Here is a 56153-nt window from a genome sequence, read left to right on the forward strand (position 1 = left end):
TGAGGCCGAAGCGGTCGAAGCCGGGGCGGCCCTGGTCGTCCCACCAGCGGTAGGCGGCCTCCACCTCGTCCCAGAGGTTGCGGGGCCCGGACTGGACGACCTCGTAGGCGGTGCGGCCCGGTTCCCAGTCGGCGGTGGCCCACGAGGTGACGGCCGTGTCGTGCAGCCACAGCGTGTACGTGCCGTCGTCGTACCGCTCGGTGAGCGGGAACGCTTCGGGCACTTGCACGCCGACGGCGAACATGGCCAGCCAGTCGCCCAACTCCTGCGGCGACAGGGCGGTCTGGGACTTCGCTCCGTCGGCCGGCCACGGCTCGGACAGGTACTCCAGGCTGCTCGGGCGAGGCGTTCGCTGCTGGCGCAGGCGCATGAACGCCGAGGACCCGACGAAGTGGCCGCTGGCCGTCCCGTCGTCGCCGACGGTGAGCCGTACCACGGCTTCCCCGCCGTACTGGGGCCCCCACGGGGCGACGATCACCCCGCCGGGCCCGGTCTGGGATACCCAGGCGTGTGGGATCCGTCCGACGGAACAGGTGGCGATGACGCGATCGAACGGCGCGCCGTCCGGATGGCCATCGGCTCCGTCGCCGACCACGGACGTCGGGAAGTACCCGGCCCGCGCGAGGCGGCGTTGGGCGTCGGCGGCGTTGGCCTCGTCCACCTCGATGGTGACGACGCTGCCGGACCCGAGGCGCTGGGACAGCAGGGCGGAGTTCCATCCGGTGCCGGTGCCGATCTCCATCACCCGGTTCCCGTCCTCCACGTTGAGCGCGGAGAGCATGGAGAACACCATCGTGGGCATGGAGTTGGATGACGTGGGCATGGTTCCCCGTTCGTGGCCCTCGTGGGTTCCGTCGTCCCACTGCGTGGTGAGCGGGACGTCGGAGTAGACCGCGTGCCACCACCGCGCCGGGTCGGTGTAGCGGTGGACGGCCTGGCCCTGGCAGACCCCGTCGGCCTTGCCCGGCCAGATGGTGTCGGGGATGAACTGGTGGCGGGGCACGGCGTTGTACGGTCCCAGCCAGTCCGAGGTGAGAGACCCGTTGTCGATGAGCGCGGAGGCCAGCCGGGTCCGACCGGCCTCCGCTTCGTGCTTGGCGCTCACTGGCTACTTGCCGCCCGCCGGGCGCTGGCCGTCGCTGCTGTTGCCGCCCTCGTCCGAGCCGCCGCCGCCGTGCTTGTTGCCGCTGTTGCTGTCGTCCTGCTGGCCGCCCCCGGGGCCGGGGCCGGAGCCGCCGCCGTGCTTGCCGCTGTCGCCAAAGCTGGGCATACAGGTGTTCCCTTCTCGGTCGGTCAGGCCGGGGGCTGATGCCCCCTGGCCCGTCGTGCGTCTTACTGGCCCGTCCCGGCCGTTCTTCCCCAGGGTGGCCGGGACGGGGGTCTGTGGGTGCTACTTGGGGTTCGACGGCTGTTCGGCGTGGCTAGCGCTGGTCGTAGATCCCGACGTTCAGACCGAAGCGTCCGCGGCGCCGGATCTCGATCGTGCGGTGGGGCAGCACACGCACCCACCACAGGCAGCCCGGCTCCCGTTCCTCCCTGTCGAAGTCGAGACCACCGACGACCAGCAAGGCCACGGTGGTGAGGATCAGGACGTGCCCCATCACGAGATCACCGTGCCGGGCCCGACCTTCGGACCGATCGTCCACGGCACCCGCGCCAGGTGTTCGTAGGACCGGTGCTCCGGGGCCTCCTTGACGTGGACGAACGGCCAGCTCTGGGCGAGGTTGAACGACTGCAACTCGGGGCCCTCGGCCCCGCACACGGTGCCGTCCTCGTCCTCCGCACGACACCGGAACTGGTGCAGGACCGGCGGCATGTCGGGCTCGTCGGCCGCCTGGCTCAGCGTCCAGCCCGTGAACCGGAAGACCGTGCGCAGGCGGGGGGCCGGGGCGGCCTCGCGCGGGGTGGACAGGTCGGCCGCGTCCTGCCTCGCCGGGGGACAGGACGTGTGCGCGAGCGACGGGCCCGCAGAGGTGTCAGCCATGGTGTTCCTCACTCGAAGATCCAGTGCCACGTGGCGTGGCGGTGCTGCAACTCCCGTGTGCGCTCCCGAAGGAGGCGCATGCTGTCCGACTCGGCAGGCACAAGGGCTGCCGACTTTTCGGACTCGTCGGCTGCCTCGGGTAGGGCAGGCAGGTCGGCCACCGCCTGTCCGTCGTCCTCGGCGCTCTCCTGCGGGCGGCTCGACACGGGACCTACGCCGGGCGCTTGTCGAGCGCGGCCCGCAGCGCGGCACGACGGTGGGGCGTCCGGGCGAGGATGATGCAGTCGTTGCAGATCGGGTGGCAGGTGCTCTGGGGGTCACCGGGGGCCTGGAGCGAGGTGCCCGCGCAGACCGGCGTCTCCCGGTAGTCGTCCAGCGGGCTCCAGCCGGCGGGGGGCCGCTGCAACTCGGACTTCGAGGGCCCGGTCACGACCTCCCGGTACTCACGCTTGGGGGCGCGTCGCGCCATCGGTCTGTCCTCCTTCGCTGAGGGCGGCCGTGGGGAGGTCTGCCCTCGGAATTCCTGCGACACCTGGGGGCTTACGCGGCTCGGTGTCTTGATCGCTACTCTGCGTTCATGCCCGCCAAGCCGTTCATCAACGACGAAGACGATCACGACGCGTGCTGGATCTGCCCGAGTCTTCGGCTCCCCGCTGGGGCGTTCGATGTGCTCGAACGCCCCAGCGGGGACTACCCGTTCAACCCGGACGATGGCTTCCGGTACAACCGGGAGGGAATCCCGGCCTGTGTGCACGGAGACCGCATCGGGCTGCCTCCCGGCCGGTACGCGAGTGCCGGCGAGGCGCTGCCCGAGGGCTAGAAGGTGATGGCGTGCTCGCGCCCGCTGCGGGCGAAGCCGATGGAGTCGTACTTCTCGGCGAGGATGCCCAGGCGGCGGTCGACCTCGGCCTTGTCGAGCCAGTAGCGGGCGGGCGGCTCGGTGCCCCAGGCGACCACGTACGCGGCGTGGGTGTACTCGCCGCCGGTGTAGTCGGTGTGTTCCTGGTCCGTCTGGTGGATCAGCGCGAAGCCGGTCCGGTCGGCGATGCGGGCGAGGAGCTGCGGCTGCGCGATCATCGCGTGCGTCATCTCGTCCACGGGGACGGGCAGGGCCAGCTCGGCGTCGGTCTCGCTGCCGGTCAGCTCGAACGCCGCCGCCTTGAGGGCGATGGCACGCAGGCCCTCGGCGAACAGCGGGGCCTTGTCGGTGTCGAGGTTCCACTCGCTGATGGTCGGGAACCCGGTGAAGCACTGCCAGTCGGAGCTGTACTCCAGGGTCGCCGCCTCGAACGCCGGGAACTCGGGGTCAGCGGTGATGGCGGTCAGGATCTCGCGAGCGCGCTCGCCGACCTTGTCGGCGGCGGGCATGGTGCTGGTGGACATTCTGGTCCTCCTGCTGGGTGGTTGAGGCTGCCGCACGGGGCTCTGCGGCAGGGCAGCATCGCTGTTCGCAGAAGACCGAGTTCGCACTAGGCTTCCGCTGTCACCGGCGATGCCGTAGTCATGAAGTTACGGCCGGTGATTCCAGGGTTCGACGGACTGCCAGTACGAGTTACCCGGACGATCGAGGCCAAGGGGGCCCGGAATGGCTGCTCGGACACCACCGAGGCTCACCGAAACACTGACTGGCAGTCAGTCCAAGCCTGTGCGAGTCCCTGAAGGGGTGATTTCCGGCTTCCTTTTCAAGGTCATCCGGGAGCAGATCCCGAAGACTCAGGACGAGTTGGCCGTGGAACTGGGGATCGACAAGAGCACCGTCCAGGGCTGGGAGTCCGGCCGTCGGCCGCTCTCCTCCACCAGGGCCGGGAACCTGGTGGTACTGCGCCGGAAGCTGATTCTGCTCGGCGCGCCGACCGGGCTGGTGGACCTGATCAGCCTCGCATTGGACGCGGACTTCGTCCTCGGCGAGATACTGCGGTCCCGGCCCACGAAGGCCGAGGTTCTGGAGCATCCGTTGGCCGGGTGGGTGCTTACCCGGGACACCACGCACATGATCGGCTGGGCCGTCAGCGGGGTTCTGCCCGGCGCCGTGGCCACCGAGTTGAGCATTCCTGCCGCTCGGCGCGGGCCGGTCTCCACTGCACCGCTCCTCGGGCAGGACGTGCGCTCGCGATTCTTCGACAACCTTCGGCATACCGCCGACCTGGTGGAGGCCGGCGGTGAGGAGACCGCCCTACTCCGGAGACAGGTTTGGTACCTGTCCTCCTACGACCGGGCTCGCGATGTGGGCGAGTGGTTTGGCGGGATGCAGCGGCGAGGCCGGATTCCCTCGGCTGGTTCTGGGTGGTCACCCCGCTGGGCTGAGGCGCGGTCGGTCGCGGCAGCACTGGCCCGACAAGGGGACCCCGAGCTACTCCGAGACTTCATCGCCCGCTCGATCACCGACAACGACGACTTCGAGACCGCGAACTTGAACTATTGGGCTCACTGGCTCGGGCTCGAATCACGTCCCCAGACCAGCGACGACTTCATGGCCGAACAGGAACGCCCGGCGTGGGACGCCTCCTCACTGCTGCGACAGTTCGCCATCCGGCTGGACCGGGCGGGCGAGTACACCGACCTGTACGTCCATTCGATCTGGGCACTCATGCTCACCCGACGCGTCCTGGCCGATGCGGACCCCCGTACAGCCCGCGAGCTGGCCGCACGAGTGCGCACGCTGCTTGACGGTGAGGGCCTTTCACGGCAGTCCCGACGAGAGCTGGAGTCTGTGCACTACGGTCTGCGGGTAGGTGGGTCCAGCAACTACCGATCCAACAGCGAAGGACAGCTATGACGGACGACAAGCAGGCGAAGGGCACCGCGAGTTACCTGTTCGAGGCGGGCATGCTCAAGCGGGCGAAGCGCCAGGGCTGGTGGATCGCTGGGGTCAAAGACCCCGAGTCTGTCGCGGAGCACTCGTTCCGTACGGGCGTCGTCGGCGCGGTGCTCGCGATGATGGAGGGTGCCGACCCGGCCAAGGTCGCCCTGCTGTGTCTCTTCCACGACACCCAGGAGACCCGGGTCAGCGATATCCCGCACGTCAGTCGGCGCTACCTCACCGCCGCCTCGAACGAACGCGTGACCGCAGACCAGGTCAGCGCCGCTCACCCGGCCGTCGTTGCCGGGGTTCAGGCCCTCGTGGAGGAGTATGAAAACGCCGAGAGCCTGGAAGTCACCGTCGCCCATGACGCGGACAAGCTGGAGTGCCTGATTCAGGCCGTGGAGTACCGCGAGCAGGGGTACCAGAACGTCCAGCCGTGGATTGACAGCAGCCTCGGCAGCCTCAAGACCGAGTCGGCCCGCACTCTCGCCGAGGCCGCACTGACCATGACGTCCTTGGAGTGGCAGAAGATCTACCTTACGTGAGACTGGTGGTATCCGTCTTCGAGTCCGCCACCGCCCCCAAGGCATCCTGACCCACCACTACTGGTTCACTAGCTCGCCTCCCCCACCCCCGCTTCCCTCGGAGGCGGGGGTGTTCGCATTTCGAGGCCTCGTCACGTGCTCACGAGGAGGGGGCGGGCCCTGGGTCCACTCGGTACTTCTCCTCTTCCTCCGGCGGCGGGAGCGGGACGGCGATGGACAGCTCGATGGCCGCGACCCGGCGGGTGAGGTGGCCCCGTCGGCCGGCGGCGGCTGCCACCCACGCCCCGGATGCGTCCTTGGGCATCCAGACGCCTCCGTGCTTTTCCACGGTGCCGATCTGTTCGCCGAGGCCCCGTACGACCCGGTAGTGGCCTCGGCGGCCCTCGTAGTCGAGTTCGAAGCACCGCGGATTCCATCGGCCCTCGGCCAGGACGTTGTCGGGGTGAATGCCCAGGGGCGGTGCCTTCCGTTCGGGTGGGTGGGGGTGGGGCCTGGTGCCATCGGCCGGCGGGGCTGTCGACGGCCGACTGGGTGGGTGGGGCGGGGGTGGGCTCTGGTGTCCGCTCGCCGATTTCGACGCCGTCGGCGAGCAGTTGCCGGACGGCGGCCTCGGCCTGGTGCTCGTAGCGGTGGCGGGAGATGTAGTGCCCGTTCTCCCGGATCTCGTACATGTCGGCCGCGAAGTCGGTGGTGTTGAGGGTGACGTCCAGGCGGCGGTCGTGGCCGGCCCCGGTGACGCTCCAGCGGAAGTCGGCTTCGTGGTCGTCGACATGGAGGCGGGCGGCGTGGCGGGCGTCGTCACGGTGGCCGTGGTCGTCGCCGACCTGGGCGGGGCGCCCGGCGTACCGGTCACCGCACTGAAGGCACCAGACCACCCACCACTGCACCCGGTCGGTTCCGGCGGGCCCGACGCCGACCGGGCAGGGGTTACGCAGACCCCACCCCAGGGCGCTGCCGCCTCCGGGTATCCAGGGGGCGCGGGTGGGGGTGGTCACTGGGGTACTTCTTCGCCCAGCCCGCTCCCGCGCTCGAACAGCAGGCCGCCGACGCCCTCGGGCCGGATCCGCTGGACGGGCCGACCCTGGCCGTGGCCCGCGAGTACGGCCGACTGCTCCAGGCGTACGAGCACCTGTTCTGGGACACCCTCGGACAGCTCGACTAGGGTCCGGGGTCTCCCGGGTCACGCCGACGGGCCGACGGGCCGACCGGGCGCGGGGGGCCGAGGCGTTCATCCCCCGCACCCGGTCGGCCTCGCTCAGGCCTGCCAGTGCGGCTTGCCGCTGACCATCCGGCAGTAGATCATTCCCCCGTTGGCGTCATGGGTGCTCTTGCCGAGATCGGCGTTGCGGCAGAACTGCCCGGCCGCGTAACAGTTCCCCGCGTTCGAGCGGAGCTCGCACTCCGCACCGCCGGCCGCCGCGGTGTGCTGCGGCTCCGGGGCGGTCGGCGGCTGGGCCGTGGTGGTCTTCGGCTGCGGCGCCTTCGGGGTGGGCGACGGCGCGTGGGTGCTGGGGGCCGCCGCTGCGGGGGCGGTCGGCGTGCTCGGCGCGGGGTCCGACGCCGGCGGCGGCGTGTCGGCCGGGGACGCGGCGGGCGGCGCCGCAGGCGGTGCGGCCGGCGGGGTCGACTGGGTGGTGGCGGCCGCCGGGGCGGTCACCGGGGGCGAGGCCTTGGCTCCGCCGTCGGCGGCCGACGGGTCGCAACCGGTCAGCGCCAGACCGACGGTGAGGACGAGTCCGGCGAAGCCGGCCAGGCCGGCGCACCGACGCCCGCGTATGCGTGAAGGCATGGGTGGAGAACGCTCCGTTCCGTTTGGATGAGGTGTGCGATTCAAGCAGAGCTCGCACACGATCCGTGCACGGATCTCCCACTCGTTGGCAGATCGAGATCTGCCGGCTACCGAGCGTCGCCGCCCTCCGGTCCGCCGTCACGCTGCGCCGAACCGCCGACCGCCCCAACAGGGGTATAGCGCCGGAGCGCAGGGGAATTCGGCATGTTCCTGACATGGCCAAAGGATCGCTACCGTTCCGGCAACCCCCACGCCGAACGAGGAGATCCCCCATGCTCCGCATCCGTGTGCTCGCGGTCGCCACCGCGCTCGCGGGCGTCGCCCTGACCGCCGCCCCCGCCGTCAGCGCGCCCGCTGACGACCCGTTCATAATCACCGCCCTCGCTTCCCCCACGGCCCGGACCGCCCCGGCCCCGTCCGCGCTGCTCCCCGCGCTCCAGCGCGACCTCGGACTCTCCCCGCAAGCCGCCGCCGACCGGCTGGCCGGGGAGAGCCGGGCCGCCCGGGTTCGGACCGCGCTCGCCGCCGCCCTGGGCTCCCGCTGGGCCGGGGCCTGGGTCGAGGGGCCGGACGCCGCCCTGGTGGTCGCCACCACGGACGCCTCCGCCGCCCGGACGATCACCGCACACGGCGGCCGGGCCACCGTCGTCCGCAGCGCCCTGGCCGCCCTCGACCGGGCGAAGGCCGCGCTCGACCGGGCGGCCCGGGCCGCCACACCCACCGCCACGCCGTTCTGGTCCGTGGACGTCCGCACCAACGCCGTCGTGGTCCGGTCCTCCGACGCCGCCCGGACCGAGGACTTCCTGCGCCGCTCCGGGGTGGACCGCACGCTGGTCCGGGTCGAGCGGGCCACCGCCACGCCCCGGCCGCTGGCCGACCTGCACGGCGGCGACGCGTACTACATCGACAGCGCCGCCCGCTGTTCGATCGGATTCCCCGTCACCCAGAACGGCCGGCCCGGCTTCGTCAGCGCCGGCCACTGCGGGCAGCCCGGTTCCAACGCGACGGCCTCCGACGGCAGTTCGATCGGTACCTTCCAGGGCTCGACCTTCCCCGGCAACGACTACTCCTGGGTGCAGGCCGGCCCGGGCTGGACGGCGCAGCCGCAGGTGAACGACTACGCGGGCGGCGCGGTGACGGTCGCCGGCTCGACCGAGCAGCCCGTCGGGTCCTCGGTCTGCCGCTCCGGTTCCACGACGGGCTGGCACTGCGGCACCGTCGAGGAGGTCAACGCCACCGTCACCTACCAGGAGGGCAGCGTCTACGGCGTCACCCGCACCAGCGTGTGCGCCGAACCCGGCGACTCGGGCGGGTCGTTCATCTCCGGCAACCAGGCGCAGGGCGTCACCTCCGGCGGCTCCGGCGACTGCACCTCGGGCGGCGAGACCTACTTCCAGCCCGTCAACCCGATCCTGAGCGCCTACGGCCTCACCCTGGCCACCGGCTGAGCGGCTGAGCGGCCGCGCACCCGGGCGAGCCGCCGGCCGAACCACTCGCCGAGCCACGGGCCACCGTGAGGACAGGACCTAAGGCAGCCCCGCCGTCCGGCGCTCGAACACCTCGGGGCGCGCGGTCTCCAGGGCGGTGGCGACCGCACCGAGGAGGACGGCCTCCTCCCCCAGCAGGCTCGGCGCGAGCGTCGGACGCATCGGGGCGATCCGGTGCAGGGCCTGCTCCAGCGGTTCCAGGAGCAGGTCCGCGCTGTTGCCTATGCCGCCGCCGAGGACCACCAGGTCCGGGTCCAGTACGGCGGACAACACGGCGACGGCGTAGGCGAGTTGGCCGGCCTCATGGCCGACGGCCCGGACCGCCGCCGGGTCGCCGGCCCGGGCCCGTTCGAAGACCTGCTTGGCCGTGGGCGCGCCGCCCAGCCCGAGGTCCTGGGCGGTGCGCACCACGGCGTCCGCGGCGGCCTCCTGCTCGATGGTCGCCGGAGGCTCACCGGGGCGGGCGGGCAGCGGCACCAGGCCGATCTCGCCCAGCGCGCCGTGTGCGCCGAGCAGCAGTTCGCCGTCCTTGACCACGCCGACGCCCAGGCCGGTGCCGACCAGCAGGTAGGCGAACATCCGGCTGCCCTGGCCGGCGCCGAGGGTGTACTCGCCGAGCGCGGCCAGGTTGGCGTCGTTGGCGACGGTGACGGCCACGCCCAGGCCCTCCCCGATCCGGTCGAACAGACCGGGCCGGCCCCAGCCGGGCAGGCTGGTGGCGTAGCGCACGCCGCGCCGCTGCTCGTCCCACACGCCCGGGGTGCCGATCACCGCGTGCACGATGTCGTCGGCGGCCAGACCCGCCTCGTCGATGGCCTCGTGGGCGGCGGCGACCACGGCGTCCGCGACGGCGTTCGCCGAGCGGCCCCGGTTGGCCACGTCGCGGCGGGCGACGACCGTCCCGGCGAGGTCCGCGACGGCGACCCGCAGCCTGGCCCGCCCGATGTCCACGCCGAGCACGTGCCCGGCGGCCGGGTCGACCTCGTACAGCACCGCGGTGCGGCCGCGCTCGGGGGCCAGCCGGCCGGCCTCGCGGACCAGCCCGGCCTGCTCCAGGGCGGCCAGGGCGGCGGACACGGTGGGCTTGGACAGGCCGGTGTCCCGGGCGAGTTGGGCGCGCGAGGAGCCGCCGCCGGTGCGCAGCAGTTCGAGCAGCAGCCATTCGTTGTTGCTGCGCAGCCGCTGCCGGTTCCACGGCACTGCCGGGGCCCCGGCCGCCGGGCGGTGGGTCGGCAGGTGGCTGCTCATCGGTTCCTCCGGTCTGGGCGGGAAGGCTGGCGGGCGGGCTGCGCCGGGTGGTGCCGGCACGGCCCGCGGCGCCCGGTGTCGGGTGCCGCCGCCCAAGTATGACCGGTGATCATTCCGTTCCCACCCCGGCTGCCGGCCCCGCGCCGCCCCGAGCCGCCCCGAGCGCGATCCTCGGGCCCGTCAGGACCACCAGGCCCGTCGGACCTGTCGGACCTGTCGGGCCCGCCGGGCGTGTCACGCCCGGGCCGGACTCGTCAGACCACCCAGCCGCCCGTCATCCGCCGCACCGCCGAGCCGTCCAGGTCTGCCAGCTTGGTGCCGGCGAAGGCCCGGGCCGCCTCGGAGGTCTGCACCCGCAGCGGCGGCCGCTCGGCGGTGAGGGCCGCGACGATCGGGGCGGCCGCCTGCTCCGGGGTCTGGGCCTGGACGAAGGCCTTCAGCGTGCGGTCGACGTAGGCCCGCAGGGCGGGGGCGTACGGGCCGGCCGCGGCGGTCAGCGCGGGCAGGTCGATGGCCTGGTTGCCGACGAACTCGCTGGCGACGGCGCCCGGTTCGACGACGGTGACGTGCACGCCGACGGTGGCGGCGACCGGCGCCAGCGACTCCATGAAGCCCTCGACGGCGAACTTGGCGGCGCAGTACGCCTCGTTGAAGGGCTGTCCGACCACGCCGCCGACGCTGGTCACGGTGACGACCCGGCCGCCGGAGGCCCGCAGGTGCGGCAGTGCGGCCCGGGTGACCTCGACCACACCGAAGAAGTTCACCTCCATGGCGGCCCGCACCGGCGCCGTCCCGTCCTGCTCGATCGTGCCGACGTGGCCGGCGCCCGCGTTGTTGACCACCGCGTCGAGCCGACCGTGCCGGGCGAGGACGGTCTCCAGGCAGGCGGTGACGGAGGCCGGATCGGTGACGTCCAGCTGTTCGACCTCGATCCGCCCGTCGACGCCCGCCTCGGCGGCGGCGCGCCGCAGGGCCTCGGCCCGCCCGGTGTCGCGCATGGTGGCGACGACGCCGTACCCGGCGCGGGCGGCGGCCACGGCGGCGGCGAGGCCGATCCCGGAGGAGGTGCCGGTGATGAGGACGATCGGGGCGGCGTCGGTGTCCATGGAAGTCTCTCCTCGGATCTCCCCGGCTTCTCCGGGGAAAAGTGTGTGCGTGTGCACGCACCATACATTTAGGTGCACGCGCACGCAACCGGTCGACAGCCCGGCGGCGCCGGTCGGGCGGCCGTCACACCTTCGCCAGCGCGCCCTCCACGTCCGCCCACAGGTCCTCGGGGTGCTCGATGCCCACCGACACCCGCACCGCCCCCGGGCCGATCCCGGCGGCGGCCAACTCGGCGTCGTCGAGCTGACGGTGGGAGGTGCTGGCCGGGTGGAGCACGAGGGTGTGCACGCCGCCGAGGGAGGGGGCGAGGGCGGCCAGGCGGACGGACTCGGTGAAGGTGCGGGCCGCCTCGCGGCCGCCGACGAGGTCGAAGGCCAGGACGCCGCCGTGGCCGTCGGGCAGGAGCCGGCGGGCGAGGTCGTGGTCGGGGTGCCCGGGCAGGCCCGGGTAGTGGACGGCCCCGACCGCGGGGTGGGCGGCGAGGCGACCGGCCAGGTCGAGGGCGCTCTCACAGTGCCGGCGGACCCGCAGGGCGAGGGTCTGGAGGCCGCGCAGGGTCAGCCAGGCGGCGAACGGGTCGACGGCGGCGCCGAGTTCGATGGCGTAGTGCCAGACCTTGCGGTGCAGTTCGGCGTCCGCGAGAACGGCGACGCCGGCCAGGACGTCCGAGTGGCCGCCGAGGTACTTGGTGGCCGAGTGGATGACGACGTCCGCGCCGTACTCGATCGGCCGGCAGAGCAGCGGCGTCGCGAAGGTGTTGTCCACGACGCTGACCACCCCGGCCCGCTTGGCGACGCCGATCAGCCCGGGCAGGTCGGTGACCCTGGTGGTGGGGTTGGAGATGGTCTCCAGGTGCAGCAGCCGGGTGGTGGGCCGCAGGGCCGCCTCGACCTCGGCCGGGTCGTCACCTCCGACGTGGGTGACCTCCACCCCCCAGCGCTCGGCGAGGTCGGCGAGCACGGCGAAGGTACCGCCGTACAGGCTTCGTTGGGCGATCACGTGGTCGCCGGAGCGCAGCAGGGCGAGCAGGACGGTGTTGATCGCGCCCATGCCGGAGGCGGTGGCGATCGCACCGGCGCCGCCTTCGAGGTCGGCCACCGCCGTCTCCAGCGAGCGGACGGTCGGGTTGCCGTAGCGGTTGTAGAAGAAGGCCCCGCCCGGGCCGCCGAAGGCCTGGGTGAGCGCGTCGCTGGTGTCGAAGGCGAAGAGGTGGCTCTGGTGCAGTGGCACGCCCATCGGGCGGCTGCCGGTGGTGTCCGCGAGGGGCGGGTGGACGATCCGGCTCTCGGGGCGCAGCGCGCCGGGGGCCCGGTGTCCGTCGGGAGTCCGGTGTCCGTCCGGAGCCCGGTGTCCGTCGGGGGTCTGCTGTCCGCCAGAAGCCTGCTGTCCATCGGGGGCCCGGTGGCCGAGGTAGTCGCTCATGCCGCCCATCGTCGGGCCGGTCGCACGCCGCGCCCAGGGCCAATCGCGCCCGGGTGGCCCGCCCCGGAGCCGCTGCGGCGCCGGGGCGGGCCACCGCGGCTCACTTGCGGCGGCCGAAGATCCGCTTCGCGGCGTAGACGATGCCGACGATCAGCAGCACGAAGAACAGGATGATCAGGATGACCACGACGATCAGGAACTTGCCGAGCTTGGCGAAGAAGCCCGACTTCTTCTTCTCGTCCTTGGCCGCGAGGTGGGCGGCCGGCGCGGTGTGACCGCTCCGGGTGCTGACGGAGACGGCCGGGCCCGCCGCCGGGGCGGCCGGGCCGGAGCCGGTGACGGAAACGGTGGTGGCGGCGGCCGCGACGGGCCGGGGTGCGGCCGTCGCCGTCGCGCTCGACGCCGCGGCGGTGAGGCCGACGGCGGCCAGCAGTGCCACCAGGGCGCCGGCTATCGAACGTGCGATCCGGTGAGTCATCGTGCTCCTCGTACGGGTTCTGAGCAGCGCGGAGGAGCCTGGCCGACCGGATCCGCTGGTCTGACCAGGTGGTTTTCTCATCTGCGCCTAGTATGCTCCACTGAGTTTCTACAGCGGTGTAAAAGTTTAGCGACGGGCCTGCCCGGATCGGCTCCGGCCCCGGTCACGCACGCCCGCCGGTTCGACGGGGGTTTCGTGGCAACTGTGGAGGATGACGACGTGTCTGGTCGCAGGGGTTCCCCCGGAGCCGGAAAATCGCCGCGCCGGGCAGCCGGCAGCTCGCCGGAGGGCCGCATACCCGACGGCCGCACACCCGAGGACCGCACCGCGGACGGCCGCACCGCGGACGGCGGCCAGGCCGGCCGGACCGGTCAGGCACGCAGGGCCGGTCAGGCGGGCGGGGCCGGCCAGGCGGGCCGTACGAGCCGGGCGAAGCCGAAGGCCAAGCGCAGCACCAAGGAGAAGGTGCTCTGGGCGACGGCCGGCTGCACCGCCCTCCTCGTCCTCGGCGGCTGCGCCGTCTACTACCGCCTGAACAGCAACCTCACCACCTTCGACGGCGATGCCCTCAGCAAGGACCGGCCGGCCGCCGCGGCCCCGGACGCCCAGGGCCGCACCCCGGTCAACGTCCTGCTGATCGGCTCGGACAGCCGCGGCAACGGCAACAGCGACCTGGGCGGCGGCGGGGACGGCGGCGCCCGCTCGGACACCGCGATCCTGCTGCACGTCTACGCCGACCACAAGCACGCCGTCGGCATCTCCATCCCCCGCGACTCCCTGGTCACCATCCCGCCGTGCAAGCTCCCGAACGGCAAGTGGACCAAGGAGCAGACCAATGTGATGTTCAACAGCGCCTTCTCGGTGGGCGACAGCGACCAGGGCAACCCGGCCTGCACCCAGAACGCCGTCGAGAAGCTCACCAACCTGCGGGTCGACCACACCATCGTGGTGGACTTCAACGGCTTCGCCTCCATGACGAAGGCGGTCGGCGGCGTCGAGGTCTGCCTGCCGAACGACATCCACGAGGGCGATCTGAACCCGAACCTGGGCAAGAAGGGCAAGCTGGTCTTCCCCAAGGGCAAGCAGAAGGTGGAGGGCCAGTCCGCGCTCGACTTCGTCCGAGTGCGGCACGGCATCGGCGACGGCTCCGACATCGGCCGCACCAAGCGTCAGCAGGCCTTCCTCTCCTCGCTCATCAAGGAGGTCAAGTCCCGCGGCATGGACCCGACCACCCTGCTGCCGCTCGCCGATGCCGCGACCAAGTCGCTCACCGTCGACCCCGACCTCGGCTCGGCGGCCAAGCTGCTCTCCTTCGCCATGTCGCTCAAGGACGTCAACCTGCACGACGTCAAGTTCGTGACGGCGCCGTGGCGTTACGAGGGCCCGCGGGTCGCCCTCGTCCACCCCGACGCGGACCAGCTCTGGGCCGCGCTCAAGGCCGACCGCACCCTGGACGGCCAGGACGCCAGCGCCACCGCCGCGGACTCCGCCGCGCCGGGTGCCCCCGCCGCCGAGGCCACCCCCAGCCCCACCGCCACCACCCCCGCGCCGGACGCCAAGGGCGGCGAGGCCAAGCCCGCCGACGTGAAGGTCGCCGTGCTCAACGGCACCGGCGCGACCGGGCTCGGCGGCAAGGCCGCGGAGGCCGTCAAGGGCGCCGGCTACACCGTGACCAGCGTCGGCAACGCGACCGGCAAGCCGCGCTCCACCACGGTCGTCGAGTACGGCGCGGGCGAGCGCGCCGCGGCCGACGCGGTCGCGAAGCTGTTCCCGGGTGCCACCGTCCAGGCCGGCGGCAAGGGTGTCAGCGTGGTGCTCGGCCACGACTTCGCCGCCGCCAATCCGGCCGGTGCCGCCGACCCGGCCGCCTCCGCGTCGGCCGGCGCCTCGGCCGCTCCGGCCCCGGTGCCCAGCAGCGTCGCCAACGCCGCCCGGTCGGCCGACGACGACCCGTGCGCCAACGTGTCGTACGGCTGACCCGGACGGGACGCACGACGACGACGGGGCGCCTGCGGATCCCGATCCGGAGGCGCCCCGCCGTCGCGAGGTGCGCGGGGGCGCTGGGCCTACGAGGCCTGCGGGGCCTGCGGGGTCAGCGCCTGGTGCCGCAGGACGGGCAGAACGCGGCGCCCTCCGGGATGTCCTGGTGGCACTGGCCGCACTGGGTCGGCTGGGCGAGCCGGTGGCCGCAGCCCGGGCAGAACGGCGTGCCGTGCGTCTCCGCCGAGCACTGCGGGCAGACGAGCTGGCGCGGCGTCCGCACGTCGAACTCGGCGCCGGACTGCTGCCCCTGCTGGTAGGAGCGGTCGGACACCATGTCGTTGAGGCCGCGCCGCTGCGCCGCCATCGCCTCGGCCGCCGTGTCCGGGGCGCAGTCGTGGCACAGGCCCTGGCCCGGGTCGAAGCAGCGGCCGCAGACGTAGTGGGTGCAGCGGGCGCAGCGGTTGAAGTGCACCTGGGCGTTGGTGATCGCGCGCTGGAAGGCGGCGTCGCGCGCGTTGCCCCAGGTGTGGCCGGCCAGGCCGTCGGCGGCGTTGCTGATGGTGTTGGCGTTGCCGCCGATGAGGTTCCAGGCGGCGCTGACGCCCTTGCCGATCCAGCCCGCCACCTGACCGGTGGTGAACGCCTCGAACGACGAGCGCCAGGTGTCGGAGCAGCGGTAGCAGGAGAATTCGAACTGGAAGCCCGCGCCGGTGCCGTGCTGCTCGCACAGGTCGCGGTAGTTGCTGCTGAAGTAGATCTCGGAACTCACGTCGTCCCCGGTCGATGAAGTGGCATGTCGGCGGTCCCCGGGCCCCCCAAGGTGCCGACACGGATGGGGCGGGTCACGGGGGCGCTGCACAGAATCGCACATGCCGTCATATTTTGTGAATCTCTTATGGACAACGCCTCGTGATCGCCGCACCGAGGGACGTCCGGACCCACCGGTCCGGTTCCGATCATGCCGGTACCGATCAGGCCGGTACCGGGCCGATCGGAACCGGTCCCGTCGGAACCGGCCGACGCCTCCTCAGAGCCCGGCGACCGGCAGCAGCAGGACCCGCGCCGGATCGAACCGCTCCCAGCCCGCCGGCCGCCCGCTGCGGCTCACCCGCAACCGGCACCAGCGCTGCCCGGCGGAGTCCTGCCACCAGCCGCTGATCCGCCCGGACGCCCAGGTGCCGTCGCCGAGGTCCACCTCGACCGGCTGGTACACCCACTGGACGTCCGGGTCCGCCGGCTCCCCGACGGCCACAGGACTGCGCCGACTCTCCACCACGGTTCCGCCTCCCGACCCGACCGGTGCGCGGCCTCCCCGGTCGGGCGGCCACGCGACCAGGCGTGCAGCTCACCCCTGAAACTCTACAGGCGTGTAGAGAAGGGCGGGAGGAGTTCCGCCGAAGCCCTCACCCGACTCAGCGGCGGCTCCGGCGCGCGCCACGGCGGCGGCGCCACAGGGCGAACGGCACGACGGCGGCCAGCCCGAGCGCGTCCGGCGCCGACGGCGCCTGCACCGGCGCGGCCGCGCCTGAGCCCGAGCCCGCCGGCACCTTGCCGAAGGTGTCCGGGACGGGCAGGGTGGACCAGTCCGTGAGCGGCCACGCGACGACGAACGCCCGGCCGATCACGTTCCCCACCGGCACGAAGCCGTCACCGGTCTCGTTGTGGTGCGGGCGGGAGTCCCGCGAGTTGTTGCGGTGGTCGCCCATCACCCAGAGCTTGCCCTTGGGGACGGTGACGGTGCCCACCGGGTCCTGGTCGCAGGGCGCCGAGCCGGGGAACAGGTACGGCTCGTCCAGCGCGACGCCGTTCACCTTCAGCGGGCTGCCCGCCTTGCACTCGACGGTGTCCCCGCCGACCGCGATCACCCGCTTGATCAGGTCCTTCTCGTCCGCCGAGGGCATCAGGCCGACGGTGCTCAGCACCTTCTGGACCGAGCTCATGACCGAGCCGTCCGCATGTGTCGGCACGCTCTCCAGCCAGCCGCCCGGATCACGGAAGACCACCACCTCGCCACGCTCGGGCTCGGCGCCGAACCACGGCGTCAACTTGTCGACCAGCACCCGGTCGCCGATCGCCAGGGTCTGCTCCATCGAACCGGAGGGGATCGAGAAGGCCTGGACGAAGAAGGTCTTGATGCCGAGCGAGAGCAGCAGGGCGATCACCAGCAGAATCGGGAGCTCCTGCCAGAACGGGCGCTTCTTCCGCCCGCTCTTGGCGTCCGGCTCCGCACCGCCGGTCCCGTCGGCCCCACCGGTCGGACCGCTGCCGCCGCTGCCGTCGCCGCCGCCGGAACCACCGCCAGCCCGGCCGGATCCGCCGCCGGAGGCCCCGAGGGCCCCCTCCGCGCCCGGGACTTCGGGCGCACCCACCGCACCGCGCTCCCCGGTTCCACCGCTCTCGCCGGACTCCGTGCTCTGCTGGACACTCATCTTTTCGGCCCCTCCCGACGGCCTGGCGGGAGACCGGAACGGAAAACCCCCGCTGTCAGGGAACGAACCTACCGAACGGAGGTTCCCGGGCGCGCCCTGACATGGATCCGCTCACCCTGAGGACCGAACAGACTGAGGAACTCCACCGGCTGCGGCCCGGCGTTGCCGAAGGCGTGCGGGGTCCGGGTGTCGAACTCGGCGGCCTCACCGGCCGTCAGCACCAGGTCGTGCGAACCGAGCACCAACCGCAGCCGGCCGGACAGGACGTACAGCCACTCGTGGCCCTCGTGCACCTTCAGCTCCAACTCGGGCTCGGTGCCCCGGCCGGGCGGCATGATCTGCTTGAAGGCGTGCAGACCGCCGAGGTGGCGGGTGAGCGGGATGATGGTCTGGCCGTTCCTGGTCACCGGGCGGGGATGGACCCGGGGGTCGCCGGTGGCCGGGGCGCCGACCAGTTCGTCCAGCGGCACCCGGTACTCCCGGGCCAGCGGCAGCAGCAGTTCCAGGGTCGGCTTGCGCTGCCCGGACTCCAACCGGGACAGCGTGCTGAGAGAGATCCCGGTGGCAGCGGCCAGTTTGGCGAGGGTGGTGCCGCGCTCGCGTCGCAGGGCGCGCAGCCGGGGGCCCACCGTGGTGAGGACGTTCTCGAAGTCTTCGTCGGCCATGCCTGCCATTCGCCGGGACGGCAAGGGTGTTTGTCAAACCGGCACACCGGTGCACGGGCGCGCGGGCCCGTCCGCGCGCCCTATGCTGTCCGGCCATGCGCATCCACCTCACCCGGGACAGCGTCGCGGCCGGCGACGACGCCGACGCCCCGCACGCCGCGGCGCTCGCCCTACCCGACGGCCTCGACCTGCCGGAGGCGCTCGCCGCCCTCGGACTCCCCCGGCCGTACCTGCCCCTGATCGGCGGCGGCCGCGCCAGCTGGATCCTGCGCTCCGGCGACGGCACCCCGCTCGCCGTACTCGCCCAGCAGTGGCCGCGCGCCCGGCCGCTCCCGGGCGTCCGGGGCCCGCTCGCCCGCCTGGCCGGGCCGGACGGCGACGTCCGGCTGCACGCCGAGTACCGGCGCCAGCTGGACCCGGACGCCGAGTACGACCGGCTCGCCGCCGGCTGAGACCGGGGCACCGGAGCCCGCCGGGGCTCCGCCGACGCCCGCCCGGGGCATGACAGGCCGACCCGCGGCGGGGCCCGGTGGCGGTGTGCGTCGTCACCGGGCCCCGCCGCGGGTCGGTGCCGGCGGCTACCGGTACTCGCGCAGGCGCGGCCGGACGCCCAGCGCGGTGAGGGCGAGCGCCGCCGCCAGCGCCCCCGCGGCCAGGGCCGCCGTGCTGGCGTCGAGGTCGCCGTCGGTCGCGGCGACCGCCGAGTCCATCGCCTCGGCGTTGACCGCGATGGTGTCCCCGATGGCCGTGCTCAGCCGGTCGAAGTCGTAGTTGGACTGCCCCTGGGAGAGGCCGGTGTTGAGCGTCACCGCCTCCTTGAGCCGGCCCTCGTCGCGCAGCGCGCGGATCTTCCGGTCGTCCTGCTGGTACTGCTGGAAGGCGGCCAGCACCCGCTCGGCGGCGTCCTGCTCGCCGGGGAAGGTGATGTTGTGCAGCTCGGTGCCGAGGTAGCCGCCGAAGGGGACGGCCGCGTGGTCGGCGCGGTGCCGGGCGGCGGCGGCCGCCAGTTGGGCGTTGTAGTCGGCGAGGGTGGCGCCGTCCAGGCGGGCGATCGCCTGGGTCTTGTCGAGGAAGCTCTGCTCGTAGGCGGCCGCGCGGGACGGGTCGGTGAGGTAGCGGCTCTCGTCGGCGTTCAGGTCGAAGGCGACGGCACGGGCGCGGCTGAGCGCGATCACCGAGTCGTAGGCGTTGCTCTTGGCGGTCACCAGGTGGTCGTCGGCGCGGCTGACCAGGTGCAGGCCCATCGCCAGCACGACGCCGGTGAGCAGCGTGACTGCGGCCAGCGCCGGGTTGACGACGCGGTGGTAGCGCACCGCCAGGACGCGCTGGAGCCCGAGCAGCGCGGCGAGTGCGAGCAGGCCGACCGCGAGCAGCCACCACCAGCCGCTGCCGAGGGCGTCGCGGCGCTCGGTGTAGACCTGCTCGACGGTGGCCTCGTTGGCGGCGGTGACCTGGTCGGCGGCGGGCAGCAGCTGTTGGCGCAGCAGGTCGGTGGCCTGGCGGTAGGCGTCCAGGGCGGCGGGCGAGGGCTGGCCGGCCGGGGCCTTGGCCTGCTCCTCCAGCAGCTGGGCGCGGGCCACCAGGGCCTCGTAGCTGCCGAGCCGGCCGAGCACCTGCTGGACGGCGCTCTGGCCGGCCGGGTCGGCGGCGGCGGCCTGGGCGGCCTGCTGGAGGTCGCCGTCGGCCTGCGCACGGCGCTGCTCGTAGGTGTCGAGAGTCTGCTTGCGCAGCGTCGTGTAGTCGGGGTCGGCGCCGACCAGCAGCAGGTTGGCGGCCTGGGCGTCCATGTCGCTGAGCGCGAAGTAGAGGTCGGCGGCGCGGGTGGCCTGCGGGGCGGCCCGGTGGCCGATGGTGTCGGTGCCGTCGCGGGCCCCGCCGAGGACGGTGGTGGCGGCCGCGCCGAGGCCGATCAGGGCGGCCAGGCTGAGCGCGGTGAGGCCTCGGACCAGGCGCGGGGTGGTCCAGTAGGCGCGGCCGCCGACCGTCCGCGCGCCGTGCCGGAGCCGGGCCAGGGCGCTCGGGCGGGGGGTCGGGGCGGCCGTTGTCCGAGTCGCTGTCCGGGCCGTTGTCCTGGCCGTTGGTCCGGCTGGGGCCGGCTCCCCCGCCGGATCGGTTTCCGTCCCCGGGGCCGCCTCCCCCGTGGTGTCCGTCGTGCCCGCTGCCGAGGTGGTCATGGCCGCACGTTCCTCTCCCCCGCTGGACGGTCCGCCGGGGTTTCCTGCTGAAACCGGAGCAGAACCGTTTCTCTCCGCCGGGCGACGCTAGTGCCGCGCCACCCGCGGGAAGCCGTCTCCTGACGGCTCCTTGACACCGCCGGGCGCCGTTCTTGACGCATCCTTAGCGACCGTCCCCGGCGCCCGGCGGTGTCCGCCGGTTCGCGGCGGTTCGCGGCGGTTCTCGACGGTGGTGAGTGGTGATGGGTGGTGGCGATGGGCGGTGGCCCGCGGTGGTGGGCGGGTCAGCCCTGCCCGGCCCGGCGGCCGCGGTTCGCCGTGTTCTTCCGCCGGGCCCTCTTCTTGCGGGCGCGTTTGGACATCGCGTGCTCTCCGATTCCGGGGAAGGACTTCAAGCGGCCTGGCCGACCAACTGGTCCGCCAGCTTGACCAGGCGCTTCAACGAGCGCTCCTCCTGGGCGGCCTGCGCCACCGGCGCCACCGAACCGCCGTCGTAGTAGGCGCCGTTGGCGACCGCGACGTCCGGCAGGCAGAGCCGGACGACGGCCGCCGCACCCTCCGCCGCCGGCGCGCCGGCCCGCCCGTACAGCGGCAGCAGCGCCGTGTCGCACAGGCCCGGGTTGAGGCTGACGGCGGTGATGCCGGAGCCGGCCGGGGCCATGTCGGCGGTCGCCATGGTGAGCGCGAGCTGCGACTGCGCGTACGCGGCCACCCGTGAGTACCTCTTCACCCGGTGCGGGTCCGACCAGTTCATCGACGCCGTCCGGTGCAGCGAGGACGAGACGTTGACGATCCGGGCGTCGCCGGATGCCGAGAGCGGCGCCCTCAGCAGCCTGGCCAGCAGGTGCGCGGCCAGGAAGTTGACCTGCAGCGAGACCTCGTTGCCGTCGTCGGTCAACGTGCAGCGCTCGGGCGCCATCGCGGCGGCGTTGTTGACCAGCAGGTCCAGCGCCGGGTAGTGCTTGACGACCGTGCCGGCCAGCACCGCGACCTCCGAGAGGCGGGTGAAGTCGGCTGCCAGCTCGACGAGTTGGTCCCGGCGGGCGCCGGCGTCGACCAGCCGGGCGACGGCCGCCTCGGCCTCCGGGGTGGTCCGGGCGTGCACCAGCACGGTGGCGCCCAGCCCGGCGAGCAGCCGGGCGGTCTCCCAGCCGATGCCGGAGGAGGCGCCGGTGACGAGGGCGGTACGAGCGGACAGGGCGGATTCGGACATGACCGTTCCCAGGGTGCGGGGCACCGCCGGCCCTGTCCGGGCCGGGGTGCGGGCTCAAAAGACCTGATGAGATGCGGAACTCGCGCGCCCGCCCACACCCCGCGCCGATCGGGCGACGGGGTGGGGCGCGGCACGTGCCGTGCCCTCCGGCGGGGAGGCGCGGATCAGCGCACGGCGATGGCGGCCGCGGCGACGCGGACCGGCGGCCGCGGATGCGGCGGGCGGTCGTGGTGGCGTGCCGGGCGGTTCATGCTCCTCATCCAACCGGCGGGCGCGGACCGGGGCAAGCGCCACGCCGCCGCCCTGACGAATCCCTGACGCCGGGCGAACACCCGTGCGGCCGGCGCCGGTTGCCGCCGCCGGTCAACCCGCACCGGATTTCGGCGCACGGCGGAGCCGGTCGCGAGCACCGCGCCCGAGCCGACCGCGCCGCGCCCCGCCCCGCCCCGCTGTCAGAGCCAGTTGCGGCGCTTGAAGACCACGTACAGCCCGGTGCAGACCAGCGCCATCAGCCCGATCGCGAACGGGTAGCCGAACGCCCACTTGAGCTCCGGCATGATCTCGAAGTTCATCCCGTAGACGGTGCCGATCAGCGTCGGCGCGAAGAGGATCGCCGCCCAGGAGGAGATCTTCTTGATCTCGTCGTTCTGCACGTGCCCCGCCTCGGCGAGCTGCTTCATCTCCTCGTTCTGCCGCTGCGAGACCAGCGTCGCGTTCACGGTCAGGATGTTCTGCAGCATCTGCCGGAAGCCGTCCACCCGCTCGGCGGCGTAGGTGGCGTGGTCGGCGACGTCGCGCAGGTAGCGCTGCAGCTCGTCGTCGGTGCCGTACTTGCCGAAGCCCGCCTCCAGGCTCCTCATGATCTCCAGCAGCGGCCGGGTCGCCCGCTGGAGCTCGATCACCTCGCGGGACAGCTCGTAGATGCGCCGGGAGACCTGCGGGTCGCCGCCGAACACCTCCGTCTCGATCTCGTCGATGTCGTGCTGGAGCCCGGCGATCACCGGCGCGTAACCGTCCACCACCGCGTCCAGCACCGCGTACAGCACCGCCTCCGGGCCGAGCGCGAGCAGGTCCGGGTCCGTCTCCAGGCGGCGGCGCACCGCGGACAGGTCCGGCGCCTGGGAGTGGCGGACGGTGAGCACGAAGTCGGGGCCCACGAAGAGGTGGATCTCGCCGAAGTCGACCTCCTCCGCCTCGTCCAGGTAGCGCGCGGCGCGCAGCACCACGAACAGCGTGTCGCCGTAGCGCTCCAGCTTCGGCCGCTGGTGGGCGACGATGGCGTCCTCGACGGCCAGTTCGTGCAGGTTGAACCGGTCCGCCGCCTCCAGCAGCTGCGCCTCGGCCGGGCGGTACAGGCCGATCCAGGCCATCGCGCCGGGCCGGTCGGGCAGTTCGCGGTAGATGTCGGCGAGGTTCGCCGGTGCGTCGATCCGCCGCCCGTCCCGGTAGACCGCCGCGTCCACCACCGAGCGTTCCAGGGTGACCGGCTCGACGGGCTGGTCGGGCCGCGGATCCATCGAGTGCTCCGGCGCCGGCTGCGTGTCGACGGGGCCGGAGCCCCCGGCGGGGCGGGAGAACGGACGCTTGCTCGCGCGCACGGCGCGCACACGCCAGTCGGACATGGCGGATACCTCCACGGTGGGTGCCCGGGCCGCCGTCCGGGGACGGCGGGCCGGAGGCGCCCGGCCGGCCACCACGCGCACGGCGCGACCGGCGGCACCTCGTCGAGGACGAGGTCAGCGCCGCGCGGGAGCCGTACGGGAGGAGGAACGCCGGGTGCCGCGAATGGTGCGGGACAACCGGGGGCGGGGCCGACTTCGACCCGGACTACTGCACTCCACGGCTCTCACCTCCTCGGCTCCGCGCGCCCGCGCACCGAAAGGGGGGCCTGCACAACTCCCGCCGAGTGTAGTACCCGCTCCCGGGTGCCTCCCACCGCCCGCCCCCGGGGGCCCGCGCGGCAACGTTCCGGGCCGGTCGTGCGCCCGGCGCGTTCGGGCTCCAACGGCCGCCCGCACCCTGCCCGTTCGTCCCGCCGATGCGACTACGGGGCCGCCACCGCCCGACTACGCTACGTGTCATGACTTCTTCGGAAACGGCCCCCGGGCGGGGCACGGCGGTGGTGATCGGCGGCGGACTGGCCGGCACGGTGGCGGCCTGGGCCCTGCGCGGGTTCGCCGAGCGGATCGTGGTGGTGGAGCGGGACCGCTACCCGGCGGAGCCCACGTTCCGGGCCGGGGTGCCGCAGGGCCGACACGCGCACCTGGTGCTGGAGGCCGGGCACCGGGCGCTGGAGGAGATGATGCCCGGCATCAAGAAGGAGCTCACGGAGGCGGGCGCGATGAGGGTCGCCGTCTCGGGCGATCTGAAGTGGCTCAGCTCGGCGGGGTGGATGGCGCAGTACCCGGCGCAGCTCGCCTTCCTCTCCTGCACCCGGCCGGTGCTGGACAAGGCGGTGCTGGACCGGGCCCGCGCCGATCCCACGATCGAGTTCCTGGAAGGCGCCGACGTGGTCGGCCTGCTCGGGTCGGCCCGCACGGTGACCGGCGTCAAGGTCCGCGACCGCGGGCCAGAGCGCGGCGAAGTCCGGGAGATCCCGGCCGAGTTGGTGGTGGACGCGGCCGGCCGCACGACCTCGGTGCCGGACTGGCTGGCGGAGCTGGGCCACCCGCCGGTGCCCGAGGAGCGGGTGGACGCGGGCGTCGCGTACTCCTCCCGGCTGTTCCACCGCCCGGCCGGCGTCGACATCGGCTACAAGGCGATATACCTGCAGACCAAGGCCCCCGACGCGCCCCATCTGGGCGTACTGCTGCCGGTCGAGGGCGACCGCTGGATCGTCAGCGTCGCCGGCATGCGCGGCGCCGAACCCGAGCCCGGCGAAGCCGGGTTCACCAAGCAACTGGCCCGGCTGCGCGACCCGAGCATCCGCGAGGCGCTCCAGCAGGCCGAGCCGGCCGGCGAGGTGCGCGGCTTCGTCCCCGGCCCCGGCATCCGGCGACACTACGAACGCAGCGCCCCGGACGGCCTGGTGGTGGTCGGCGACGCCGCCAGCACCTTCAACCCGGTGTACGGGCAGGGCGTCACCGTCGCCCTGTTCTGCGCCCGCGAGCTGCGCCGCACCGCCCTGCGCCACGGCGGCATCGGCCACGCCACGGCCCGGGACGCCCGGCGTGCGATCGCGGCCGTCTCCAAGAACCCGTGGGTGATGTCCTGCACCGAGGACGTCCGCTTCGCCGCCACCACCGGCGGTCCCTCCGGCGCCCTCCTCGCGTTCCAGCACCGCTTCCTCGACAAGGTGCTGGCCGGCGCCGCCCACGACCCGGCGGTCACCGCCGCGTTCCACGAGGTGATGTCGCTGGTCGCCCCGCCGACGCTGCTGTTCCGCCCGTCGCTCCTCGCCGCCATCCTGCGGAGCTGACCGGCCGGGGGCGCCCTCGGGCGAGGAGAGCCGGCCTGCTCCGCGCGGGCTGCCGACCAGGGGCGCGCCCGGACCGCCGTGCGCCCCGCCGGAACCGTCAGACGGGCTCCAGGTGCGCGGCCACGTACGGCACGGCGACCTGCTCCAGGGCGCCGCGGCCGAACGCCGGGTGGACGTTGACCTCGAAGACCACGCCGCCGCTCTCGGCGGCGAGGTCGACACCGGCCAGCGGCAGGCCCAGGCAGGCGACCGCGCGGATCGCCAGGTCCGCGAGCCCCCGGGGCAGTTCGGCGGCGGCGAGCGGGGCGGAGACGGCGCCGCGGCTCTCGTTGCAGGGGGCGTCCGGATCCGCCTGCACGTGTTCGACGACCCGGACCACCCGGCCGTCGAGCACCACCACCCGGTACTGGTGGCGGCGGCCGTCCGGGGTGAAGTTGCGGGCGTCCCGGGCGATCAGCCAGTCCGCCCCGTCGTGCTCGTAGTGCCGTGCGGCGGAGGCGAGTTGGGCGTGGGTGGTGACGTGGAAGACGTCGTCGCCGCCCATCCCGACGCAGGGCCGGGCCCAGACGTCGCCGCCGAGCCGGTCGAAGGCCTCGGCGGCGGCCCGCGGGCTCGGCCGGGACAGCGAGACGGTCGGCATGTGCGCGACGCCGTCGCGGGTGAAGCGGGCCACCGTGAGGTCCTTCTCGGTGGCCGCCCGCCAGGCCTGCACATCGGTTCCGAGTGAGCGGGCACCGTGCGCGCCCAGCAGCCGCTGGAAGGGCGCGAAGTCGCGCCGCCGGTGCGGCGGGATCTCGTAGACCACGACGGCGTCGGCCGCCACGCTGCGGCCGTCCGCCTCCAGGCGCAGCCCGCCCTCGTCGTCGGGGCGGATCCGGCCGCCCCCGCCGGTCATGAAGTGCCGGGCGTCGAGCAGCACGGGCGCCCGGCCGGTGACGGCCCGGGCGGCGGCGACGAGGACGTCCCGGCTTCCTTCGGTCGAACTGTGATCAGTCAGGAGAACGAGCTCACGTCGACCCATGCGGGTCATGGAAGCGCGGGGTCCGCGCCCCGGCAAGGGGGCCCCACGAGCCAACACCCGCCCCACTGGCCGAAACCCGCGCGGACGCGGTGCGCTCCCCCGGTAATTCGGGTGCGGACGCTCCACCCGCCCCGCTACCCTGGCCACATGTCTACGCCCCGAATTTCCTAGCCGACGGACCCGCCTCCACACCACCCGTGTGTCCGTTCGCTGTTTCGGAGCGCTATCCCATGATCACCACCCGTGGTGTCGACCTGCGCGTCGGCGCCCGCCTCCTGCTGTCCGACATCACCGTCCACATCGCCCCCGGCGACCGGATCGGCCTGGTCGGCCGCAACGGCGCCGGCAAGACCACCCTGCTCGCCACCCTCGCCGGACAGCTGCCGCCCGCCGCCGGGACGGTCACCCGCACCGGCCCCGTCGGCTACCTCCCGCAGGACTCCCGCGCCGCCGACCCGTCCGCCACCGTCACCGACCGCATCCTGTCCGCCCGCGGCCTGGCCACCGCCGTCCGCGCGCTGCGCGCCGCCGAGGAGGCGATGGCGCAGGCCGACGGACCGCACGACCAGCGCCGGGCGATGGACGTCTACGTTCGCGCCGAGGCCGAGTTCCAGTCCCGGGGCGGCTACGCGGCCGAGGCCGAGGCCGCCCGGGTCGCAGCCGGCCTCGGGCTGCCCGCCCGGGTCATGGACACCCCGGTCGGCACCCTCTCCGGCGGCCAGCGCCGCCGGGTCGAGCTGGCCCGGATCCTCTTCGCCGACCACGGCACCCTACTGCTCGACGAACCCACCAACCACCTCGACGCCGACTCCGTCGCCTGGCTGCGCGGCTTCCTCGCGTCCCACCAGGGCGGGCTGGTCCTGATCAGCCACGACCTCGGCCTGCTCGCCGACACCGTCAACCGGGTCTTCCACCTCGACCCGCAGCGCGCCGCGATCGACGTCCACAACACCGGCTGGCGGGCCTACCTCGACCAGCGCGCCGCCGACGAGCGCCGTCGCACCAGGGAACGGGCCAACGCCGAACGCAAGGCCGCCGCCCTGCACGCCCAGGCCGACCGGATGCGGGCCAACGTCGCCACCGCCACCAGCGCCCGCAGCATGGCCCGCCGCGCCGACCGGATGCTCGCCGACCTCGAACCCGCCCGGCAGGCCGAACGGACGGCCCGGATCCGGCTGCCCGAACCCGCCCCCTGCGGCCGGATGCCGCTCGGCGCGATCAGCCTCGCCAAGGCCTACGCCGGCCGCCCGGTGCTCACCGGCCTCGACCTGGCCGTCGACCGGGGCAGCCGGATGGTCGTGCTCGGCCTGAACGGGGCCGGCAAGACCACCCTGCTGCGCGTCCTGGCCGGCCACGAGAGCCCCGACACCGGGCGGGTGGTGACCGGCCCGGGCCTGCGGCTCGGCTACTTCGCGCAGGAGCACGACACCCTCGACCCGGCGCGCAGCGTCCGCGACAACCTCGCCCAGGCCGCGCCCCACCTGAGCGACGGCGAACTGCGGCACGTCCTCGGCGCGTTCCTGTTCCGCGGCGACGACGCCGACAAGTCGGCCGGGGTCCTCTCGGGCGGTGAGAAGACCCGGCTGGCGCTGGCCGGCCTGGTCCACTCCGGCGCCAACGTCCTGCTGCTCGACGAGCCCACCAACAACCTCGACCCGGCCTCCCGGGCGGAGGTGCTGGCGGCGGTCGGCACCTACCCGGGCGCGATCGTGATGGTCACCCACGACCCGGGTGCCATCGAGGCCCTGCGACCCGACCGCGTCCTGCTCCTCCCCGACGGCGACGAGGACCTGTGGCACGACTCCTACCTGGAGCTGGTCGCCCTGGCGTGAGCGGCGCCGCCTGACGCCGTCGCGTGACAGCGCCACCTGCCAGCGCGGCTGCGCCCCGCCGGTCTCCCCGGCGGGGCGCAGCCGGGCCTGAACCGCCCTACGGCCTGCGCGCCTCGATCAGGAAGCGCGCGGAGTGGGCGACGAACGGCCCCTCCGCCCGGATCAGGGCGTCCAGTTCGCGCAGCCGGTCCAGGTAGGCCGCCACGGTGAAGCCCGGGACCATCCAGATCACCTTCCGCAGGATATGGCGGGACTGACGTTTCCGCCCAGCTCAGGGGCATGATCGACCATCCGGAGTCAGCAAAAGGTCAGCAAGACTCCCGGAGGTTCCAACCACCATCGCGACCACAGGCCTCACCCGCGGCATGGGCAGCTTCTGCAAGGAGTGCGAGCACCCCGAGTCCCGCTGGAGCAAGTACCCGCACGAGTACAAGATCAGGTACCGCAACGCGGCAGGACGCCAGACGGAGGAATCCGGCTTCGCCACTCAGGACAAGGCCAAGCGAGGAGGCCGTCCGCAACAGCTGGAACACTGCGGCCGCCGGGGGCTCCTACGTCGTCTCCGCCGCACCTTCCACCTGGTACACAGACTTCCGCGCCGACATCGCACGCATCGACGTACCGGTCCCGATCCTGCACGGCACCGGCGACCGCATCCTGCCCGTCGACAACACCGGACGGCCCTTCCGCCGGGCACTGCCGTCCGCCGAGTACGTCGAGGCGGCCGGCCCGGGGGCATCCCCGGGCCGGCCGGCCTGCTGGTGCGGAGCGTCGTGGTGCGGTGCGTCCGGACCCGGCCCGGTCGGGTCGGGTCGGGTCCGGACGCGGGCTCAGTACCTGGTCTTGATCTCGCTCCGAGGGTACGGCAGCGTCCAGTAGTGCTTCTGCCAGATGCCGAGGGTGAGGATCACCCCCTTGCTGCCCCGGCGGTTGTTGGCCTCCGCGATCCCCTTGCCCATGCTCTTGACCAGGAAGCCGAGTGCCTTGAGGATGCCGCCGATGATCTTCGCCACGAAGTGCGGGAAGAGTCCGACGATCAGGCCGATGATGCTGCTGATCGAGCCGGTGTTCTTCAGCAGCTTGGCGACGCGGGCGGCGCCCGCCTTGCTCATGGTGGCGTTCCAACTCTTCAGCCAGCGCAGACCGTCGAGGTCGGCCATGGTGATCGGGTCGACCGGGTAGCCGTAGGCGTTCGGCGAGCCCTCCAGGACCGGGTCGGTCTGGAGGAAGCGGCCGGTGGCCGGGTCGTAGACCCGGACCCCCATGAGGATCAGGCCGCTGAGCGAGTCGCTGGCCCGCAGTTCCCCGCCGTGCCAGCCGTACTCGGTGGTGCCGGTGGCGTCGGCGACGTTGCCGTACTCGTCGTAGTGGTAGACGGCGAGGTCCTGGGTGCCGTCGGGCGACATCTGGACCGAGGCGTCGCCGTGCAGGTTGGTGAGGACCAGGACCGCGCCGCCGTCGGTACCTGTGGCGGCCACGAGCTGACCGCCGAGGTCCGTGACGTTGCGGGTGAGCTTGCCGTTGACCTCGCTGGTCCAGGTCGGCTTGTCGTCGGTGCCGTCGTAGTGGTGGGTGGCCCGGGCCGTGACGGTCCAGGTGCCGTCCTCGCCCCTGGTCTCCGTGGTGGCCGTCGCGAGGCGGCCCGCGGCGTCCAGGTCCCAGGTCTTGCGGGTTCCGCCGAGCGTCTCGCTGCGGATCAGGTCGGTGGCGTGGTAGCTCAGCTGGGTGCCCCGGGGCAGCGTGGTGGTGCGGCCGAAGGCGTCGTACGCGTAACCGGGGTCGGTGATCCGGTCCGCGGCGTCGTAGCCGTGGTTCTCGGCGGTGGTGACGGCGTCGGCGGTGGCCGGGTCGCAGTCGTCGCCGACCGTGGTGCGCTTGGTGCGGTTGCTGCTCCGGTCGAATGCGTAGCTGCGTGTGGCGCAGTCCAGGCCGTTGCCGGAGACGGCCTTCAACAGGCGGCCGGCGGCGTCGTAGGTGTAGTCCTCGCTGGTGCTGTTGCCGTCGGTCTGGGTGCGTCCGGCCTGCTGCCCGTGGACGGTGAAGCCGGCGGTGTCGGCGAGCAGGACGGTCCCGGCCTGGGTGGCGTAGGTCTTGCCGGTCTGGATGCCCCGGCTGTCGTAGGAGCTGGTGAGGGTGTTGCCGCCGGGCAGCGTCTGGGAGACCAGGCGGCCCTCGACGTCGTAGCCGGCGGTGAAGGTGCCCGCGACCGAATCGGTCATGCTGGTGGGCAGGCCGCGCGGGTCCTTGGCGGTGTCGTAGCCGTAGGTGACGGTGGAGGGCACCGAGTCGGACTTCTTCACCACCCGGTCGAGCCGGTCGTACTCGGTGGTGGTGACGCTCCCGGCGCCGTCGTCGTAGGAGACGGGGCGGCCGAGCCGGTCGTAGCCCTGGGTGACGGTCGCCGTCCCGTTGCCGGTGGTCGACGGCTGGCCGGTGGCCTGGTCGTAGCCGTACACGGTGTCGGGCACGGCGGTGCCGGTGCCGCCCGTCACGGAGACCTTGGTCGGGCGACCGGCGCCGTCGTAGGTCCGGGTGGTGGTGCGGGTGACGCCGTTGGCGGACTCGGTGAGGACGGTGACGTTGCCCCAGCGGTCGTACTGGTACGTCTTGGTCGGCAGCTGCGCGGGGGCGCTGCCTCCGGTGACCGCCGCGGCCGGGGCGGTGGAGCAGACCAGCCCGGCCCATTCCGGGCGACCCGCGCACGAGCCGGTGGCGCCGGTGCCGTAGTAGGTGGTGACGGTGGTGCCCGCGTCCGAGCCGTCGGAGTTCGGGCGGGACTGCGAGACCACGCGGCCGCTCGCGTCGTAGCCGGTGGCGGTGGTGATCTTCAGACCCATCGGGTCCTGGACGGACCGGGTGGGCAGGCCCTGGGCCCAGTCGTAGCCGGTGGCGGTGGTGCGCACGTCCGCGTCGGCGGCGTAGCCCTCGATCCTGGCGCCGACCGCGACCGAGGTCTCCCGGTCACTGACCGCGGCGTTCGCCGGGCGGTTCTCGTCGTGGGTGGTGACGGTGTGGGCGCGGGCCGGGACCTCGTCGCCCGCGACCAGGGCGGGGCTGGTGCCGGAGGCCGCCAGGTCGTGCTCCAGGGTGACGAGCTGCAGCGGGTCGTACTGCTCGACCAGTCGCTTGCCGTCCGCCGAGTACACCGACAGGGCGGACAGCATCTGGGCGCGGTCGGCGGTGGAGCGGCCGGCGATGCCGAGGGCGCGCAGTTTGCCCAGGCCCTCACCGGTGGCGGCCAGGGCCAGGATACGGTTCTCGGCCGAGAGGGTTCGCACCGGGCTGCCGTGGGCGTTGTACTCGGTGGTGACGATTCCGCCGCCGGGGGTAGCGATGTTGACCTCGCGCCCGGAGGCGTTGGTGTAGGTCACCGAGGCGCGGGCGTAGGCGGCGGTGCCGAGGGCCTTGCCGTCGTGGCCCGCCGGTACGGCGTCGGGCGGCAGTACGGCGGTGGCGTCGGTCGGGGCGTCGCTCTGGCCCCAGGCGGCGACGTCGGAGGGGCCCAGCGGGTACGGGGCGTTGGCGCCCGACAGCGGCACGTCGTACACCATCGAGGTGGTCGCGGTGCCGTCGGTGACGTCCTTGCTGCCCTGCTTGAGGGTCGCCCGGGAGGCGGCCAGCAGCATGCCCTCGCCTGCGGTGGCGGCGTTGCCGGCCTTGCCGTACTCCAGCGTCCAGGGCAACTCTCCGGGCTGGGCCTCGGTGGCGACCCGGCCGGCGGCGTCGTAGGTGTAGACGGTCTTCAGCGCGGGACTGATCAGCGGGTCCCAGACCTCGCGCAGGCGGCCCTGCTCGTCGTAGGCGTACTGGGAGACGGCCACGGGGGTGGCGCTGCTCGCGGCGGGCTCGGTGGACCACAGCCGGATCTGCTTCACCTGGCCGGCCACGTCGCCCAGGGCGGCCGGGGTGGCGGTGGTGGCGGTGGCGTAGACGTACTCCAGAACGCGGCAGCCGGCGGTGGCGGGCGCGGCGGCGCAGTCGGCGGAGGCGGTCCCGGCGGTCGGCGCGATGACGTACTTGGGGCGGGCCAGCGTCCGGCCGCCGGCCACGACCTTCTCCGAGACCACGGAGGTGGTGGAGTCGGCGCTGGGCAGCGAGGAGCCGGTGGCCTGCCAGGTGGTGGCCGCCGGGTCGACCTTGCCGAAGGTGACGGTGGTACCGGCGGTGTCCTTCAGCGTGAAGGCGCCGGTGAACGCACCGCTCAGGGTGAGGTCCGCCGCGCCCGGCTCCGGCTTCCAGCCGCCCGCGCCGGTCGCGGTGAAGCCGATCTCACCGCCGGCCGAGGAGACCACCGACACCGAGGTCGGAGAGGTCTGGCGGACGTAGGAGTAGGCGGTCTCGGTGAGTTCGGCGGTGGTGCCGGAGCTCCACTGCGGGCCGAAGATCGCCGCCTGGCCCTCCTGGGCCGAGCCGTTGAGCGGCCGGCGGGAGGAGAACGAGCGCTCGGCGCTCAGGCCGAAGCCCTGGGCGTCGGTGGCCGAGAGCGTGAGGTCACCGGTGAGGGTGTTGACCTGGCCGGGGCCGACCGGGGTCTCGGGGGCGTCGCCGGCGTGCCGGTCGACCGTGACGGTGGTCGGCTCGGTGGCGTCGGTGGCGGTGCCGTCGGTGAACACTGCGCGCACGTCCACCGGGCCGTTCTCGGCCAGGGTGTCGGTGATGTTCCAGGTCAGCGCGGCCGGCTTGCCGGCGGAGGCGGCGAACGGCCAGGCGGCCACCGGCTTGCCGTCGGTGGTGGCGACGTTGGCGACCGGCACGTCCTTCCAGGCGTCGGTCTCACCGCGGCGGTACTGGTAGCGCACGCCGGTGTAGGTGCTGTTGCCCTCCGCCTGGAGCGAGGTGCGGCGGGCCGGGCGCTCGCCGGGGCCCGGGGCCACCAGGGCGGAGCCCTTGCCCGCGTAGAAGGCGTGGGTCTTGTCGGCGGAGACGTTGCCCGCCGCGTCGCGGGTGTGCGCGGTGACCTTGTGCGCCCCGGCCTTGAAGGTGAGCTTGGCCGAGACCGGCGCGCCGGTGGTCGCCACCGTCGCCCAGGCGCCGCCGTCCAGCCGGTACTGGACGTCCTTCACGTCGCTGGTCGGCGGGGTGAAGGTGAAGGTGCCGCTGTAGTCGCCGTTCGCGTCCGGGGAGCCCGCCCACTGGCCGGCCGGGAAGTCCGTGGAGGAGACGGTGGTGGCGCCCGGCGCCGTGGTGTCCACGGTGAAGGTGCGGAAGCCCGACCACGCGCTGTTGGCGGTGCCGTCCCAGGACCGCGAGCGCCACTTGTAGGCGCCCGGCACCAGCGCGGTGCCCGGCGTCCAGGTGAAGGTCGAGCCGGAGGCGGCGAGGCCGGTCCGGCCGGACTGGAGCGCCGCGGTGCCGGTGGACGTCCAGACCTCGAAGTCCAGGGCGATGTTCCCGCCGTCCGGGTCGGTCGCCTTGGCGGACAGCGTCGGCCTGGCCTCGTTGGTCAGCGCGGCGTTCGCCGGGGAGACCAGGGTGGAGACCGCCGGCGGGGTGTTGTACGTCACCGACAGGTACGGGGTGTTGGACGACGCGTTGCCGGAGTTGAACTTCTTCCAGCCGTATGGGTCGGCCTCGTCGGTGGCCCGGATGCCCAGGGTGTTGTTGGCGTTGCCGTTCCCGGCCCAGGCCTTGACCAGGGCGGTGATGTCCTGGTTCACCCAGCCGTCGTTGCAGGAGCTTGAGTAGCCCTTGGTCGCGGTGGAGGTGGCCCACTTGCGGTTCCAGTTGGGCTGCGCCGTCCAGCGGGTGGCGGTGGTGGCGCTGCCGGTGTCCCAGACCTCCCAGCTCTTCGCCGTGCAGGACCAGCTGTGGAAGTTCCACAGGTTGAGCTTGCCGCCGGTGATCTGCTTCCCGCTGATCTTCGCCATCGGGAACTGCAGGAAGGAGCGGGCCACCTGGCCGGAGCCGTTGTTGCCCAGCTTCAGCTCGGTCTGCGCGGAGACGTCGGTGCCGTAACCCTGCTGCACGAAGGTGTCGAAGCCGACGCCGATGTTGACCGCGGGGTCGACGGTCACCGGGTAGACGGTCCTCGGGTCGGTCAGGAAGGCGGCGTCCGGGGTGAGCGTCAGATCGATCGCGTCGCCGTCCTGGGTGACCTTCAGCCCGACCGGCGCGGTGCGGGTGTGCTCGCCGCTGCGCTCGTCGACCTGCGCGTCCCACATCACCGGCGCCGGGAGCTGGCCGGCCTCCTGGCCGGTCTTCGGGTCGAGGAACGACACCGAGCCGTCCGGGTTCTGCCGGGCCCGGAGGCCGTCCGCGTCGAGGGTGAGCGTGACGCTGCCGTTGGCGGCCACCGCCGAGCGGTCCTTGAGCTCCAGGAACTGCTCGAAGCCGGTGCGGGTGGACTCGATGACGAGGTCGGTGGCGGTGAGCGCGTCCGCGTACCGGGCGCGGGCGCCGTCCAGCGTGGGGGCGGGCAGGGCGCCGCGCCAGGACAGCGACATGGCGGTGCCGTTGCCGTTGTCCAGCGACACCAGCGGGGTGCTCGGGGCCTTCTGGTCCCCGGCCTGGGCACCGGCGGCCTTGAACGCCGACACGGCGGCGGGCGGGGTGGCGCCGGCCAGGGCGAGGTTGAGCGGGTGGCCCTTGGCCTTGACGCTGCCGTCAGGCTGGCGGGCGAGGTCGACGTCGATCGGCTGCAGGCGACCGGCCGCGTCCTGGTAGCGGACCGGCCCGGAGGCGACGTCCAGGGTGGTGGTGCCGTCCGGGTTGATCCAGGTGGTGGTGGACTCGGTACGCTCGTCGACCACCTCGATCCGACGGTCCTCCAGCCGGGCCTTGAGGTGGGCGGTGGCGAGGTCCTTGGCCTCGGCCGGGCCCAGGGACCGGGTGGGCCGCGGGGCCTGCTCCGTGGTGACGGCGACGGCCTGACCGGTCGTCATGATGACGACGGCCGACTCGGCGGCGAGCACCACGGCCAGGGCGACGGCGGTGTTGCGCAGCGCGGTACGGCGGCGGGTCGGCAAGGGGGACGGCGCGCCGGTTGCGGCCCGGTGCCGTGGCGGTTCGCCCGTGGGGCGTGGCATGGAACTCCTCGATGGTCTGTGTGGGTGACGGTTCTTTGTGGTGTCGACGGTTCGTCGGGTGAGGGCCGGCGGTTCGGGAGGGCCGGTCGTTGGAGGAGAGAGGAAGGATCGACATGACGAGCCCATGAGAGTCATGGCGAAGTAAAGCAATCGCAATGAATCAGCCAAATTGCCAGGCGGTCGAAATCGATCGAAAACCGTCCGGAAGATTGGAAACCATTCGAGCCCGGCTACCGCGGATCGAACGGATGCCGACCCCTGGCGGCCCGTGCCCGGGCCACCAGCGCCCACGCCCTCGAACGGGCCGCCGTCCCGTCAGGAGCGCAGGCGCGCGTGCTCCAGGCCGCCGCCGGGACCGGCACACGACCACAGGGCGGCCTGGACCTTCGCGGCGACCGCATCGCCCGACGGCTAGGCGGAACCGGCCGACAGGGCCAGGTGGACCGGTAACACCGAGGTCAGGACCGCCCGGAGGCCTCGGCGGCAGGCGGGGCGTCCCAACCGATCGACCTGGCGGAGGGGCCGTCCCAGCCGATCCCGCCGCCCGCACCCCCGGCGGCGAGGGCCAAGGCGGCGGAGGCGGTGAGGGTGGCGAGAGCGGGGACGACCGGGGCGGCGAGGGCGAGGGACACGAGGACGGTGGCGAGCGGGCGGACGGACACGACGGAGTCCTGTTCTGTGCGGGAACCAGGGCGAGGGCGCCGGAATTCTGGGTGTCCGGGCTTTGGCGAGAGAGCGCGCACGGCGAATCCTCCCCTCCACGAACCGTCACGGGAAGCGGATCCGGCAGGCAGGATCAGGCCAGGCAGCTTGCTGCAAAGAGGCCCGGACGACCTGGGCGGGGGCGTTGACCGGATCATGCCTTGCAAGGGTGTCCACCCGGCGGAAAGATCGACAACGGGCCGATCGGGAATACCGAATCGACCACGGGGATCGGGGGCGCGGAATGCTGGAACTGCTGGGGTTGGACACCACCGCGGAAGCGGTCTACCGGGAAATGCTCACCGACCCCGACGGAGGGATCGCCGAAATCTGCGACCGGCTCGCGCTTCCCGAGGCCGCCGTGCACACCGCCCTCGACCGGCTCGCGGACCTCACCCTGCTCCGGGCCTCCCGCGATCGGCCCGGCGCGCTGCGACCGGTCAGCCCGGAACGCGGGCTCGACCTCCTGCTGCGCCGACAGGAAGAGGAACTCGCCTGCCGTCAGCAGGAGTTTGCCGCCTCCAAGGCGGCCGTCGCACGCGCCCTGGCGGCGTACGCGACGCTGCGCACCGACACCCCGGTCGGCGGCCGCGAACGGCTCGTCGGGCTGGACGCCATCCAGGAGAAGCTGGAGATGCTGAGCGCCCGGCTGACCACCGAGGCCCTGGCGGTGATGCCCGGCGGCGCCCAGTCCGCGGCCAGCCTGGCCGCCTCCCGCCCCCTGGACGAGGAGGCCCTGCTGCGCGGGGTCGGCCTGCGCACCATCTACCAGGACAGCGTCCACGACGATCCGGCGACCCTCGGCTACGCCCGCTGGCTGGTCGGCCTCGGCGGCGAGGTGCGGACCGCTCCCGTCCTGCCGCCGCGGATGCTGGTCTTCGACCGGAGCACCGCGGTGGTACCGATCGACCCGCAGAACACCCGGGCCGGCGCCCTGTGCACCAGGGAGCCGGGGATCGTCGCCCCGCTGGTCGCCCTGTTCGAACGGACCTGGGAGGCCGCCGTCCCGATCGCCGACGACCGCGCCGGTGGGGAGCCGGTGGGCCTCAGCCCCGGCGAGCGCGAGGTCCTGCGCCTCCTCTCCACCGGACTCACCGACGAAGCGGTGGCCAAGCGGCTCGGCGTCTCGGTCCGCACCGTCCGGCGCCAGATGGCGGCCCTGATGGAACGCCTCGAAGCCGCCAGCCGCTTCGAGGCCGGGCTGAAGTCCGCCCGGCGCGGCTGGCTCTGACCGGGCCGAAGGCGCGGAGGCCGGTCACGGAGAGGCTTCCGAAACGAGAACCGCTTCCGGGAGCAGCTGCACATCGGCGACCACCACACCCCGTACAACGCCGCCCCGAAGGCACCGGCCACGAGGTAGCCCGCACCCCGTGCCTCGGCGGCGGCCCGGAGGCGGACCGCCCTCGGCGCTGGATCGGCTCGGCCGCGAAGCACCGTCCGTCCGCGCACGGGCGGCGCCTTCTCACGTCGGGCCCTGATCGGGAAGGCCCGGGTCGGACGTCCGAACGGTCAGCCGCCGAGAGGGCCCGACACGTCCGCCACGGTGGGTGTACGCCTGCGACCTGCCCTGCGGCGCGGCTGCCACACTGCAGCCATGACAGAGGAAGGGACGGAGCAGGATCGGCCCCGCCGCCGTTCGCCCACCGCCCGCCCACCGGCCCGCACCGGTCACGCGTCCAGTCCGGTCGGCCATCGCGGCAGCAGATCCGAGGTGACGCGATGACCTCCGCGGATCTGGCGATCATCACCGGGCTGGTCTTCGTCTGGGGGATGCTCTCGGCACGACTGGAACGCTTGGACATGACCGCGCCCATCGTGTTCACCTCAGCCGGCGTCCTGCTGACCCACGGCCCGCTGACGCCGCTCGGGATCACCCCCAGCCCGGAAATGGTGAAGGTCCTGGCCGAGGCGACTCTGGCGCTGGTGCTGTTCTCCGACGCCTCCCGGGTCGGGCTGCGCCAGCTACGCCCGGATCTGGGGCTGTGCCTGCGTTTGCTGCTCCTCGGGCTGCCGCTGTCCATCGGACTGGGCACACTTGCCGCCTTCGCCCTGCCCGGGGTGGGGACCGTCTGGCTCGCCCTGCTCGTCGGCTCGGCGCTGGCGCCCACCGACGCGGCTCTGGGTGCGGCTGTCATGGTCGATCCGGCGGTCCCGGCCAGGATCAGACGGCTGCTCAACGTCGAGAGCGGACTCAACGACGGGATCGCGACCCCCGTCGTGCTGGTCGCCATCGCGGGGGCGTCGACCGCCGAACACGTCGGCAGCACCGGACTCGGCAAGGCCGTGGCCGAACTCGCGCTGGGCCTGCTGATCGGCGCTGTGGTCGGCGGGGGCGGCGGCCGACTGATCAAGCTGGGCCGCGACCGCGGCTGGGTGGCGGAGGGCTTCGCCGGCGCCGCGGTCCTGGGCCTGGCACTGTGCTGCTACGCCACCTCGGTGGCGCTGGACGGCAACGGGTTCATCGCGGCGTTCACCGGTGGCTTGGCCTTCACCGCCGCAGGCGGCCCGGCGGCCGCGTTGGTCCCCTTCGTCGAGGAGACCGGTGCCCTGCTCTCCCTGCTGGTCTGGCTGATCTTCGGCGTGATCGCGGTGGTACCGGCGATGGAGGCTCTGACCTGGCAGACGGCGCTGTACGCAGTGTTTAGCCTGACGGTCGTCCGGATGCTGCCGGTGGCACTCGCACTGGCGGGGACCCGTCTCGGCCGACCCGCCGTCCTGTTCCTGAGCTGGTTCGGACCACGCGGCCTGGCGTCCGTCGTCTTCGGACTGCTCGCACTGGAAGACCTCGCCGGGCCCGTGGCTCGGCCCGCTGTCACCGCGATCGCCTTCACGGTGCTGCTCAGCGTCCTAGCGCACGGCCTCAGCGCGGACCCGCTGGCCAAGCGCTACGGACCGCGCCTCGCCGCACCACAGGGAACGCCCGCCTCGCCGGCCGAAATCCCCGAGCGACGCCTCATCCGCCGCACCCCGGCCGACAACCGTCTCAGCGGGCGGTGAGCTCGTCGCCGGCGACGCCGAGGCCCGGCCCCACGCGGGGCGCGCACGGCCGGACCGCTGTCGGGAGCCCAGGCGGCCCGGATTCCGGAGAGGCCGCCTACGCTTCGAGTCCGGCTTCGCCTTCGGCCACGGCGATGACGTACCCGAGGGCCTCGGTGATGTGGGTGGCCGCGGACATGACCCGGGCGGTTCCCACGATCGGAGCGATCGCGACCAGGACGTCCTGCATCTGGGCGGGGGTCAGGTCGGTCTGGATGGCCGGATCGATGTGGGCGAGGTAGGACACCGCCGGTGCGTCCATGGCCGCGAGTGCGGCAATACGGGTGAGGATGAGCATGTCCGGGGGCAGCCCGCACCGCTCGACGGAGTCGAGGGTCATGGCGGCCAGGGTGTCGAGGACGGGGGTTTCGGACGATGTCGCCATGCTGAGCCATCTCCAGGGTGCGCCGGAGCCGACGCGTCAGTAGCGAGAAGGAACCCTGCGTCGCACCCCCTGTTTCAACTCTAGGAACACTCCTGCCGAGACGCATCCCGACTGCACGGGCAGCATTTCGGGGAGGCGGCAGACGCGCACCCGGCACTGGTGCCGATCCGCGCTGAACGCTGCCGGCAGCGTCTTGGGCGCGGCGTCGCCTCCCTGGTCCCGGAGCCTCAACCACCTGCGGATGGGCCGCCTTCGACCGTGGGTGCCGACGGCACCGGAGGGGAGCCTCCCGGTTCGGAATCCAGGAACTCCCGGATCGCGAACCCGGCCAGCACCACGACGACGATCCACAGAACCACGACCGCCGTCGGGTAGTTCCAGGTGGCGAGGACGACCGCTGCCACAACCAGGATGGCGGCGCCGATCCAGCGCTTGCAGCGGTGCACGAAACGGCCCACCGGCCCGAGGCGCATGCCGTGTGACGTCGCCACCTCGCGCAACGCGCCGATCAACGAGCTGCAGGCGCTGCGGACAGCGACGGCGGCCCTGGACGGGCCGATCAGGAACGCGCCGGCAGCCGCCACCAGCGCCGTCACGCCGACGACCCGGATGCCTGCGCGCAGGAAGCGGATCAGTGCGTCGTAGATCGCGCCGGCGGCGGCCTGGGATGCCCCCGGCGGCAGGTGATCGAGGTAGAACGACCGGAAGACCGTCAGCACGGCTCCCAGCAGGAGCATGGTGACGGCCACCCCGAGGGCGGCACCGATCAGGCCGCGACGCCGGTTCACGGCGGTGAACACGCCGGCCGCGGCGATCAGCACCGCGATGACCGGGAGCCAGGACCCCATGATCTCCAGAAGCCGGAAGTAGCTCTTGACCTTGCCGATGTCCTTCGAGGCGAACACCACGAAGCTGGTGTGCACCTCCGGAATCTTCGCGGCGGGTCCGAAGCCGGAGCTCACCAACTGGTCCTTGACCTTGGCGACGATCGGCCCGATATCGATGGCGACCTGGTTGTTCTCCAGCGAGACCGCTCCCCCGCCCTTGCCCGTCAGCGCCTTGTCCAGCGAGGAGTGCACCACCCGGTTCGCGTCGACCCACAGGGTCGCGAACTGATCGCTGGTCACCACCTTGTTCACGGTGGTGCTGACCAACTGCGTGAGGCCGCTGGTGATCGGCCCGCTCAGGCCGCCGATCAGCTTGCCGAGCTCGGGTGGCGCACCCTGCTGGACGGCTGCCTGGGACAGCTCGTTCACCACGGCCTTCACGTCGATCTGGGCCAGGACCTCCGACGTGACCCGATCGGTGAGCGCGGCCTGGACATCCGGATTGCCGGCCAGCGGCGCGACCGTGGCGACGTACCGGTCGGTGTCGCCGACGATCGAGTTCGTCCAGACCGCGATGACCGAGAGCAGCGCCAGTAGAGAGGAGATGACGATCAGGACGACCGCGCCCGACGTACGAAGCCGGTGGTGCCGGTCCCCTGACGGCTGTGCGGACGCCTCCAGGGCGCTGAGACGGTGCCGCAGCTGGTCCAGCTCACTGCGTTCGCCCGTCGAGAGCTCGGCCGGCTCGGGCCGCCCGCCGTGAGCCGACCGCTCGCCCTTGCCATCCGGCGGCCTCGCGTCCCCCGATCCCCCCCCCCGGATCCGGCCCTGACGCATCGGCGGGCATCACATACTCCCTGGGTCAACTGTCCTGGACGAGATGGTTGACGATCGGCTCGCCCCCTCCAGGAAATGCCCGACGTGCCGGGACCGCCACCGGGAGCGCTCACGCAGGTGACCAGCGCAGCCTGCGGCCCAACCAAGACCATCGGCGCCGGGACTTCCGCCGGTCCCGCACTCGACGGGTCCACGTTCTCGGATCGATGTCACCGGCTGCTTCCACCGTGCCGGTTGTGACCCGAATCCGCGGCGTGGCCCGATGAAGAGCTCACCGCGAAGATCCGTGAGTGGTGCTTGTGGAAGCGTCACTCGACTTCGGTGACGGAGCCGTGCACCGCCAGGCCTCGGGTACGGGCGCGATGCGGTGTCCTCTCGAACCCCTCGACGCCCGTGTCGGCCGACTCACCGGGCTGGCCGACACGGCCCCCGGCAGAACGATCCGGGCCTCGCCTCCACCGTCTTCAACCAGGCCGCGCTCCTCGCCTCCGACCTCGCCCTACCCGACTACGCCCGCGACCTGTGCCACCGCCACGCCGCCCTCTACCTCACCCGCGGCCCGCTCCCCTCGACGAGCGCCATCCGCGGCCTGGAGCCGATCGTCAACCTCGCCCGCCTCCACATCCGCGCCGGCCACCACCGCCGCGGCCGCCAACTCCTCCTCGGCCTCTACCGCGCCGTCACCACCGCCACCAAGTCCTCCCTTGACGGCATCACCGTCCCCGCCCACCTCACCGAGACCGGAGAGCAGCGCAGTGAAGTCCGCCAGTGGCTGTGGCGGGTCATCATCGCCGACGGAACCCGCGCCCTCACCTCCACCGGCCGCTGGACGGACGCCTTGCACCACATCGAGGAACACCCCGGCATCGGCCAACGCATCTTCGACGGCCGCCAGGTCGCCATCCTCGCCGCGCCACCACCGCCGGCCTGCCCGGCCTGTTGTGAGCCACAGCGCATATCTGATGGTTCATCAGATATGGTCAGCAAGAGGTCAGCATAGGTACGAGCAGACCCTGCCCAACAAGCCCGGACGCGAGACTCGGCCACTGTCAGCACCCTTACCCGCGGAGGCCCCCAGCTGGAGGCCCATGGGTCCCATCGCACTGGCTGAGCAGGCCGCCCAACACCTATCGAATCGCTCTCGACGCGGGACTGCACGGGACATCTCTCCAGTTCAGAGCACTTTTCGAGCTGTCTCCCGGACAAACGGTGCTCACACTGGCAGGGGCGGCCAGCCGGACCTTCCAGACTTCCCTCGACTCTTCCATATCTGTACGATGCGGACACCGGATCAGTCGATCTACTTGCGCGCCTCCATCAGGAAACGCGCCGAGTGGGCCACGAACGGGCCCTCGGCTCGGATCCGGGCGTCCAGCTCGCGCAGCCGGTCCCGGTAGGCGTCGACGGTGAAGCCCGGGACCATCCAGATCACCTTGCGCAGGAAGTACACCACCGCGCCGATGTCGAGGAACTCCATCCGGAGCCGCTCGGAGCGCAGGTCCACCACCTCCAGCCCGGCGGCCCGCGCGGCGGCGCTCTCGTCCTCCGGGCGGCGGGCCCGGCGTGCCTCAGGCTGCGGGCCGAGGAAGTACTCAACCAGTTCGAAGCCGGACGCCGGCCCCACGTGCTGGGCGCAGTAGGTGCCGCCGGGCCGCAGCACCCGGGCGATCTCCGACCACCAGGCCTTCACCGGATGACGGCTGGTGACCAGGTCGAAGGCCCCGTCGCCGAACGGCAGCGGCGGCTCGTCCGGGTCCGCGACCACCACCACGCCCAGCGGGTGCAGCAGGCCGGTGGCGCGCGCGACGTTCGGCGGCCAGGACTCGGTGGCCGCCATGGTGGCCGGAAGCGCTCCGCGCTGCGCGGGGGCGGGCGCGCCGGGGGCGGACTGTCCTGCGGTGGACTGTCCTGCCGTGGGCTGTCCTGCGACGGGCTTCGCAGCGGCGAGCCGGGCCGCGCCGGCCAGCACCTCGCCGCCGCCCGTCTGGATGTCCAAGGCCGCCGAGGCCCGGCCCAACTGCTCGGCCAGCAGCCGCTGGTAGCCCCAGGACGGCCGTTCCTCGGTGGCGCGGCCGGAAAGCCAGGAGAAGTCCCAGCCGTCCACGGACACCGCCTCGGCCTCGGCGATCAGCTCTTCGAAGGTGCGCATACCGTCATCATCCCGGTGGCCCGCCCGCCCGGCGAACGGTTTCACCCGCCGGGTCGTCCCGCAGACCGACATCCGTGGCTCCACCTACTGGGCCCTCCCCCAGCCCCAGCTCATCACCCTCGCCTCCGAGGCCGGCTTCACCGCCTCCCGCTGGCAACCACCCGCCCTAACGGGCTTCTTCCAATGGGCGGCAGCAGCCCGGATCGGTCGTAGTGGTGCGGGGTCCGCACCGTGACTCCGGCGAATCGGGAGACCTGCCCTGCCGACCAGCTCATCGTTCTTCCCTGGGCCGTGCCGTTCCGCTGTGCCCCACCGTGCGGCCTGACATGGGGTAGGGGCCGAGATTCGCAGCTCAGCGGCCTGCGCCGGGGGCCGGGCCGGTCAGGTCTCGCGCTGCGGGTGGTACTCGGACTCGGGTATGCCGAAGGTCCAGGCGACCCCGGCGCGGGCGGTGCGGGTGCTCGGCGGGACGCGCAGCCAGTAGGTGCGGAAGGTGCCGTCGGGCTCGGCGGTCGAGTTGACGACCTCGATCATGACCACCGGTTCGTCGTCGGGCAGGGTGATCCGCCAGAGCACGCCGGTCTCGTCGCGGTGGATGGGCTCGGCACCGGAGTCGGCCAGGTAGCGCTCGTAGCCGTAGTGCTCCAGCAGGACGCGGCGCAGTTCGGCGTTCTCCTCGGTGCGGATCCGCTCGACGGTGACGTCGGCCAGCCCGGCCAGGAACTCGGCGGGCACGGGCATGCCGCGCCAGGCGTGCAGGGCGAAGCCGTCGGCGTACTCCAGGGCGGGGCCGTCCGCCCGGTCGAGCCGCCCGGCCTCGTCGCGGTGCAGCGCGACGGGGCGCTCGCTGACCAGCGCGACGCCCTGGTACGGCCACCACCAGCCGGTCTCGCGGGCCACCCCGGCGAGAGGCGCGACGGCCTCGGCGCTGCCCCCGCCCGCGTCGGAGGCGGCCTCGAAGGCGGCGAACCAGGGAGCGTCGTGCTGGCCGCGCACGGCGTCGAGCAGGGCGAGCCGGACGGTGGTGCGCCGGGCACGGGCGGCGGCGGCCGCGTCGTCCGAGGCCTCCTCACGGTCGACCTCGGGGGCGAGCCGGTCGAGGACCGCCGTGCGGATGCGGTCGGCGAGCGGGGTGGTGACCGGGCCGAGCTCGCCACCGGTGAGTGCCCAGTGCGCCGCCCACCCGGCCGCGCCGACCTCCTCGACGGCCCGCCGCCGGGCCTGTTCCCAGGGCCCGGTGCGCACGGCCTCGCGCACGCTCACCGCGCCGGCGGCCCGCAGCTGCAGCGCCGCCTCGGCGGCGGCGAACGGCGAGCCGAACCAGCGGACGGCCGCGGGCTCGGGCAGCCCGGCCGCCCGGTAGGCGGCCCGGACCGCGTGCTCGGCCGCCGACCGGGCGGCCGGACCGGTGGCCGCCGCAGCGGCCCGCCAGCGGGCCGTCACCTCGGCGGGCCCGGCCGTCACCGCGCCCGCCGGGCGGTCGGGAATCGTCGTCTCCATCGTCTGCTCCGTTCCCGGCCGGGCTCCCCGCCCGGCCGCCTGCTTCCGTTCCGTTCGGCACTGCGTGTTCCACGCCGCACGTTCCGCGTTGCACGCCGCGCCCGCCCACCCGTCTACGCGCCGCCTGCCGTCGCCCGACGCCGGGCCACCCGCCCGGCTGCCAGTCCGTCAGCCGTCGGCCCGCTCGTCGGGCCCCGCGTCAGTCCGCGACCACCCGCACTGCGCCCGGGGTGTACTCGCGCTGGCGCACCACCCGGTACCAGCTCTTCGGCAGCGGTATCGCCGCATGCTCCTCGTGCACCACCCGGCCGCCCTCGGGCAGGTGCAGCCAGCCCGCGCCGAACGGACCGGCCTCCCGGCGCAGTTCCCCGGGACCGACCACGGCGTGCGCGTGACCGGTGACCTCCCCGAGGGCCAGCACCATCCGGCCCCGACCGTCCCGGGGCTGGACGGCCAGCGCGGCCACCCGGGGCGGCACGGCGCCCTCCTCGACCGGCACGATCAGCACATCACCCTGGCGGTACATCAGTCCCCCCTCGCCGTACGGCCGGACCCCGGCGGCTGCCGGAATCCCGGGCTCCGCCGCGCTGTTCGCGGTCACGTTCCGGAGCCACGACCAGAACGTAGGGCACGGGTCTGACAACGCGCCCGGCCCGCCACCCGGCCACCGGATTGTCGGACCCGACTGGTAGACACGTGTTCGGCCCCGACCCCTGAGGAGCAGCGCATGACCGTCAACCACCACATCGAGCAGTTCCACGGTCTCCCGGTCTTCGACTTCGTCCAGGCCCTGGACGAGGCCGCCGACGGCGGCGACGCGGCAGCCGTGACCCTGCCGGAGCCGGCGTCGGCCGCCTGGCGGATCGGCCTGCACTACGACTCCGAGGAGGCCTTCACCGAGCGCTGGCGGCAGTTCCTCGACACGGTCGACACCGAGCGCGTGACGGCCGTGGTGATCGGCCCGTGGTTCTCCGACGAGCCGGAGCAACTCGACGCCGCCCTGGCCGCGATCGTCGAGGCGGCGGGCCGGCTGCCCGCGCTGCGAGGGCTCTTCGTCGGCGACGTCACGTACGAGGAGAGCGAGATCTCCTGGTTGGAGATGTGCGACGTCACCCCGCTGCTGACGGCCTACCCCGAGCTGGCCGAGCTGGTGGTGCGCGGCGGCAACAACCTGGAGCTGACACCCGTGCGCCACGAGGCGCTGCGAGCCCTGCGCTTCGAGGCCGGCGGCCTGCCGGCCCGGGTGGTGCGGGCGGTGGCCGGCTGCGACTTCCCCGCCCTGGAGCGGCTCGAACTCTGGCTCGGCGTCGACAACTACGGCGGCGACGCCACGCTGGACGACCTCGCCCCCTTCCTGGACGGCACACGCTTCCCCGCGGTGCGCCATCTGGGCCTGCAGAACAGCGAGTTCGAGGACGACATCGCGGCCGCCGTGGCGCACGCGCCGGTGGTGGCCCGGCTGGAGTCGCTCAGCCTCGCCATGGGCGTGCTGACCGACCAGGGCGCCACCGCCCTGCTGGAGGGCCAGCCCCTCACCCACCTGCGCGCCCTCGACCTGCACCACCACTTCCTCACCGGGGAGGTGCAGCAGCGCCTCACCGAGGCCCTGCCGGGCGTCGAGATCGACCTCTCCGAGGCCGGAAAGCCCGACGACCGGTGGCGCTACGTCGCCGTGGCCGAGTAGCCGTCACCGACCGCGCGCCCGACGCCGCCGCACCGCCGCACCGACCAGCCCACCACGCCCATCCGTCTGGAACCGACATGACCGTCTCCCTCCACCCCGACCGCTTCCACGACCTGCCGATCCGCGACTTCACCCCCGACGACGGCACCCGCACGCCGCCCGCCGCCGGCTCGGTCGCCTGGCGGCTCGCCCTGGACTACGACGCGAAGCACGACTTCGCGCAGCTCTGGCAGACCTTCCTCGACACCGTCGACCCTGCCGGAGTCCGCGCCCTGGTGATCGGCCCCTGGTGGCGCGGCGACTACGTCTCCGTGGCCGCCACCGTCGCCGCCATCACCGCGGAAGCGGAGCGCCTGCCCGCCCTGGAAGCGCTCTTCCTCGGGGACGTGACCTACGACGAGTGCGAGATCTCCTGGATGGAGATGGGCGACGTCACCCCCCTGCTGACGGCCTTCCCCGGGCTGACCGAGCTGACCGTCCGCGGCGGCACGGACCTGAGCCTCCAGCCCGTGCGGCACGACCGGCTGGCCGCGCTGCGCTTCGAGGCCGGCGGCCTGCCGGCCCGGGTGGTGCGGGCGGTGGCGGGTTCCGAGCTGCCGGCACTGGAGCGCCTGACGCTCTGGCTCGGCGTGGACGAGTACGGCGGTGACGCCACGATCGACGACCTCGCCCCCTTCCTGGACGGCGCCCACCTCCCGAGCCTGCGCCACCTCGGGCTGGCCAACAGCGAGTTCCAGGACGAGATCGCCTCGGCCGTCGCGCACGCGCCCGTGGTGGCCCGGCTGGAGTCGCTCGACCTGTCCATGGGCGTGCTCTCCGACGACGGCGCCGCCGCCCTGCTGGAGGGCCAGCCGCTCACCCACCTGCGCGCCCTCGACCTGCACCACCACTACGTCGGCGAGGAGATGCAGCAGCGCCTCACCGAGGCCCTGCCCGGGGTCGCGCTCGACCTCTCCGAGGCCGAGGACCCCGACGAGGACGAGGACGACGGGGACCGCTACGTCGCGGTCGCCGAGTAGGCGGGTGACGGCACGATGACACCGCGGCTGACCGTCCTCGGCAATCCCGGGCACCGGCGGGTGACGCTGTTCGCCGCCGCCGCCCGGGCCGCCGGGCTGCCCGAGCCCGCCGTCCTGTCCTGGCTGGACGTGCTGCGCGGCGACTACCGGCTGCCCGAGGACGGCCTGCTGCGGATCGAGTCGCCCGGCGAGGAGGCCCTGGTCGACGAACTACTGCGCGGCCCGGCGCTCGGCCCGTCCTACGCACCGACCCGGGTCGAGGGCACGGCCGCCTGGTACGCGGGGGTGACGGCCGCGCTGCGCGAGCTGGCCGGGCGCCCCGGCGTACGGCTGCTGGGCGATCCGGAGGAGATCGCCGTGATGTTCGACAAGCGGCGGGCACACGCGCTCCTCGCCGCCGCCGGGGTGCCGGTACCCCGGGCGCTGGGCGGCGAGGTCACCGGCTGGGAGCAGTTGCGCGGGCGGCTGGCCACGGCCGGCCTGCGACGGGTCTTCGTCAAGCCCGCACACGGCTCCTCCGCCTCCGGGGTGACGGCCCTGCAGTTCGGGCCGCGCGGGCAGGTCCTGGCCACCACCTCGGTCGAGCTGGCCGACGGGCTGCTGCACAACTCGCTGCGGGTCCGCCAGTACCGCGGCGAGCGGGAGGTGGCCGAGATCATCGACCGGCTGGCACCGGACGGGCTGCACGTCGAGCAGTGGATCCCGAAGGCCGCGCAGTCCGGCCGCTCGGCCGACCTGCGCGTGGTGGTGGTCGCCGGCCGGGCCACCCACGCGGTGGTGCGCACGAGCGCGCAACCGATGACCAACCTGCACCTCGGCGGCGCCCGGGGCAGCCTCGACCTGGCCCGGGAGGCCGCCGGGCCCGCATGGCCTGCCCTGCTGGAGACAGCCGAGCGCGCGGCGGCCTGCTTCCCCGGCTCGTTGATGGTCGGGGTCGACGTCCTGCCCACGGCCGGCTGGCGGCGCGCCCTGGTCGGCGAGGTCAACGCCTTCGGCGACCTGCTCCCCAACCTCACCGGCCTGCCCGGCGGCCCCGCCGAGGGCCTCGACACCTACGGCGCCCAGCTCGCCGCCCTCACCGGGGCCACCGGCCGCACCACCGGAACGCCCCTCCCCACCCCGACGGACCACCAGATCACGGAACCCTCCCGATGAACCACCAGACCTCCCCCCACACCCAGGCTCCCGCTCCGACCCCCGACATGAACGCGGTCGTCGGCACGCACGACCTGCTGCTCGTCACGCTCGACACGCTCCGCTTCGACGTCGCCGAGGAGCTGGCCGCCGCAGGCCGGATCCCGCACCTCGCCGCCTTCCTCCCCGGCGGCCGCTGGGAGCGCCGGCACGCGCCCGGCAGCTTCACCTACGCCTCCCACCAGGCGATCCTGGCCGGTTTCCTGCCCACCCCGGCCTCCCCCGACGGCCCCCACCCGCGCCTGTTCGCGGCCCGCTTCGCCGGCTCCGAGAGCACCGCCCCGCGCACCTGGGTGTTCGACGCACCGGATCTGCCGACCGCCCTCGCCGCCGCCGGGTACCGGACGGTCTGCATCGGCGGCGTGGGCTTCTTCAACAAGCAGGGCCCGCTCGGCTCGGTACTGCCCGGCCTGTTCCAGGAGAGCCACTGGGATCCCGGGATGGGCGTGCCGTCCCCGACGTCCTTCGAGGAGCAGGTCGCCCGGGCGGAGCGGGTCGCCGCCGAACAGCCCGCCGGGCAACCGCTGTTCCTGTTCCTGAACGTCTCGGCGCTGCACCAGCCCAACTGGTTCCACCTGCCCGGCGCCACCCGTGAGCACGGCGACTCCCGGGCCAGCCACGCCGCCGCCCTGGAGTACGTGGACGCCCACATCGGCCGGCTCTTCGCGGCGATGAGCTCCCGCCGCCCCTGCTTCGCGATCGTCTGCTCCGACCACGGCACGGCGTACGGCGAGGACGGCTACACCGGGCACCGGATCGGCCACGAGGTGGTCTGGACCGTCCCGTACGCCCACTTCACCATCCCCGCGGCCGTCCCCGATGCCGCCCCCGCAGCTCCCGCTGCCGTCCCTGCCACCGCCACCGCCACCGCCACCACCGAGGAGCGCGCATGACCACCGCACCCCCGCGCCCCGACTCGCCCTACCAGTCCTACGTCTACGCCTACCCGCACAAGACCGCCTACCGCCCGCTGCCCGAGCGCCCAGGGCTGCGCGAGCTGTGGGCCGGCGAGGCGCAGGACGCGCTCTCGCTCTACCTGCACATCCCGTTCTGCGAGGTCCGCTGCGGCTTCTGCAACCTGTTCACCAGGATCGGCAGCCCCGAGGGCCTGACCACCGCGTACCTGGACGCCCTGGAGCGCCAGGCGGTGGCCGTCCGCACCGCGCTGGACGAAGGCGCGCGCTTCGCGCTGGCCGCCTTCGGCGGCGGCACCCCCACCTACCTGACGGCCCTCGAGCTGGAGCGGCTGTGCGACATCGCCGAGCGGCGGATGGGCGCCGACCTGCGGGCGATACCGCTCTCGGTGGAGGCCTCCCCCGCCACCTCGACCGCCGACCGGCTGGAGGTCCTGGCCGCCCGGGGCACCACCCGGCTGAGCCTGGGCGTACAGTCCTTCGTCGACGCCGAGGCCCGCTCCGCCGTGCGCCCGCAGAAGCGGGCCGAGGTGGAGGCCGCCCTCGACCGGATCCGTGCCGCCGGGTTCCCGGTGCTCAACATCGACCTCATCTACGGCATCGACGGCCAGTCCGAGGCCAGTTGGCTGCACTCGCTGGACGCCGCGCTCGCCTGGCAGCCCGAGGAGCTGTACCTCTACCCGCTCTACGTGCGCCCGCTCACCGGCCTGGCCCGGCGCGGCGAGCAGGAGAGCCACTCCGCCTGGGACACCCGCCGGCTCGCGCTCTACCGCACCGGCCGCGACCACCTGCTGGCCCAGGGCTATCAGCAGGTGTCGATGCGGATGTTCCGCCGCGCCGCTTCCCCGCAGGCCGGGGCGAGCGAGTACGCCTGCCAGACGGACGGCATGGTCGGCCTGGGCTGCGGCGCCCGCTCCTACACCTCGCGGCTGCACTACTCCTTCGACTACGCGGTGAACGCCACCGAGGTGCGCGGAATCATCGACGACTTCGTCGCCACCGAGGACTTCCACCACGCCGAGGTGGGGCACCGGATGAGCGGCGGGGAACCACGCCGGCGGCACCTGGTGCAGTCGCTGCTCCAGGCCGAGGGCATGCCGCTGGCCGACTACCGGGCCCGGTTCGGCAGCACACCGGCCGCCGACTTCCCGGCGGAGCTGGCCGAGTTCACCGCGCGCGGCTGGCTCGCCGATGACCGGGACCGCCTGGTGCTCAGCCCGGAGGGCCTGGCGCACTCGGACGCGGCCGGGCCGATGCTGTTCTCGCCCGAGGTCCGGGCCCTGATGACGGCCTACGAGGCGAAATGACCTTCCTCGGCCTGCCGTCCACCACCCCGCCCGCACCGCGCACACCGAGCGCCGAGAGCGCACCGACCGACGCGGCCGACCGCGGGCGCGACCTCACCCTGCTCTACCGTGGCCCGCTCGCCTCCTGCGACTACGACTGCCCCTACTGCCCGTTCGCCAAGCGCCGCGACACACCCGATCAACTGCGCGCCGACCGCGCGGCCTTGGAGCGGTTCACCGGCTGGGCGGCCGGCCGGGCGGGCAGCGGTGACACCCTCGCCCTGCTGTTCACGCCCTGGGGCGAGGGCCTGGTGCGGTCCTGGTACCGACGGGCGCTGGTCGAGCTGAGTCGGCTCCCGCACGTACGCCGGGTGGCGATCCAGACCAACCTCAGCTGCCGGACCGACTGGCTCGCCGAGGCCGATCCCGACACCCTCGCGCTCTGGGTGACGTACCACCCCGGCCAGGTCACCCGGGAGCGTTTCCTCGCCAAGTGCCGGGAGCTGGACGCCATGGGCGTGCGCTACAGCGTCGGCGTGGTCGGCCAGCCCGAGCACCTGGCCGAGGCCCGCCGGCTGCGCGCCGAACTCGCCGCAGGCGTCTACCTCTGGGTCAACGCCGCCGAGGGCCGCACCTACACCGACGCCGAGGCCGCAGACTGGGCGGCCGTCGACCCGCACTTCGGCTACAGCCGGCACGCCCACCCCAGCGCCGACCGCCCCTGCCGAACCGGCGAGTCCGTGCTCTCCGTGGACGGCGACGGCACCGTCCGCCGCTGCCACTTCGTCCGGGACGTCCTCGGCAACCTGTACGACGGCTCCTACCGCACCCAGCTGCGGGCGCGCGGCTGCCCGTTGCCGGTCTGCGACTGCCACATCGGCTACGTCCACCTGGAGACCCTGCCGCTGTACGAGCTGTTCGGCGCCGGCGTGCTGGAGCGGGTGCCACACGACTGGCCACAGCGCGGCTGAGACCGGGCGGCGGGACGCGACAACCCGATTGCCGGACGGGGCCGCCACCCGCGAAAGCACACGAACGACCGTGCAGGACCCTCCGCGCCCCGCTCGTCCCGCTCGACCGCACCTCTCCGAGCGCGGCGACACCCGGCGACCGCCCGCACACGCCCCGGCTCCGCCGGCTCCAGCCCGGCCCGCCCCGCCGCCGCCCACCGCCACCCATCGCCGCCCCCGCCCCCGCCCCCGTGGGCGCCCGCCCGCCAACGTCCCTAGCCTGGAAGCAGGAGGAGGCGAAGCACCATGCTTGGAGACGCACCACTGCAGGCCGTCATCCCCGCCGCCGACCTCGCCCGCGCGAGGAGTTTCTACACCGACACCCTCGGCCTCAAGCTCGCCGAGGAGACCGACGAGGAACTGGTCTGCGACTGCGGCGGCACCCAGTTCACGATCTACCACACCCCCAGCGGCGGACAGGCCGCCCACACCCTCGCCAGCTTCAAGGTCGCCGACCTCGACGGCGCGATGTCCGCCCTGCGTGAGCGCGGCATCACGTTCGAGGAGTACGACTTCCCCGGACTGAAGACCGTCAACGGCATCGCCGAACGCGACAACCTGCGCGCCGCCTGGTTCAAGGACAGCGAGGGCAACATCCTCTGCCTGGCCCAGTCCGTCAGCCGGTAGCGCAACCCCCCATCCCCACCCCCCCGGGCCGAATCCGCTGCCCCGCCCGCTCACCACGAGCAGACGGGGCAGCAGCCTCGCGACCGCCGGACGACCGGCCCCCACCCGCAACGGCTGGGCCAGCACAACCGGTTCTGCTCCTGCCCGGCCCGGACAGGGGTCAGCGCATGCCCTCGTGCCGGGAAACCCCGTGCCGCAGCCGGTGCTCCGCGAGGCGCTTCCGGTCGACGACGTGATCCGCCGCCTCTCGCAGCCGGCCCAGCACGGAGCTGTCGTCGCGGCTCACCACCGTGAGGTCGTCGTTGACGATCAGCATGCCGAAGTCGAACAGCACGTGGTGGTTGGCACACAGGCAGAGAACGTTGTCGACGGTGTCCGACCCGTGGTGCGGTCTCCCCAGGGGTGTGATGTGTGCGGCCTCGGCGTAGGCGCCGCCCGGGACCACCATGCGGACACCGCACACCTGACAGGTGTAGTCGTGCGCACGTTTCACGTGGGTGGCGATCGCGGTGTTCCGGACGACGCGCTCGATCGATGTCGCGGATCGGACCGGCCCCGTCTCCCGGCCGTCCTCATCCGTCGGAGCCGTCACCCGATCCGATACCCGATCCGTCACCCGATCCGTCACCGGAGCCGCTACCTGAGCCGTCACCCGATCCGATACCCGGGCGACTGCCGCAGCCTGTTCGGCCGGGGGAAGGGCGACCAGGCGGAACCGCCACACGAGGAAACCGTCGGAGGAGGTCTCGGACCAGAGGTCCTCGACCCGGAAGAGCCCGTCGTAGCGGTAGAAGGAGCGGGTCGCGGTGGTGACTCCCCGGACCACGCGAACCGGGGCCCCGGTCGCCGCGCTCGTCGCCAGGGCCGCGTTGCCGCGCGTCAGCTGCTGGTTCCGGGCCGGCTGCCCCGTCTGCGGGCTTCGCCCGCCCTCCCCGGTGTAGAGGATCACATCACCGAGGTCCTCGTCCTCCTCGTACCCACCGGAGACCACGATCGATTCCGCGCCGAGCTCTCGCAGACCGCAGATACCGGCCTGGAGCGGCCGGTGCACACCGGCCAGCGAGAGCGTCCGCCGGTTGTCGAACTCCTGGCCCAGTCGTACGCCCGGCACCGGCCCGATGCCGTCGGGGAACGGGCCGAACTCGACGGGAGCCTGTCCTTCCGGGAGGGCCGTGGCCAGTTCCCTGACCCTCGCCCGCTCCTCCTGCCGTGCCGTCTGGGCGCGGAAGAGCACCTCCCCGATGAAGGTGTCCCGGGTGGCCGCCAGCCAGGCACTGTCATCGGCGCGCAGCGCGGACAGCCCGTCGAAGAGTTCGCGAAGCCGCGACTCCGTCGGAATGGTCCGTCCGTCCAGGTAGGAGTCGAGGGTTCGCGCGCTCAGGTCGCAGTGGCGCGCCACCCGTTCGGTCGACGGGTCGCCGACCTTGCTCCACAGTCCGCGCAGCGCGCGGGTGAAGTCCTCCTCCTCGGGTGTGCGGCCGGCCGTCGCCGCGCCCTGCCGCCGGGCCGCCTCCGCGAGGCCTTCCTCGGCGGAACGTCGCCGGTCGTGCCACTGCCGCCGTTCGAGCTCGCTGCCGCTGCCCCACGCCTCGACCATGGCGTCCAGGTTCTTGGCGCTCGGCAGGCGGGATCCGTTCAGGGCGGCGTAGACCGCCGTCCGCGAGGCGCCTCGCGCGACGACCGTCTCGACCGTGCCCCGGGAGCGTTCCTTGAGTTCGCGGAGCTCGCGGGCGAAGGAGACCAGCGGGCCCGTTCCACTCAGCGGGAGCCTGCGCGCCATATCCCCACCGTGAGATTCCTCACAGTTCCTCTCCCATTTCCTGTGATGTGAGTCACATCGATGACGCCAGTGCGCCTCTGACCTGGACCAACATCAACTTTCTCAAGTCCCGCGATGTTTTCTGCGGTTTTTCGGCCTTCCACGGCTCTGTCATCGTAGCCACTGTCGGTACGAGCCGTACGCCCCACAACGGAGCGACGGCTCCCTGCGTCAACAGGAAGCCGTCATCACTCGTAGCCCCATCAACACCCGGAGAACTACATGCACGAGGGTACGGGGATTCCCGCGTCGGGCGGAAGCGTCCAGGCCACGGGCACCGCACCGCCCGCACCGGGCCCCCGCTGGCTCGCTCCGGCCGGAGTCGCCGCGACCGGCGCAGGCCCGGTCGCGGCCGGATTCCAGAGCAACAACACCATCGCGATCATCTCGGCGACCCCGAGCCTCGTCGTGGTGCTGCTGTTCTTCTTCGGGGTCGTCTGCCCGGCGGTCTGGTCGCGCAAGGCCCAGCGCAAGAAGGCGGCCCTCAACGTGCTCAACACGCTCATCGGGCGGAGTCCCACGAGCCCCATGAGCCCGCCACCCCGACGGTAGACCCACGACCACGCCACGCCACACCCGTTCCCCGTCCCCGTTCCCCACACCCGATGCCGCCGCCCGACGCCGCCCACCCGCCTGCGGACGGACACCTCCGGTGGCGGGACGGGCCGGGCTGGCCTTGACTGGGGCGGATCGTTGCCCCGCTGCGGGAGGACCGAGGGATGAGGTCGGTGAGGGAGGCCGCCGGCCGTTGGGGGGAGCGGCTGGCCCGGGGCCGCGGGCAGTGGGAGCGGGCACGGGTCGAGGCCGAGCGGCGCTTCCCGGTGATCACCGAGCTGACGGCCCGGCTGCTCTCCCCCGGACTGCTGGACGCCGCCACCCGGATGGCCTCCCAGATCTTCCTGACCTCCGTACCACTGCTGTTCGCGGTGGCCGCGTTCGCCCCGCCCGATGTGCGGGACCAACTGGTGGCCTCGCTCCGCGCGCTGTTCGGCGTCTCCGGCGCCTCGGATCAGGAGCTGCGCCAGGCGCTGTACGGCACCGGGGACCTGCGAGGCACCACCGGAATCATCGGCGTGCTGATGGCACTGCTGTCGGCGACCAGTTGCAGCCGCGCGGTGGCCCGGGTCTGCGAGCACGCCTGGCGGCTGCCGAAGGCCGGTACCCGGGCGGCGGCCTGGCGGTGGCTGCTGTGGATCGTGGCCTGGCTGACGGTGCTGCTCTTCCAGGGCTCGCTGCGGGACGGTTTCGGTGTCGGCTTCTGGCTGGGCCTGCCGCTCACCTTCGCGGCGTCCTTGGTGGTCTGGTGGTGGACCACCCACCTGCTGTTGAGCGCCCGGGTCGGCTGGCTGCCGCTGCTGCCCGGCGCGCTGCTGACGGCCGCCGCGGCCACCGCGATGTCACTGACCGCCCGGGTCTACATGCCGGGCGCGCTGAACCGCAGTCTGGCCCAGTACGGTTCGCTGGGGCTGGTGCTGATACTGCTGTCCTGGCTGATCGCGCTCTGCGCCGCCGTCACCTTCTCCGTCACGGCGGGGGCGGTGCTGGCCCAGGGGCCCCCGCTGAACGTCTACCTGGGCACGCCAGCCCCGGGCCCCCCGCGCACCGGCTGATCCGTCGACGCCGCCACCACCACGGAGCAGCCACCAAGCACCACCGCCGCCGCCACCACCACCACCGTCAACGCCGGCGCAGCCGCCGTCGGACGAGCCGGCCCGTGGCAACCGGGTCCCAGGAGCCCGGGCGGTCCCGGGTCAGCGGGTAGCAGGCCAGGCCGATCAGCACGGCGCTGAAGTGGCCGATGCTGGTGTAGTCCCGGCTCTGCGCGACGCCCAGGCCGTAGAAGACCAGCACACCGGCCACGTACAGGTACCGCCAGGGCCGCACGATCAGGTAGGTGAGCACCGCGACCACCCCGGCGAGCGCGTAGCTGACGCCGTAGTCGAGGGTGTAGACGGCCCTCGGCGGGGCGATGCCGCGGTGGATCGCCCACCCGAGCAGGCCCTCGCTGAGGTAGGTCGCGCCGACGTGCGCGACCATCGCCACCGAGATCCAGCGCAGGGTGCCGAGCCAGCGTTCGGCGGGCACGTGGAAGAGGTTGTAGAGCAGGAAGTAGCTCAGCCACCCGCCGCCCGCGATCCACAGCGCACTGGTGATCAGCACGCGCACCGGTGAGACCTGGAGGTGGTGCAGGTTGGTCGAGCGCCGCTCCAGGATCCGGTCGGCGGTCGCGCTGTCGACGTGGCGGATCACCTGTGTGGTGGCGAGCAGGATCGCCAGCCAGACGTAGGTACCCGGGGCCCGGCGGACGTAGGTCCGGACCGCGTGCGCGAGGCGTGCCCACCAGGGGCGCCGGTGTCCGGGCGCGTTGGTGGTGCCACCGGTCATCGGCGCCTCCTCGACGGTTCCCTTCACCCTCACCCGGGGCGGCCCCCGGCGCGTCTACGCGGTGCGCCCTTCGAGTGACCGGGTCTCGCGGACGGTCTACGCACCGGCCGCCGGGGCCCAGCAACCCCCGGCGCACGTCCCGACCCAGGCCGACCC

50 protein-coding genes and 4 pseudogenes (1 of these 54 running past the window's edge) are annotated in these 56153 nt (G+C 73.2%); 22 read left to right on the top strand and 32 right to left on the bottom strand.

Annotated elements, in window-relative coordinates; translation table 11 throughout:
- The 5 genes from AB0O19_RS02085 to AB0O19_RS02105 form a co-directional block, all read right to left on the bottom strand.
- On the bottom strand, window positions 1–1105 hold a 1105-nt coding region (locus AB0O19_RS02085; RefSeq protein WP_363617037.1), incomplete at its 3' end, for a methyltransferase domain-containing protein.
- A gap of 3 nt (window positions 1106–1108) precedes the next feature.
- Entirely contained in the window at window positions 1109–1270 is a 162-nt protein-coding gene (locus AB0O19_RS02090) for a hypothetical protein (RefSeq protein ID WP_363617039.1), read from the bottom strand.
- 151 nt (window positions 1271–1421) lie between these two features.
- On the bottom strand, window positions 1422–1604 hold the full coding sequence (locus AB0O19_RS02095; protein ID WP_363617041.1) for a hypothetical protein: 183 nt from the start codon (window positions 1602–1604) through the stop codon (window positions 1422–1424).
- A complete protein-coding gene (locus tag AB0O19_RS02100; protein WP_363617043.1) occupies window positions 1601–1984 on the bottom strand; it encodes a hypothetical protein in 384 nt (127 codons plus the stop codon). The genes AB0O19_RS02095 and AB0O19_RS02100 overlap by 4 nt, the downstream gene beginning before the upstream one ends.
- Window positions 1985–2195: 211 nt before the next feature.
- The gene (locus AB0O19_RS02105; RefSeq protein ID WP_363617045.1) at window positions 2196–2453 is read right to left on the bottom strand and encodes a hypothetical protein; all 258 of its coding nucleotides are present in this window, start codon (window positions 2451–2453) and stop codon (window positions 2196–2198) included.
- Window positions 2454–2561: 108 nt separating this feature from the next.
- Here AB0O19_RS02105 and AB0O19_RS02110 point away from each other — a divergent pair, with 108 nt between their 5' ends.
- Window positions 2562–2804: a hypothetical protein gene (locus AB0O19_RS02110; RefSeq protein ID WP_363617047.1), complete on the top strand. Its 243-nt coding sequence runs from the start codon at window positions 2562–2564 to the stop codon at window positions 2802–2804.
- Here the strand turns inward: AB0O19_RS02110 and AB0O19_RS02115 are convergent.
- Window positions 2801–3367, bottom strand: coding sequence for a hypothetical protein (locus AB0O19_RS02115; protein ID WP_363617048.1), 567 nt, complete (start codon window positions 3365–3367; stop codon window positions 2801–2803). The genes AB0O19_RS02110 and AB0O19_RS02115 overlap by 4 nt on opposite strands.
- Window positions 3368–3647: 280 nt before the next feature.
- Here AB0O19_RS02115 and AB0O19_RS02120 point away from each other — a divergent pair, with 280 nt between their 5' ends.
- The gene (locus tag AB0O19_RS02120) at window positions 3648–4760 is read left to right on the top strand and encodes a helix-turn-helix domain-containing protein (protein ID WP_363617050.1); all 1113 of its coding nucleotides are present in this window, start codon (window positions 3648–3650) and stop codon (window positions 4758–4760) included.
- Window positions 4757–5332, top strand: a complete 576-nt coding sequence (locus AB0O19_RS02125) for an HD domain-containing protein (RefSeq protein WP_363617052.1) — start codon at window positions 4757–4759, stop codon at window positions 5330–5332. The genes AB0O19_RS02120 and AB0O19_RS02125 overlap by 4 nt, the downstream gene beginning before the upstream one ends.
- A gap of 139 nt (window positions 5333–5471) precedes the next feature.
- Here the strand turns inward: AB0O19_RS02125 and AB0O19_RS02130 are convergent, their stop codons facing one another.
- The 3 genes from AB0O19_RS02130 to AB0O19_RS02140 form a co-directional block, all read right to left on the bottom strand.
- Window positions 5472–5636, bottom strand: coding sequence for a hypothetical protein (locus AB0O19_RS02130; protein ID WP_363617054.1), 165 nt, complete (start codon window positions 5634–5636; stop codon window positions 5472–5474).
- Window positions 5637–6323: 687 nt separating this feature from the next.
- A complete protein-coding gene (locus AB0O19_RS02135) occupies window positions 6324–6461 on the bottom strand; it encodes a hypothetical protein (protein ID WP_363582697.1) in 138 nt (45 codons plus the stop codon).
- Between the two features lie 126 nt (window positions 6462–6587).
- Entirely contained in the window at window positions 6588–7121 is a 534-nt protein-coding gene (locus tag AB0O19_RS02140; protein ID WP_363617056.1) for a hypothetical protein, read from the bottom strand.
- A gap of 272 nt (window positions 7122–7393) precedes the next feature.
- On the opposite strand from AB0O19_RS02140, the gene AB0O19_RS02145 reads away from it, so the two are divergent.
- Entirely contained in the window at window positions 7394–8569 is a 1176-nt protein-coding gene (locus tag AB0O19_RS02145) for a S1 family peptidase (protein ID WP_363617058.1), read from the top strand.
- A 78-nt stretch (window positions 8570–8647) separates the two neighbouring features.
- Here the strand turns inward: AB0O19_RS02145 and AB0O19_RS02150 are convergent, their stop codons facing one another.
- The 4 genes from AB0O19_RS02150 to AB0O19_RS02165 form a co-directional block, all read right to left on the bottom strand.
- Entirely contained in the window at window positions 8648–9856 is a 1209-nt protein-coding gene (locus tag AB0O19_RS02150; protein ID WP_363617060.1) for an ROK family transcriptional regulator, read from the bottom strand.
- Window positions 9857–10110: 254 nt separating this feature from the next.
- Window positions 10111–10962, bottom strand: coding sequence for an SDR family NAD(P)-dependent oxidoreductase (locus AB0O19_RS02155; RefSeq protein WP_363617062.1), 852 nt, complete (start codon window positions 10960–10962; stop codon window positions 10111–10113).
- A 124-nt stretch (window positions 10963–11086) separates the two neighbouring features.
- A complete protein-coding gene (locus AB0O19_RS02160; RefSeq protein WP_363617064.1) occupies window positions 11087–12385 on the bottom strand; it encodes an aminotransferase class I/II-fold pyridoxal phosphate-dependent enzyme in 1299 nt (432 codons plus the stop codon).
- A gap of 100 nt (window positions 12386–12485) precedes the next feature.
- Entirely contained in the window at window positions 12486–12863 is a 378-nt protein-coding gene (locus tag AB0O19_RS02165) for a hypothetical protein (protein WP_363617066.1), read from the bottom strand.
- A gap of 465 nt (window positions 12864–13328) precedes the next feature.
- On the opposite strand from AB0O19_RS02165, the gene AB0O19_RS02170 reads away from it, so the two are divergent.
- Window positions 13329–14840, top strand: a complete 1512-nt coding sequence (locus AB0O19_RS02170; RefSeq protein WP_363617601.1) for an LCP family protein — start codon at window positions 13329–13331, stop codon at window positions 14838–14840.
- A 115-nt stretch (window positions 14841–14955) separates the two neighbouring features.
- On the opposite strand, the gene AB0O19_RS02175 is transcribed toward AB0O19_RS02170, so the two are convergent.
- From AB0O19_RS02175 to AB0O19_RS02190, 4 genes are all read right to left on the bottom strand, one after another.
- Window positions 14956–15615 carry a zinc ribbon domain-containing protein gene (locus tag AB0O19_RS02175; protein ID WP_363617068.1) on the bottom strand — a complete coding sequence of 220 codons (660 nt, stop codon included), beginning with the start codon at window positions 15613–15615 and terminating at the stop codon, window positions 14956–14958.
- Between the two features lie 258 nt (window positions 15616–15873).
- Window positions 15874–16122: a hypothetical protein gene (locus tag AB0O19_RS02180; protein WP_363617070.1), complete on the bottom strand. Its 249-nt coding sequence runs from the start codon at window positions 16120–16122 to the stop codon at window positions 15874–15876.
- A 136-nt stretch (window positions 16123–16258) separates the two neighbouring features.
- Window positions 16259–17275: a signal peptidase I gene (gene lepB, locus AB0O19_RS02185; protein WP_363617072.1), complete on the bottom strand. Its 1017-nt coding sequence runs from the start codon at window positions 17273–17275 to the stop codon at window positions 16259–16261.
- Between the two features lie 68 nt (window positions 17276–17343).
- Window positions 17344–17940 (bottom strand): helix-turn-helix transcriptional regulator, encoded by a 597-nt coding sequence (locus tag AB0O19_RS02190; protein WP_063350727.1) that lies wholly within the window; start codon window positions 17938–17940, stop codon window positions 17344–17346.
- Between the two features lie 95 nt (window positions 17941–18035).
- On the opposite strand from AB0O19_RS02190, the gene AB0O19_RS02195 reads away from it, so the two are divergent.
- A complete protein-coding gene (locus AB0O19_RS02195) occupies window positions 18036–18392 on the top strand; it encodes a hypothetical protein (RefSeq protein ID WP_363617074.1) in 357 nt (118 codons plus the stop codon).
- A 126-nt stretch (window positions 18393–18518) separates the two neighbouring features.
- Here AB0O19_RS02195 and AB0O19_RS02200 read toward each other — a convergent pair whose 3' ends face one another.
- The 3 genes from AB0O19_RS02200 to AB0O19_RS02210 all read right to left on the bottom strand — a co-directional run bounded on the left by AB0O19_RS02200 (window position 18519) and on the right by AB0O19_RS02210 (window position 22949).
- Window positions 18519–20114, bottom strand: coding sequence for a hypothetical protein (locus AB0O19_RS02200; RefSeq protein WP_363617076.1), 1596 nt, complete (start codon window positions 20112–20114; stop codon window positions 18519–18521).
- 391 nt (window positions 20115–20505) lie between these two features.
- Window positions 20506–21327, bottom strand: coding sequence for an SDR family NAD(P)-dependent oxidoreductase (locus tag AB0O19_RS02205; RefSeq protein ID WP_363582675.1), 822 nt, complete (start codon window positions 21325–21327; stop codon window positions 20506–20508).
- Window positions 21328–21779: 452 nt separating this feature from the next.
- Window positions 21780–22949, bottom strand: a complete 1170-nt coding sequence (locus tag AB0O19_RS02210; protein WP_363617078.1) for a magnesium and cobalt transport protein CorA — start codon at window positions 22947–22949, stop codon at window positions 21780–21782.
- A 458-nt stretch (window positions 22950–23407) separates the two neighbouring features.
- On the opposite strand from AB0O19_RS02210, the gene AB0O19_RS02215 reads away from it, so the two are divergent.
- Entirely contained in the window at window positions 23408–24745 is a 1338-nt protein-coding gene (locus AB0O19_RS02215) for an FAD-dependent monooxygenase (RefSeq protein ID WP_363617080.1), read from the top strand.
- 97 nt (window positions 24746–24842) lie between these two features.
- Here AB0O19_RS02215 and AB0O19_RS02220 read toward each other — a convergent pair whose 3' ends face one another.
- A complete protein-coding gene (locus AB0O19_RS02220; RefSeq protein WP_363617081.1) occupies window positions 24843–25766 on the bottom strand; it encodes an alpha-L-glutamate ligase in 924 nt (307 codons plus the stop codon).
- 230 nt (window positions 25767–25996) lie between these two features.
- Here AB0O19_RS02220 and AB0O19_RS02225 point away from each other — a divergent pair, with 230 nt between their 5' ends.
- On the top strand, window positions 25997–27598 hold the full coding sequence (locus AB0O19_RS02225; protein WP_363617083.1) for an ABC-F family ATP-binding cassette domain-containing protein: 1602 nt from the start codon (window positions 25997–25999) through the stop codon (window positions 27596–27598).
- 97 nt (window positions 27599–27695) lie between these two features.
- On the opposite strand, the pseudogene AB0O19_RS02230 reads toward AB0O19_RS02225, so the two are convergent.
- Window positions 27696–27845, bottom strand: a pseudogene (locus AB0O19_RS02230) (SAM-dependent methyltransferase); the annotation flags it as partial.
- Between the two features lie 239 nt (window positions 27846–28084).
- Between AB0O19_RS02230 and AB0O19_RS02235 the strand changes: the two are divergent.
- A pseudogene (locus AB0O19_RS02235) lies at window positions 28085–28318 on the top strand (alpha/beta hydrolase); the annotation flags it as partial.
- A gap of 110 nt (window positions 28319–28428) precedes the next feature.
- Here AB0O19_RS02235 and AB0O19_RS02240 read toward each other — a convergent pair.
- Both AB0O19_RS02240 and AB0O19_RS02245 read right to left on the bottom strand, forming a co-directional pair.
- Complete coding sequence (locus AB0O19_RS02240; RefSeq protein ID WP_363617085.1) at window positions 28429–34623, bottom strand: DNRLRE domain-containing protein; 6195 nt, start codon at window positions 34621–34623, stop codon at window positions 28429–28431.
- A 458-nt stretch (window positions 34624–35081) separates the two neighbouring features.
- Window positions 35082–35285: a hypothetical protein gene (locus AB0O19_RS02245; RefSeq protein WP_363617087.1), complete on the bottom strand. Its 204-nt coding sequence runs from the start codon at window positions 35283–35285 to the stop codon at window positions 35082–35084.
- Between the two features lie 284 nt (window positions 35286–35569).
- On the opposite strand from AB0O19_RS02245, the gene AB0O19_RS02250 reads away from it, so the two are divergent.
- On the top strand, window positions 35570–36556 hold the full coding sequence (locus tag AB0O19_RS02250; RefSeq protein ID WP_363582661.1) for a helix-turn-helix transcriptional regulator: 987 nt from the start codon (window positions 35570–35572) through the stop codon (window positions 36554–36556).
- A 488-nt stretch (window positions 36557–37044) separates the two neighbouring features.
- The gene (locus tag AB0O19_RS02255) at window positions 37045–38322 is read left to right on the top strand and encodes a cation:proton antiporter (RefSeq protein WP_363617089.1); all 1278 of its coding nucleotides are present in this window, start codon (window positions 37045–37047) and stop codon (window positions 38320–38322) included.
- A 97-nt stretch (window positions 38323–38419) separates the two neighbouring features.
- Here the strand turns inward: AB0O19_RS02255 and AB0O19_RS02260 are convergent, their stop codons facing one another.
- Both AB0O19_RS02260 and AB0O19_RS02265 read right to left on the bottom strand, forming a co-directional pair.
- A complete protein-coding gene (locus tag AB0O19_RS02260) occupies window positions 38420–38746 on the bottom strand; it encodes a carboxymuconolactone decarboxylase (protein ID WP_363617091.1) in 327 nt (108 codons plus the stop codon).
- 227 nt (window positions 38747–38973) lie between these two features.
- The gene (locus AB0O19_RS02265) at window positions 38974–40410 is read right to left on the bottom strand and encodes a hypothetical protein (protein ID WP_363617093.1); all 1437 of its coding nucleotides are present in this window, start codon (window positions 40408–40410) and stop codon (window positions 38974–38976) included.
- A 362-nt stretch (window positions 40411–40772) separates the two neighbouring features.
- Between AB0O19_RS02265 and AB0O19_RS02270 the strand changes: the two are divergent.
- Window positions 40773–41323 (top strand): annotated as a pseudogene (locus AB0O19_RS02270) (hypothetical protein); the annotation flags it as partial.
- A gap of 387 nt (window positions 41324–41710) precedes the next feature.
- Here AB0O19_RS02270 and AB0O19_RS02275 read toward each other — a convergent pair.
- The 4 genes and pseudogenes from AB0O19_RS02275 to AB0O19_RS02290 all read right to left on the bottom strand — a co-directional run bounded on the left by AB0O19_RS02275 (window position 41711) and on the right by AB0O19_RS02290 (window position 44585).
- A complete protein-coding gene (locus tag AB0O19_RS02275; RefSeq protein ID WP_363617094.1) occupies window positions 41711–42559 on the bottom strand; it encodes a methyltransferase domain-containing protein in 849 nt (282 codons plus the stop codon).
- A 164-nt stretch (window positions 42560–42723) separates the two neighbouring features.
- Window positions 42724–42834 (bottom strand): annotated as a pseudogene (locus tag AB0O19_RS02280) (MerR family DNA-binding transcriptional regulator); the annotation flags it as partial.
- Window positions 42835–42940: 106 nt separating this feature from the next.
- Window positions 42941–44059 (bottom strand): DUF6745 domain-containing protein, encoded by a 1119-nt coding sequence (locus AB0O19_RS02285; RefSeq protein WP_363617096.1) that lies wholly within the window; start codon window positions 44057–44059, stop codon window positions 42941–42943.
- Between the two features lie 199 nt (window positions 44060–44258).
- A complete protein-coding gene (locus tag AB0O19_RS02290) occupies window positions 44259–44585 on the bottom strand; it encodes a hypothetical protein (protein WP_063350717.1) in 327 nt (108 codons plus the stop codon).
- A gap of 201 nt (window positions 44586–44786) precedes the next feature.
- On the opposite strand from AB0O19_RS02290, the gene AB0O19_RS02295 reads away from it, so the two are divergent.
- The 7 genes from AB0O19_RS02295 to AB0O19_RS02325 all read left to right on the top strand — a co-directional run bounded on the left by AB0O19_RS02295 (window position 44787) and on the right by AB0O19_RS02325 (window position 51793).
- Window positions 44787–45743 carry an STM4015 family protein gene (locus AB0O19_RS02295; RefSeq protein ID WP_363617098.1) on the top strand — a complete coding sequence of 319 codons (957 nt, stop codon included), beginning with the start codon at window positions 44787–44789 and terminating at the stop codon, window positions 45741–45743.
- Window positions 45744–45820: 77 nt separating this feature from the next.
- Window positions 45821–46762, top strand: coding sequence for an STM4015 family protein (locus tag AB0O19_RS02300; RefSeq protein WP_363617100.1), 942 nt, complete (start codon window positions 45821–45823; stop codon window positions 46760–46762).
- Window positions 46763–46777: 15 nt separating this feature from the next.
- Entirely contained in the window at window positions 46778–47917 is a 1140-nt protein-coding gene (locus AB0O19_RS02305) for an STM4014 family protein (RefSeq protein ID WP_363617101.1), read from the top strand.
- A 47-nt stretch (window positions 47918–47964) separates the two neighbouring features.
- Window positions 47965–48849, top strand: coding sequence for an STM4013/SEN3800 family hydrolase (locus AB0O19_RS02310; RefSeq protein ID WP_363617603.1), 885 nt, complete (start codon window positions 47965–47967; stop codon window positions 48847–48849).
- Complete coding sequence (locus tag AB0O19_RS02315; RefSeq protein WP_363617103.1) at window positions 48846–50177, top strand: STM4012 family radical SAM protein; 1332 nt, start codon at window positions 48846–48848, stop codon at window positions 50175–50177. The genes AB0O19_RS02310 and AB0O19_RS02315 overlap by 4 nt, the downstream gene beginning before the upstream one ends.
- Window positions 50174–51127: an STM4011 family radical SAM protein gene (locus AB0O19_RS02320; RefSeq protein WP_363617105.1), complete on the top strand. Its 954-nt coding sequence runs from the start codon at window positions 50174–50176 to the stop codon at window positions 51125–51127. Before AB0O19_RS02315 ends, AB0O19_RS02320 begins: the two co-directional genes overlap by 4 nt.
- A 285-nt stretch (window positions 51128–51412) precedes the next feature.
- Window positions 51413–51793, top strand: coding sequence for a VOC family protein (locus AB0O19_RS02325; RefSeq protein WP_363582641.1), 381 nt, complete (start codon window positions 51413–51415; stop codon window positions 51791–51793).
- Between the two features lie 160 nt (window positions 51794–51953).
- Here the strand turns inward: AB0O19_RS02325 and AB0O19_RS02330 are convergent, their stop codons facing one another.
- A complete protein-coding gene (locus AB0O19_RS02330) occupies window positions 51954–53573 on the bottom strand; it encodes a YDG/SRA domain-containing protein (protein ID WP_363617107.1) in 1620 nt (539 codons plus the stop codon).
- A 261-nt stretch (window positions 53574–53834) separates the two neighbouring features.
- On the opposite strand from AB0O19_RS02330, the gene AB0O19_RS02335 reads away from it, so the two are divergent.
- Window positions 53835–54164, top strand: coding sequence for a hypothetical protein (locus AB0O19_RS02335; RefSeq protein ID WP_363617109.1), 330 nt, complete (start codon window positions 53835–53837; stop codon window positions 54162–54164).
- 167 nt (window positions 54165–54331) lie between these two features.
- Window positions 54332–55222, top strand: coding sequence for a YhjD/YihY/BrkB family envelope integrity protein (locus AB0O19_RS02340; protein WP_363617111.1), 891 nt, complete (start codon window positions 54332–54334; stop codon window positions 55220–55222).
- Window positions 55223–55289: 67 nt separating this feature from the next.
- Here AB0O19_RS02340 and AB0O19_RS02345 read toward each other — a convergent pair whose 3' ends face one another.
- Entirely contained in the window at window positions 55290–55997 is a 708-nt protein-coding gene (locus AB0O19_RS02345; protein WP_363617113.1) for a rhomboid-like protein, read from the bottom strand.
- Here AB0O19_RS02345 and AB0O19_RS02350 point away from each other — a divergent pair.
- On the top strand, window positions 55984–56153 hold the start of the coding sequence (locus AB0O19_RS02350; protein WP_363617115.1) for a hypothetical protein. It continues 229 nt past the right edge of the window; only the first 170 of its 399 coding nucleotides appear in the window; it begins with the start codon at window positions 55984–55986; its stop codon lies beyond the right edge, outside the window. The genes AB0O19_RS02345 and AB0O19_RS02350 overlap by 14 nt on opposite strands.

This window comes from Kitasatospora sp. NPDC091276 (assembly GCF_040684355.1).
GTDB lineage: Bacteria > Actinomycetota > Actinomycetes > Streptomycetales > Streptomycetaceae > Kitasatospora.

Bases quoted from the DNA above. Each gene is read 5' to 3' on its own strand.
- AB0O19_RS02090 (WP_363617039.1), bottom strand. From the start codon at position 1,270: ATGCCCAGCTTTGGCGACAGCGGCAAGCACGGCGGCGGCTCCGGCCCC.
- AB0O19_RS02100 (WP_363617043.1), bottom strand. From the start codon at position 1,984: ATGGCTGACACCTCTGCGGGCCCGTCGCTCGCGCACACGTCCTGTCCC.
- AB0O19_RS02105 (WP_363617045.1), bottom strand. From the start codon at position 2,453: ATGGCGCGACGCGCCCCCAAGCGTGAGTACCGGGAGGTCGTGACCGGG.
- AB0O19_RS02110 (WP_363617047.1), top strand. From the start codon at position 2,562: ATGCCCGCCAAGCCGTTCATCAACGACGAAGACGATCACGACGCGTGC.
- AB0O19_RS02115 (WP_363617048.1), bottom strand. From the start codon at position 3,367: ATGTCCACCAGCACCATGCCCGCCGCCGACAAGGTCGGCGAGCGCGCT.
- AB0O19_RS02125 (WP_363617052.1), top strand. From the start codon at position 4,757: ATGACGGACGACAAGCAGGCGAAGGGCACCGCGAGTTACCTGTTCGAG.
- AB0O19_RS02130 (WP_363617054.1), bottom strand. From the start codon at position 5,636: ATGCCCAAGGACGCATCCGGGGCGTGGGTGGCAGCCGCCGCCGGCCGA.
- AB0O19_RS02140 (WP_363617056.1), bottom strand. From the start codon at position 7,121: ATGCCTTCACGCATACGCGGGCGTCGGTGCGCCGGCCTGGCCGGCTTC.
- AB0O19_RS02145 (WP_363617058.1), top strand. From the start codon at position 7,394: ATGCTCCGCATCCGTGTGCTCGCGGTCGCCACCGCGCTCGCGGGCGTC.
- AB0O19_RS02150 (WP_363617060.1), bottom strand. From the start codon at position 9,856: ATGAGCAGCCACCTGCCGACCCACCGCCCGGCGGCCGGGGCCCCGGCA.
- AB0O19_RS02155 (WP_363617062.1), bottom strand. From the start codon at position 10,962: ATGGACACCGACGCCGCCCCGATCGTCCTCATCACCGGCACCTCCTCC.
- AB0O19_RS02160 (WP_363617064.1), bottom strand. From the start codon at position 12,385: ATGAGCGACTACCTCGGCCACCGGGCCCCCGATGGACAGCAGGCTTCT.
- AB0O19_RS02165 (WP_363617066.1), bottom strand. From the start codon at position 12,863: ATGACTCACCGGATCGCACGTTCGATAGCCGGCGCCCTGGTGGCACTG.
- lepB (WP_363617072.1), bottom strand. From the start codon at position 17,275: ATGAGTGTCCAGCAGAGCACGGAGTCCGGCGAGAGCGGTGGAACCGGG.
- AB0O19_RS02190 (WP_063350727.1), bottom strand. From the start codon at position 17,940: ATGGCCGACGAAGACTTCGAGAACGTCCTCACCACGGTGGGCCCCCGG.
- AB0O19_RS02195 (WP_363617074.1), top strand. From the start codon at position 18,036: ATGCGCATCCACCTCACCCGGGACAGCGTCGCGGCCGGCGACGACGCC.
- AB0O19_RS02200 (WP_363617076.1), bottom strand. From the start codon at position 20,114: ATGACCACCTCGGCAGCGGGCACGACGGACACCACGGGGGAGGCGGCC.
- AB0O19_RS02205 (WP_363582675.1), bottom strand. From the start codon at position 21,327: ATGTCCGAATCCGCCCTGTCCGCTCGTACCGCCCTCGTCACCGGCGCC.
- AB0O19_RS02210 (WP_363617078.1), bottom strand. From the start codon at position 22,949: ATGTCCGACTGGCGTGTGCGCGCCGTGCGCGCGAGCAAGCGTCCGTTC.
- AB0O19_RS02215 (WP_363617080.1), top strand. From the start codon at position 23,408: ATGACTTCTTCGGAAACGGCCCCCGGGCGGGGCACGGCGGTGGTGATC.
- AB0O19_RS02220 (WP_363617081.1), bottom strand. From the start codon at position 25,766: ATGGGTCGACGTGAGCTCGTTCTCCTGACTGATCACAGTTCGACCGAA.
- AB0O19_RS02225 (WP_363617083.1), top strand. From the start codon at position 25,997: ATGATCACCACCCGTGGTGTCGACCTGCGCGTCGGCGCCCGCCTCCTG.
- AB0O19_RS02240 (WP_363617085.1), bottom strand. From the start codon at position 34,623: ATGCCACGCCCCACGGGCGAACCGCCACGGCACCGGGCCGCAACCGGC.
- AB0O19_RS02250 (WP_363582661.1), top strand. From the start codon at position 35,570: ATGCTGGAACTGCTGGGGTTGGACACCACCGCGGAAGCGGTCTACCGG.
- AB0O19_RS02255 (WP_363617089.1), top strand. From the start codon at position 37,045: ATGACCTCCGCGGATCTGGCGATCATCACCGGGCTGGTCTTCGTCTGG.
- AB0O19_RS02260 (WP_363617091.1), bottom strand. From the start codon at position 38,746: ATGGCGACATCGTCCGAAACCCCCGTCCTCGACACCCTGGCCGCCATG.
- AB0O19_RS02265 (WP_363617093.1), bottom strand. From the start codon at position 40,410: ATGCGTCAGGGCCGGATCCGGGGGGGGGGATCGGGGGACGCGAGGCCG.
- AB0O19_RS02275 (WP_363617094.1), bottom strand. From the start codon at position 42,559: ATGCGCACCTTCGAAGAGCTGATCGCCGAGGCCGAGGCGGTGTCCGTG.
- AB0O19_RS02285 (WP_363617096.1), bottom strand. From the start codon at position 44,059: ATGGAGACGACGATTCCCGACCGCCCGGCGGGCGCGGTGACGGCCGGG.
- AB0O19_RS02290 (WP_063350717.1), bottom strand. From the start codon at position 44,585: ATGTACCGCCAGGGTGATGTGCTGATCGTGCCGGTCGAGGAGGGCGCC.
- AB0O19_RS02295 (WP_363617098.1), top strand. From the start codon at position 44,787: ATGACCGTCAACCACCACATCGAGCAGTTCCACGGTCTCCCGGTCTTC.
- AB0O19_RS02300 (WP_363617100.1), top strand. From the start codon at position 45,821: ATGACCGTCTCCCTCCACCCCGACCGCTTCCACGACCTGCCGATCCGC.
- AB0O19_RS02305 (WP_363617101.1), top strand. From the start codon at position 46,778: ATGACACCGCGGCTGACCGTCCTCGGCAATCCCGGGCACCGGCGGGTG.
- AB0O19_RS02310 (WP_363617603.1), top strand. From the start codon at position 47,965: ATGAACGCGGTCGTCGGCACGCACGACCTGCTGCTCGTCACGCTCGAC.
- AB0O19_RS02315 (WP_363617103.1), top strand. From the start codon at position 48,846: ATGACCACCGCACCCCCGCGCCCCGACTCGCCCTACCAGTCCTACGTC.
- AB0O19_RS02320 (WP_363617105.1), top strand. From the start codon at position 50,174: ATGACCTTCCTCGGCCTGCCGTCCACCACCCCGCCCGCACCGCGCACA.
- AB0O19_RS02325 (WP_363582641.1), top strand. From the start codon at position 51,413: ATGCTTGGAGACGCACCACTGCAGGCCGTCATCCCCGCCGCCGACCTC.
- AB0O19_RS02330 (WP_363617107.1), bottom strand. From the start codon at position 53,573: ATGGCGCGCAGGCTCCCGCTGAGTGGAACGGGCCCGCTGGTCTCCTTC.
- AB0O19_RS02335 (WP_363617109.1), top strand. From the start codon at position 53,835: ATGCACGAGGGTACGGGGATTCCCGCGTCGGGCGGAAGCGTCCAGGCC.
- AB0O19_RS02340 (WP_363617111.1), top strand. From the start codon at position 54,332: ATGAGGTCGGTGAGGGAGGCCGCCGGCCGTTGGGGGGAGCGGCTGGCC.
- AB0O19_RS02345 (WP_363617113.1), bottom strand. From the start codon at position 55,997: ATGACCGGTGGCACCACCAACGCGCCCGGACACCGGCGCCCCTGGTGG.